The following is a 57671-nucleotide window of genomic DNA, read 5'->3' on the forward strand; positions in this document are numbered from 1 at the left end:
CGGTCTGAATATAGAACTTTTCAATGAACCCTTGATACGTTTTTTCATCAGTATAATTCCAGGGCTCCAAAGTCTTGCCAAGATGCCATAATTGATGGCCAGCACAGTCAATGTTGTGAAGATGTGAAAATACAACTTCATAACCTTTTTCTTTGATGGCATAATTCAGGCAGTCAGCTTGCCATTTGTTATAAAGATCCCAAGAAGGTTCGAAGATTTCACGGACTAATTCAGCATCTTCCCCGCCAATTAAGCTAACCGGTGGAACCTCTCCTACGTTGCTCTTAATTTCTTGATAAAGAGACTTGGGATGCCATAATTGGTCATTGGAAATATCAAGCGCATTACTGATCCATAGTCTCACTCGATTTCCTACTGGGTCAAGTTCGAGAATCTTCATTGAACGGCAGGCTGGTTTGGTAACTTCTTTTTTGGTTACGTCATCAATAATACCGGTTACCATTTTATCACGTTCCAGGACAACAATCGGAGTTTCTGCTTTCTTATTCTTGTAAATAGCCACACGATCATATTCACCGGCTGCATTTCTCAGGATAAGCGCAGGACGTCTCATCACACCGCCAGAAGTTAAAACAGTAAATTCTTTGGCACCTTCGGGAGCATTAGCCCAACCGGCAGCCTCTTTAAGGGGAGAATTCACAATATCGTAGGCAACCTTACTGCCAATAACAACTTCGGTATCTTCATCATCCATGACGTAAGTGCGGATTTCTCCACCCTGACGAGCGGTGTCACCCCACCAAAGTTCCATCATTTCGTCATCAACATCATTGTCCAGTGTGTCTTCCAAATCAGTAATGATACAGCCTACACCTGCCGGCTTGTCAACTCTTGGGGCGTAACGCACTTCTTTGATTTCAGGTGTAGCCACGATAACCTTTTCCCAGTCAAGCTGGGCAACCCCCATGTTCACAGAACCAGGCTGCGTACCATCAACTACACTAAGGTTTTCGCTGTGAGAGGTTGGCGGCCATGAACTCCCCGGCCAGTGCCATACTAATGTTTTCATTCCTGCTTCAGCACTAACATTCCAGACTTGTTCTGCAAGACAGTTGCGTGAATCCATATTATAGACAACAGCATCGAGACTTTCAGGCGATTGTCTCCAATAACATGTGATGCCATGAGTTCCTGGATAGGCGCCTGTGGCAAGGGTTGTCCAACATGGCGGAGTAATTGTAGGAATTGCCCCCAGCAGACGGATATCTTCTCTAGCAGCTCCTCGATCAATGAATTTTTGTAAGTTAGGCATTTTCCCTTCTGCCAAGAACTTTTTACTGATTCTTGGGTCCATTCCATCAACGCCCAAAACCAATAACTTATTGGTAAGTGCTGTTCTTTTCATAACCCCAACTCCTTAAAATTCTTTATTATTATCATCTTAAGAATATAGATGGAAAAAATATCTAAGCCTCAAGCTCATCCAAGGAACGACCAGCGGTCTTCTCGCCCCAGAGTCCAGTGGTAACAGCGACTAAGAGGAACATAACACCGATTATGCCGAACAACACTGTATATCCAAAGCCTTTGTAGATCATTGGTACAACGACCATAGCTACAGCAGTCAAAAGTCTGCCTGTACTGTAAATAAAGCCTGTACCGCTGGTTCTTATATGAGTTGGATAAGCTTCAGCTAAATAAGACCACATGACTACGAAAACACCATCCATGAGTACTCTGATAAAGAAGCCTATGCCAACAATAACCATGGGGATCTTAAGGGTACCAAAGACAATTGTCAGAACTCCGACTAAGAGACTGTAGATAACGATCGGAATCTTTCTTCCGCCTTTGTCCGTAAAGGCAGCAGCCAGATAGTTTCCGATTGGACTTCCAAACGATACGAGAGCAGACATCCACAAAGCGTCATCCAAGGAAAAACCATAATCATTTAGTAATGTGGGCATCCAGCCAAAGAACATAAAGTAACCGACAGTAATACAGCAGACCATGATGACCAGGACGCTGGTTTTTCGTGCATATTTCCTGCTGAAGATTTCTTTAAGTGTCTCAATGGTTCCGGCCTCTTTGGGAGTAGTATTGTCGGGATTAATACTCGCTTCATTGTTAATGTCAACTTTTTCATCCTTAATAAATCTTTGGATAACTTTTTCGGCCTCTGAATAACGACCCTTTGCGATAAGCCAACGCGGAGATTCCTTTAGCCAGCTTAGAGCTAAGATAAAAATAATAAAACCAGTTCCGCCGATAAAGAAAATATATCTCCAACCATTAGGACTGCTTGGTACGATTTTTTCAGCAATTTGTCCAATTAAAGGCACGCTCAGCAAACCCGTTGCCAGCGATATGGCCTGCCATTTTCCCCTTGAAGCAGCCGGTAATATTTCAGTGATATACACCATAGCCACAACAACCATTGATAAGATACCAAAACCGGTTAACGTTCTAAAAACTAAGAAGATTGCTGGAGTAGGTGCCACTCCGTTTAAGATAGAAAAGACCGAGAAAAAGAACACGGAAAACAAAAATGCCTTTCTGCGGCCAATTACGTCAGACAGCCAGCCGCCAAACCAACAGCCAAACAACATACCTACAAAAGTACACGAATTGACTATTCCGATCCACTCCATGGAAGCACCCCAGTGCTTAGTTAAGGCAGGTGCTACGAAAGAAAACGTAAATAAATCCATTTGGTCAAACGCATAGGCTAGAGCAAGAATTATCAAAAATTTGTAATGTTCCATACACATACGTGCATCATCGAGGTAATGTCTTTTACCACCCGTTTTAACTGTTGTATCCAAATTTGAATCTGTCACTACGGCCATATACCCACTCTCCCGTATTTTTGATTTTGATAATACTCAGTTACTATGAAACAATACCCTTATACCTTTTTTACCCCTACTTTTATATCTTATACTTTATCCCGCGTCTTATTAGCTTCCTCGTCCCTCCTCTTTTCTCTAGTGATTTTTGGTTATCTTTTGTGATAATAAGCACTTGCGCTTATTATAGGTGATTCGACATTTTCTGTGAAATACTTAGTAGTTATATCCCATATAACTAAATCGGTTGTTCCTACGGGATACTTAGTAGTTATATCCTATATAACTAAAATCATTCTCGTTTAGGCAAGATATTTCTTTCTTTTATATTGTAATTTAAATTACAAATAGTATAATTATAGCCGAGATTCGACTACGTTATTAAGGAAGGTTATGAACTATGCGACTTGAACAATTAGCCTTTTTAGTTGCAGTCCAGGAATCCAAGTCCATCTCGCTAGCAGCTGAACGAGCTCATATTTCCCAGCCCGCACTCAGTTCAGCCATTAGTAAACTGGAGGATGAACTCGGTGTCGTACTTTTGACTCGAACAAGGTCTGGTGCTCAACTAACCGAGATAGCGGAATTGATTATTGTCAAAGCAAAAGAAGTACTCGACATCATCGATGATATACGATCCATAGGTAAAGCTAATTCGATCGAGCTTAATGGAAATATCTCGGTTGCCTCAGATCCTAGTGTAAATATCACTATTATGCCCGATATTTTAACAACGTTTAAACATAATCATCCCAAAGTAAATACCTTATTAAAAGTCGGAGAATCAAATAATATTTTACAGGACGTAAAAACGGGCAAAGCAAACTTTGGTATTATTTTTAATACCGAAGCGTTTTGCCAGGCCAAAGATATCAGCTGTAAAGAGTTATTTACGGATGAATTTGTAATTATAACCGGGACAAACTCAATAATTAGTCAAAATTCAATACCTCTTAATCAAGCACTTACCTTGCCTATACTTTTGTACAACACTGAGTATATCACCAATTGTGGCGTATCTAGTTTGCTGCGCAAATATGGTGATATTAATGTCTCTTACCGCGTAGATAATTTAGAAATGATGGAGAAAATTTTATCTCAAGGTGAAAGTATTGCATTTGTTCCTAAATTTATGGCTGATGAATTCGCAAAATCTAATAAAATTAAGAAAATCTCGATTGACGATGCTCACTTAGAAGTATCTATTCTCTTAATTTGGTCGAATCGCCACCATCTTTCCTTGGTGGAAAAAGAATTTATCAGAGTTATCAAAGATACTTGTACCAAAAAACGGCAGGCAGCTCAAGCTGCCCAAGTTGTCCAAGCTGTGTAGGTTGTATCAGTTGCGTCAATGCGGTTTGGAATCTATCTAACTTAAGGAGTTATTGGACTAATGGAACAACAAGCACAATCACTTTTACAGAAAAGGGACTTAGCGTTTGCTAAAAAAGGTGTTGGAAGTGGATTATTGTCAGGTGCGGCTTGGGGGCTAGACGGGGTACTCATGGGAATGGTGCTTGGTTTAGCCCCCTTTACAAATAATATGAGTATTTTCGCTGCTCCTTTAGTCGGTGCTTGTATTCATGATGGGTTCGCCGCGCTTTGGCTCTTTTTTTATAATGTTATAAATGGAAAATGGCGCGATTATGCTCGTACCTTAAAAACACGACCGGCTAGAATAATTATGTTAGCCGCTATTTTAGGCGGACCAATCGGAATGTCCGGTAATCTGCTTGGAATTTATTTCGCAGGAGCCTCCTATACTGCTGCAATTACGGCAGGATATCCTGCAATCGGCGCTGTTCTTGGGGCTATTTTTCTTAAAGAAAAGATATCACCTCGTGTATGGGCCGGTATTCTATTAGCAATTACTGGCTCATTTATTGTAGGTTTTGTCCCGCCTGACGGTTCTAATTATCCTCATTTTTATCTTGGCATTACCTTTGCCGTTATTTCTGCCATTGGCTGGGCTATAGAAGGTGTGCTCTCAACTTATGGGATGGATTTGGTTGATTCGGATATCGCTATCGGCATAAGAGAAGCTACTTCTTTTTTCGTTTATCTTTTTGCCATACTCCCATTGGCAGGAGGTGTTTCCTACCAGATCCTTACGAAAAGTTTCTCGGCGCCCACTGGCTGGTACATTGCTGTCATCGGCCTTATCGGAGGTACTTCTTTTTTGTCTTGGTATCGGGCAATGAATATGACCGGAGTAGCCAGAACCATGGGCTTGAGTGTGACCTTTGCCATATGGTCTGTTTTCTTCGGTTGGTTGTTGAATAACCTGCAGCTCACACCAAACTTAATTATCGGAGTTGTTGTCTTATCTTTGGGGACGATCCTTACCATCGGAAATCCTAAGGATCTGCTCAATCTAAAAATTCGCTAAGGAGGTTTCTTTTATGGGGCAGCTGCCTGTCAAATTTAGACTACTACAAGTGATCTCCGAGAACGAAAACCTCTCAAATCAAGAACTATTAGAAATCCTGAGAAATGAATATCCTCTTGATAGAAGTGTTAATAAGAGAGGCATTGAAGATTATCTTCTTACGCTGACAGCTACTGGTCTTATTGACTTAAAGAATGCTGCTCTCGATGATAACGGGAATCTTCAACTAAGTTATAAAATTACGGATTATGGTAAACGCCTCATGAAATATGTAGGTTAAGGTTTTAAGCAAAGGCTAAAAATTCAGTATTTGCTAATATGATAAACAGAACTACCGAAATCTAATATTATTTTGGATTTCGGTAGTTCTGTTTCTATAACATTCAGTCCAAGACAAAGTTCAAACAGTGAAGAGACCGAAGGCCAAAACCTCTTGTTAAGAAGTTTTGGCCTCCATTTATTCACTGTTGGGAATAAATTTCAAATGATTATGCTTCCTTCTTCACTGAAGGGAGGATCAATTCTACGTCACCATGTGGGCGTGGAATAACATGTACGGAGATCAGTTCTCCAACTCGTTGAGCAGCGGCAGCACCGGCATCGGTAGCAGCTTTAACAGCGCCGACATCTCCTCTGACCATAACTGTAACCAAACCACCGCCAACAAGCTCGCGGCCAATCAAATAGACATTAGCTGCTTTGACCATGGCATCAGCCGCCTCAATTGCTCCAACCAGACCTTTAGTTTCAATTAATCCTAATGCTTCAGTTTTGTTCATTGTTAATTGCCTCCTCTAATTTCTTTCATTTTACGATCTTAATTTTTGACGTTGATTTAAGACACATAGCATTGGCTTCTTCAGTATCAAGATGACATTCCAGACTTGAGTTATCGTTGGCCCTTACCATAACATTCGTGTAAGTACCCCCTCGAAGTCCAGTCGTTTGGATAGTTACCTCTTCGCCATCTGTAACGCAAAAATGTTTGGCATCTGCCAGGGACATATGAATATGCCTTTGAGCAATGATCAGTCCTTTTGTCAGCAAGATACTTCCTTTAGGACCAACCAGAGTTATCCCCGGAGTACCTTCCAAGTCTCCAGACAATCTTACGGGTGCTGTAATCCCCAGTTTGAAACAATCTGCCAATAAGATTTCGATCTGCGATTCACGTCTCACCGGCCCCAGAATGCGGACCTTTTCAATGGCCCCTTTAGGCCCGCAGATGGTTAATGTCTCCTGACAGGCGTATTGCCCCGGCTGAGACAGATCTTTAGTTTTTGTTAAGGTGTACCCCGCTCCGAACAAAACATCTGCGTCAGATTGGGATAAATGAATATGGCGATTAGAGATTCCCACAGGTATGGAGTTGTCTTTCTCTTTTATCTCTCCCCCCTCTTTGACCACTTCGAGTAAAAGTTCTACTAAAGTGTCGTACTTTCCCACTTTAGTAGTCACCTCTTTTTTTTAGGAGCGAAAGCACTTCTTCCACGAGGTTTTGAATCTGATCTTCACTGATACTGCCGGAAACACCGGCTTTCTGTGCCTCACAGGAGAAGGAGGGGGAGTTATTGACATTTTCAGTGAAGTCTTTGATTCCATAGGCAATACGTTTGATATTGATTAAGTGCATCGGTGTTACATTATCGGAGGTTGCACTGCCGCCCCAAGTGCCGCAGCCTAAGGTAAAGGCCGGTGCAAGCCCTGTACTTGCTCCCACTCCGCCTTGGCTTGATGACGTATTAACTAAAATCCTAAAAACAGGTTTTTCGGAGAACTTCCTGGCTATTTCAGGATTTTCTGTATGGATAGAGATGCTATGACCGACTCCGCCATTATGCAATAATCTAATGCTTAAGTCACAAGCTTCTTGCCAATCTTTTACACAATAAAAAGCTAATACTGTCGTTAACTTTTCATACGACAGCGGGTATCCTTCACCCACTCCCTGTTGTTCTCCCAACAGCACTTTTGTTCCCGGAGGAATCGATATACCAGCATTATTGGCGATGACTTCCGCAGATCTCCCTACCATTTTGGCATTCATCGCATGTCCTTTAACAAATAACTTCTTGCTTACCTGCTCTGTTTCCGCAGGTGTCATGAAATAACCGCCTTGGCGTTTGAACTCCTCCACAACTTGATCACGAATACATTCTTCCACAATAACGGATTGTTCAGATGCACAGATGGTTCCGTTGTCAAAGGTTTTACTGGCTATAATATTTTTAACAGCTTTCGCTACATTAGCAGTTCTTTCGATAAAGGCTGGAACGTTTCCCGGCCCGACACCCAAAGCAGGTTTACCTGCACTATACGCTGCCTTTACCATGGCAGAACCACCAGTCGCAATGATCATTGCAACCTCGTCACACTTCATAAGTTCATTGGTTGCATCCATCGATGGTTTGGAGATACAGCCAATAATATTTACAGGAGCACCTGCTGCAACCGCCGCATCATGCATCAATTTTGCTGCTTGATTTGTACATTTTAGTGCCGAAGGATGCGGGGAAAACACAATCCCGTTACGTGCTTTAATGGCAATAATGGACTTATAGATCGTGGTTGAGGTAGGGTTCGTTGAGGGAACGATTCCCATGAGCAATCCTACCGGTTCGGCGATTTCCGTAACTTTATTGACCGTATCTTCACGAATGACTCCTATAGTCGGCATATTTTTAATGAATTCATAAAGTTCTGTTGAGGCAAAACGATTCTTAAAGGTCTTATCCTCAACTTTGCCAAAACCTGTTTCCTCTACGGCCATTTTGGCCAATGCTACGGCATTTTCCTCTGCAGCTTTAACCATATTTCGAATGATTTTATCAATCTGTTCAGTAGTGAATTTTGCAAGTTCAGCTTGTGCTAATTTAGCCTGACGGGCAAGATTCCTAGTTTCCTGTACAGACTGTAAATCATAATCAAAGCTTTCCAATTCAACAATTCCTCCTTCCGCAGATATGCACCTTTTTCAGGTTATACCTGCCCTGTTGCACAATTCGATAACCTTGCGCAGAAGCTAGTCTAATTTCTTTCTTTCATAGTAACCTTTAAACTTTTGCAAAAGTAGATCTTTATTTGCCTTTGCTATTATACGGTCTGCGATATCAAGTTCTTTGTATTCTTTGGCTAATTTACGAAGTTTGGATACTGAAAGAACCTTTAAAGCATCCAAGCTATTTTTAAGCCCAAATTTATGGACAAAAGTATCGACGTCCTCTTTGCTAGAAAAGGTCATTTGCAGCTGCGAAGAGTCACCAGGTTCTTTTGCGGTTTCATTGGGTTCAAAACGTTGTTTGGAGGTTCCCTGTTTTGGAAGCGATTCCTTTAAGGGGCTTTTTAAATCTGAACTTAGTGGGATGTTTGAAGCAACCAAATGCTCTATTTGGCCATCCGGTCTGGGAATAACATGTTGTGAAACTAGTGAAGTGTTTCTTATCTGCTTAGCCGCAACTGCACCAGCTTCCACTGAAGCTTGAACGGCTCCCACATCACCGGTTACTGCAATCGTTACAAGACCGCCGCCGACAAAGGTTCTCCCTACAAGTTCCACTTGCGCCGCTTTGAGCATGACGTCTGCGCATTCAATCGCAGCAAGAAATCCCCGTGTCTCAATTAAGCCAAGCGCTTGCATAACATTCCCTCCTATTCTGCCTTAAGGTCAGGCCAGTTTGCCGGATAGGTTACATAGAAGAGTTTGACATACCCGGTAGAACTCCAAGTTACCTTCGAACCTTTCGGTATAAAAAGAACATCACCCTGGCAGGCCTCATAGGTTTTATTATTTATAGTGAGGGACAGGCTTCCTTCGAGAATAATATCAATCTCTTCATAGCATAATTCCCAATCAAAACTGGACTTTTCAATCGTTAAAAAACCCGCACTCATTTGAGAATCATGTTGACTGACAACTTCTCGGTACGCCACGTTGGAACTTGAATTTCCTGTATCAAACGTTTCAAAGTTTACTGTTCTGCCCCGCACAATTTTTAGTCCGCTTTTCGGTTCACTCTCTGACAAAAACGGTGTTACAGGAACAGACAATGAGCTATTTTGCAAAACCTTATTCATCAAAACGGCCTTGACCACTTGATAGATGAAATCTCTGTCTATCTCTGTTCCTCGGCTTGTATCCTTCTGCATTTCACTTACATTGCAACTATGGTCTACTGCAGGAACCGAACCTTCAGTGAATTCTATCCCCAAATCTTTAGCCATATCCCTGGCTGAAGGTGTAATAATCGCATTGCCCTCAACACAGAATATTTTTTGTCCCTTTGCTGCTGCTGCTTTCACCTCATCGGCGCAAACAAGTTTTTTCAAGATCACACCTCCTTTCACTGAATCTTTAAAATGCATACATTATATAGGAAGAAAAAATTCAGCTTTACAATAAAGAGCTCCATAATCGCTCAGATGGCGAAGGAATTACTTCCGTATCAACGAGCAATCCTTTTTCCAGAGCAATGGCTTTCCCAGCTTCAATACCGGCTTCTACTGCGGCAACATCTCCGGTGAAGGTGAAGTACGCTTTGCCGCCAAGTCCCCTGCCCAGGCGAAGTTCCAGAGCCTGAATATCGGCGGCTTTTAGGGCTGCATCAGCAGCGGTAATCATGGTTGCCATGGAAAATGACTCTATAATTCCAAGCGCACCAGTACCTTCCGGTACCGTTGTTGCCGTAATAGCCGGGAAAACCCCTTGATGAACATTGGGAAGAACAAAGCTATCAGCCAAATATTCTCCTGCTACAGCAACACCTGCACTAACAGAGCTTTCAACCGCTGCTACATCTCCGTGAACGATCGTGATATATTTGCCAGGACAGACAGAAGTAGCACTGGCCACGTCAACATAAGCAGTTTTGAGCATCTGGTCAGCTGCGAAAATTCCTCTTGCAATACTAGTAACCTCAATCATTCCAATTGCTCTAAACATACTAACCCACCTTTATTACAATAGCGTTATCGGTAATTTCCGTAACAGTACCTGCCAGGCTGGCATGAACTGAAGCCCCAAGACTGTTGTCGGGGATTTTCCCGATCATCTGACCGGATTGAACTTGTTCACCTACGGCTACTACTGGGATTGCCGAGGCTCCAATGTGCTGACGCAAAGCAATCGTCAGATACTGGGGCTGAAAATTGACGTTAGTCAGCGGAGCCGGTTTGTCAAACTCTGTTAAGCCAATTCTGGCAATGAGTCGTTTGGTTGGAATTAGGCGATAGTCTCTAGCCTCTCTCGGCTGAAATTCCATGGTTGTCGGTTGATATTTAATCCCCTGTTCTGCCAGCTTACCTTTGAAATAACGATTAATAGACCTGGGGTGGAGATTTGCCGGACAGGAGAATAATTCGCAGGCATTGCATTCACAACACAATAAAGCAATTTGTTGTTCTTTAACATCTTCGAGATTGTAGTTCAAAGCCCGCATAACTTTATGAGGCTGAAGATTATGACCTAAGAGATAACGCGGGCACAAGTCGGTACACATTCTACATTGCTCACAAGCCGTTTTGCTGATAACCCGTGCTTGATCGAGATTGACTGACTTCTTGCGCATGAGAAAATGATCTTTTTTCAGCAAAACATAGCCTTTACTTTTCTTGGTGACATGACCATCCAAGGTCTTAAGAATAGACCCCATCATGGGGCCTCCATCAATAACAGCATAGTCTTCTAAATTGTCTATGCCGCATTGGCTGAAAAGCTCACGGATCGGCAAACCAACAGGTACTTTGACAGTTAAACGCTGAGGTATGTCCCCTGCCACTGTGATATAGGTTTCCGTCACCGGTTTTCCGGACATGGCATTAAATACGTTGAGTGCGGTTTCAGCATTGATTACAACACACCCTACTTTCAAAGGGATAGACGTTTCCGGAACAATTCGCTGGGTTAACTCATGAACTAAAACCTGTTCATCTCCGGCGGGATAAATATCCCGAAGTTCCATGACTTCCAGGTAACTTTCAAGACCCTGAGCGGCGATTCTTTTACGCATGTGAGCAATAACTTCTTTATGTTTGCCTTTAATCCCGATAATGGCCTTTCTGGCCTCAATATATCTTCCAGCAGCTGCTAATCCCATGATGATTTCATCGACAGACTGAACCATCAGTTGTTGATCCACCCGCAAAAGAGGTTCACATTCAGCACCATTGAGCAAGATATACTCTGCTTTCGAAGTTAGCTTGGCATGAGTTGGAAATCCAGCTCCTCCTGCCCCTATAACTCCTGCATCCCTAATCATGTCCAGAAGATCCAACGTTCTCCACCTCCGAATTATTTGTTAAAATGTACAATCTTCATCTATAATTCCTGTAATAACGGCGTCAATAGGCGTATCGTCACGGTCCAGCATTTTACGCGCAGAACTGCCTGTACAAACCAGTACACGTTCACCAATTCCGGCACCGATGGTATCGGCGGCGATCAGGAGTCGACCGGCATCAATTCCTCCCAGAACTTCAACCAGCATAAATTTCAATCCACGGAGCGAATCGGCTTTTCGAGTCGCCCATATGTTATCAATTACTTTTGCTGCTATCACTGCATTTCACCTGTTTTATTTAGTTTGTCTTGTATTTCCTGAATGGCTGCTTCCACTGATGCCGTATCCCCGAAGATGGCAATCATGATCAGATGCTGCGGACAATGCCCCTTAATATCTTCCACGACAACTCCTGCAGCTTTTTCTGCTATATCGGCAGCATACACCATATCAATGAGTCGTCCCTGAACTAAACCTACAGCATCGTAATTCTCAATCGTGACAGATGAGGCAGAGCCTTTGCGTCGAAAAAGCATCTCCAGAGTTCCTTGAGAAGGAGATTTAATAATCCGATAGTCCATAGAGAAACCGCTCCTGTCTATTGAATTTCCTGTGTGCAGTTCAGAGCAATTCCCAAGGGGGTGACAAACATAGGATTTTGCGGTTTGTAGGTTGGAAGCTTTGTTTGTTGGGCAATAATCGTTTCGATTCCTGCCAAACAGCAGGTTCCGCCAACCAGATAGATTTCTTTGACCGAATATTCCTGGACATGACGATTAATAATGGAAGAGACTTTTTCAATAACCGGCCTTAAGACTGGAATCAATTCCCGGTGATTTTGCGGATTCCGTTTATACTGTTCCGCCTCGTCAAAGCTTAGTTTATAAGCCCCGGCAATAACCAAGGAAAAATGGGTGCCGCCTGTAGGCTCATCGGCTACATAGATCACTTCACCGTCTTTTAAAATGGCAATCCCTGTCGTTCCGCCGCCAATATCAACAATTGCCCCATTTTTAATCTTTAGTACTGCATTGGCCGCAGTCGGTTCATCTAATAATTTGGTAATCTCAAAACCGGCACCTTGGACAACATGCTTAATGGCCCCTGAATCTAAAGTAAAGGTTCCCGGTGGCAGGGCCGCTGAAGCAAAAATCAGTTCAGTTCCCAGCTTTTCTTCGAGTTCTTGCTTTAATTCTTTAACGATACGAATCGCACCAATATAATCAACAATCATCCCGTCTTTAACCACATTGGCAAAGCGGTACGCCCCGGCAACAGGCTGATAATTCTCATCTAAAACTGCTAAGACGATATAGGCGGTTCCCAAATCAATCCCTGTATAATAGACGTTAGATTTCTTAATCAAAGGCTTGGCAATGACTTTCTCAAAATCACGAACAAGTTGATCGCATTCTTGAAACGCAGAATTTACGGTTTGCATTTCTGTCCTCCCAGACATTTCCACATCATGATGCAGAGTATGTTAATGATCACACCGACAGTTTCAATCAGATCTTGACGCGAACAAACTTCTTGCTCTTCAAGCCAATATGCTTCTAAAATGGCTGGTTCAAGTTCACTGAGTGAAGTGCGTAAATAATTTAACAAAGTAACCGTTTTGCCATTGGCCAACCGAGAGTGAAATTCATTAATCTCCAATAATTTCACTAAATTGTCGGCGCAATTTTTAATTTCCTCTTCCGACCAGTCCCAGAATTTTATCGGATCTGGGGGAAAGCCTTGAAGTTCAGCATTTTTTACATTGCGGAAACACTTTTCCAGTTCTATAACTTCCTCGGCCAACATGGCGTCGCCGGACATTAGCTCGGCTGCAACCAGTAGGAAAAGAGATTCGAGGGTGTCCATCATACTCCGTAATCTCTGTATACAGCAGCTTTTCAGTCCTTGATCTCCCATCCCTTTGTTACGTCTCACACTTATCCCATCATTACTTTGAGCCTCTTGATGCTGTACCAACTTGATACCTCTGTCCACCAAAAACTGACGAGCACCTGGAGTGATCTTTATAGACGATTCCAAAGAGTAGGTGGTAAAAGGCTCTTTTTGATATAAATCGCGTAATTCCATCTCAGTTATAAATTTCATGGCCTCACCCACTTTCAGAAATCTCAATTCGGCACCCGATCTATTGTAGCCGCAAATATGTTTTTAAGGCCGCTGCCCCCGTATTATCATTCAGCGAAACCAAGAAATACGGTTTGGAAACTCCAATACCTGATAGCTTCTGTATGCACAAATTAACATTTTCCAGGCCCAAATCTTTCTTGGTAATCACGCCAATAACAGGACAAGTAAAGGTCTTGGCGAATCCAGGCGGATAAACATCAACAGGTCTTGATGAATCAAGCAGAATAAGCACATGGGATGCCGTTTGAGCAGTGGCAATCAAATATTTATACATAGAAGCGTTTTCAATATAGGAACCAGGTGTATCGATGGTGTTTTTTCCATAAATAACATCCTGGGTTTTTCTTAAGGGTCTGTCAGTGTCATTTAAGAGGTTAGCCAGAGTAGATTTGCCTGCTTGAGTCGGTCCAACGACCATAATGCGTTTCTTCATGTACGTGTAATCCTCGCAGGAGTAAAGCCCAACAACTTTTCCAGCGTCTCATTAATGGCAGTCATAGCTGCTTCAACACTAGCCACATCGCCGGATATAACCAAGGAGCCGGTAAAACGATCCAAAAACCCGATCTCTACGTCAGACGTCTTGGTCGCAATATCTCCGGCAATGATTGCTGTCTCACTAGGAGTAAGAGTCGCAATTCCGATGGCTCCCCGCTCTTCAATTCCCAGACGTTCGTATAATTCCTGAACGGGCGAAGCTATAATATGAGCCAGCGTAACTTGCTTGCCAGGCACATATTCCTGAATTATACGTTTTCGCTCAAACTCGTCTGCACTCATAACATCCCTCTGTCCTGCCGGCCTAAACACTCTAAGCCCTTTTAATGCTTCACTATTTTAGCCTCTAGGTCGTAATCTTTTATCACAGCAGCTATTGACTCTAATTCTTCTTCTTTAAAACTCAAGTCTTCAGTAATAGGGTAATTCATCGCCAATTGCTTGTATTTGTTAATGCCCAATTTATGATAGGGCAGCAAATCAATACCTCGAAAATTTTTACGTTTATTAAAGGGCTGTAAGAATCTCATAGTTCGCTGAATTGTATCTAAACTATCGTTCATGCCGCGAATCAGCGGCATTCTGATTTTTACATTAAAACCGCGGCGCAGGAGCTCACCTAAGTTTTCCAGAATGCGTTCATTGCGTACTCCTGTCAGTTCGTAATGTTTTTCAGAGTCAATATGCTTAATATCAAAGAGAATCAAATCTGTAAACTGGGCCACTTTGAGCAGCGAATCTAGTTTAGCATAACCGCAGGTTTCAATCGCCGTATGAATTCCCAGGTTCTTGCATTCCATGAGGAGATTGGCGGCAAATTCAGGCTGCATTGTAACCTCGCCGCCCCCAAGAGTGACGCCTCCCCCAGAACTTAGGTAAAAGAGAGAATCTTGCTGAATAACTTCTAAAATCTCGGAGATTGATTTATCCGCGCCGGCGATTGACAACGCTTTTTGCGGACATATGGTCTCACACTTGCGGCAGCCTCTGCAAGTAAGGCTTCTGTTGACGTCATGCCTCGGCCTCTCGTTGCGGGATTGCGGCTCATCCTCTGCCTTAATAAAATAATGGATATTCTCCGGACAAACCGAGACACAACTTCCGCAATGCACGCACAAATCTTCCATGTACATGACCTGAAATTTTCGTTCGAGTCCCTCCGGATTTGAACACCATTGGCATCTTAGGGGACAGCCTTGGAAAAAGATTAAGGTTCGAATGCCTGGCCCGTCATAGATGGAATACTTCTGAACATTGAAGATCCTCGCTTTGCGCTCTAAGATGCTGGTTGATTCTGTACTCATAATTTTATAGTTCCTTTAAACTGTTCTTAAAAATGATCTAACACAGTCCTGCTGATAATCTCGTCCTGTACTTCTTTGCACAGTTCAACAAAGTAGGCGCTGTACCCGGCAACACGAATGATTAAGTCTCGATACTTTTCAGGTTCTACCTGAGCTTTCTTCAACACTTCATTATCAACATAGCTGAATTGCATCTCTCCGTTGCCGAGAATCGATGCTGTCCTGAGCAGCGTAATCAGGCCGTTTTCTCCTTCCGGAGTTTCCAGAATGCCGCGTAAAAGTTTAAAGTTATGGACCATACCAATGTTCATTGCATCATTATTCAGCTTGCTGACGGATTTAATAATGGCCGTGGGGCCTAATTTATCCGCCCCTTGGGTCGGGCTGATTCCATCGGACAATGGGGTCCAAGCTAAACGGCCGTTAGGAGTTGCACCTGTAATTTCTCCGATGGGAGTATTGTTAGAAATTGAAAGAGTACCATGACTTAAGAAGGAATATAACATTTTAAAGGAATTGTGAACCCGTTCTGTCCAAGAAATAATATCCGAGGCAATATTGTCAGCGTAGTCGTCGTCATTCCCGTATTTCGGCGCATTCAGGCAATCCGTACGCAAGGCTTCATACCCATTAAAATTGGAATTTAGGGCATCACGAATCTGTTTCAGGGTATATTTCTTCTCGTCATAGACGAGTTTTTTAATGGCTGCCATTGAATCTGCGTAGGTTCCTAACCCAGAGAAAATCAAACCAGGTCCATAGTTAACCAACGCTCCACCATTGGTCACATCGGTGCCTTTTTCCATGCAGCCTTCTACAAGCAAGGACATCAGCGGTTTAGGAACAAGTTCTCTATGAACACGTTGACTGATAACTGTACCGATAGCTGATAAGCGGATAATATGCTCAATTTGCTTTTTACAGGCAGCATCAAATTCTTCGTAGGTGCTAAAACTATCGAGGTCTCCTGTGTCAAGCCCTTCCATTGTTCCATGCCATTTCATCATGCCGCGGTTCAAGACAAATTCGATCGCGATCGGCCATTGAGTATACCCGGTAGATGTCCATTGATAGATTCGGCCCGACTTTTGTGGTTCAACACACCCCATCAAACAGTAGTCACGAGCATCTTCAATATTGAAACCCTTAGCAAGCATCATCTTGATATGGGTATCATCAAAGTGACAGGCAGGAAAGCCAAGGCCTGCTTTAACAACGTCCACAATTTTCTTTAAATACTCATGGGGTGATTTATTGTGAATCCGACAGGCAAGAGCCGGTTGATACATCCTGGTAATCCGAACAGCATCCATGATCAGATAGGTTAAATCATTCGTCGCATCACCGCCGGTTCTTTTCTGACCGCCCACGGTACAGTTAATAAAGGGTTGATAGCCTGCGAAGTATTTCGCCCCCATTTCACTGGACAGCCACATAACTTCAGCACACTTAATAATGAAACAGCTTACTAATTCAAAGGCTTGTAATTTGTTCAGGCGTCCTTCTTCCATATCGGCTTTGTACATAGGGTAAATATATTGATCCAAACGTCCAAGAGAAATTCCTGTCTGGTTTTCTTCCACCATAAAGAGGGATTCCAGCGTCCAGACCGACTGAAGTGCTTCCTGGAAGGTTCGCGGCGGATTAGCAGGCACATAGGTCAAAACCTCAGAGATCTTATAAAGTTCTTTTTTACGTTCTAAATCTTCTTCCCTGTCAGCCAGTTCCCGGGCATGGTCTGAGAGACGTTTGGCGTAGGCTAATATTCCGTCACAAGTTTCAATTTCCGCTTTGTAGAAGTAGATTTTATCAATGTCATCAGGATTTTCCATGGACAATTTATTTAATTGATCAACGGCCTCTTGCCTTGCACCATTAATTCCCTTTTTAATAAGGATAATATCGTAACCGGGACAGGTATCTCCCCCACCGTTAAGTTGATGATAGGAAAGGTCGCTAACATAGGCTTCGCCGGAAAACGACCAGACACCGGCCTCTTCATACTGCGTCTGGCAAATTTCATCAACACTTTTACCTTCCCAGAAAGGAAAAATTTCCTCCCGTAAAACACGCTTATCCTCTTCACTGATTTGAAAGGGATCCTGCGGTCTCGTCGCCATTGTATCCAGCTCGTCCCGAACCCATCTCCAAGCAACATCCGGAGAAATGGCACCTGTACGTGGTTTTCCGCAAGGATGCCCAACAATCAGCTCATCCTTTTGAATTAATAAAGGAGCTGTTTCACAAGCTCTTCGAAAGCATTTAGCCCGCAGTAAAATTTTAGGCATGCCCGGATTTTCTTTGGCTACTTGAGTAAAGGCTCTGGCACGATAAATGCTGACACTGGGTTTTGCCTTTAAATAAACATCGCGCAGCCGTTTCAAACGCGGCGTCAAGCTGGTAATTTCTCCTGCAAATACAGGCGATTTTGGCTCACTTGCCAAAGAAGGCTTAGGTTTGTTGACATTTAATTCCTTAGAAATCCCCTCAAAGAGTTTCATGATGGCCGCCTTTTCATCCGAAGACAAGTTTTTGGTGGCATCGGCAAATTTGGTTGAAAAGTCTTTTGGATTCAAACTATGATCCTCCCTTATACTTACTTAATCCTTCAACGAGCAGCAAGCTGCTCCAGCAATTTTTCCAGCAAAACCTTCAAATCCTGTGAAGATTCCCTAGAACTCTCCACAGGGAAACAATGTCCACTGATCGTCTCTGAATTTTCCCTCTCTATTGCACCCCTGGCGATATCTTCCAAAGCCCTAACGCCGTAACCGACCTTGCGGATATTAATCAAGTTCATTGGCGAAACATTATCAGAAGTGAAACCGCCGCCGGCTGTACCGCAGCCCAATGTCATGGCCGGAAAAAGATTGGTTGTCGCTCCAATACCCCCCAATGTGGCAGGCGTATTGACCAAGAGTCTGGAAACCGGTTTTTTTAGAGCAAACTCTCGAATCACAGTCTCATTGCGAGAATGGATAACAAGAGTATGGCCCTTTCCTTCATTTAGCAACAATTCAATACATTTTTCACAAGCATTAAGCCAATCCTTTTCAACGTAAAAAGCCAGCACCGGGCAGAGTTTTTCTTTCGAGTAGGGATTGGTATCAGACACATATTTCTGTTCGGAAATTAAAACTTTTGTTTCTTCAGGAACACGCATCCCGATTTTCTCTGCTATCTCGACAGCCGATTTGCCGACAATTTCCGGATTAATATGGCCATCCGGGCACAGGAAAAGCTTGCTGAGCTCTTCTGACTCTTCTTCGGAGAGAAAACAAGCCCCATTATTTCTCAGCTCTTGTCTAACTTCCTCTGCAATACATTCCTCGACGACAATTGATTGTTCTGAGGCAGAGATGATGCCATTGTCAAAGGTTCTGCTGGCAATAATATCTGCTACCGCTTGCTTAATATCGGCAGTACGCTCTATAAACGCCGGCCCATTGCCCGGTCCTCCGTAAATAACGGGTTTTCCCGAAGAATAGGCAGCAGCAACCATTTTAGGTACACCTGTAACCAGAATCAAAGCGGTATCTTTATGATTCATCATTTCAACGGTGCCCGATACAGTAACCGTCCTTAAATATCCGATTGCTCCCGAGGGCAAACCGTTAGCTTCAGCCGTCCGTATCAGTATTTCAAGAGTTTTGGAAATGGTCTTTTGGGCCCTGGGATGCGGCGAAAAGACAATCGAATTACCCGATTTGACGGCAATCAAGGCTTTATAGACCGTTGTTGATACCGGATTTGTCGAAGGAGGCAAGGCAGCAATAACACCCATGGGAACGCCAATATCCATGGTCTTGTTGACTTTGTCTTCTGCAATGATACCAACGACGTTCATATCTCTGATTTTCTTAAAAAGATAGTCGCTGGCGAAGACATTTTTAAGATACTTATCCTGCCATTTCCCAAACCCCGTTTCCTCGGAGGACATCACTGCAAGTTCCCGGGCACAGTTTAAAACTTCTGCAGCCATAGCTCCCACAATTTTATCCAGTTTTTCCTGTGGGAATGCTGCCAAAGATTTCTGTGCCTCTCGCGCACTTTCCACCAGTATTCGGGCTTCCTGGATGGAAAGTAAATCCTGGTCGATCCGCTCCATATCCTCGCCTCCTTTCTCTATCCAAGTAAAAAGCAACGGTCATCCGTTCACCAATCTATAACGTGCTTAGCGACAATTTTTTCAACATCCGGATGAGGGTTGGCAATAACATTAGTACTATAAATCTTACCTACTTTTTCGGCTGCTTTAACGCCGGCCTCAACCGCGGTTCTCACAGCCCCAACATCACCACGTACTACCACAGAAATTAATCCGGAAGCTACATTCTCATATCCAACCAGTTCTACGTCTGCTGCCTTGCACATCGCATCTGCAGCCTCAAGTATCGATACAAGTCCATAGGTCTCTATAAATCCCAAGGCATCATTTCTCTCCATGCAATTCCCCTTTTTCAAGTAATTCATGTCAGTTATCAATATCATGCCGGGAAACAATTTTCCCTACTCGGCTTACGGGGCGCGGGATAACGTGTGCAGCAACCATTTCACCAATGGCAGCTGCCGCTGCTGCCCCTTGTTCCACAGCAGACCTTACTGCGGCAACATCACCTTTCACCATGACTGTGACAAGACCTGAACCCATATTTTCATAAGAAACAAGAACAACATCGGCAGTTTTACACATGACATCCACGGCTTGAATGGCTGGGACCATCCCTCTTGTTTCGACAAGACCCAAGGCTTCTTCTCCGAAATATTCCATGGAACTACTCCTCATTCAAATATGCAGAAAACTTACAAAGGTTTTATCTGCTTTCGTTAATACATTAGTTCAAATTGTAAATTGCAATTTGCTTTTAAATTAAATAATGGGTTTAGAGTATTAAGCGGTTTTGATAGGCCTAGAATGTACTATTTCTAAGACTTTAAAGACTTTAAAGACTTTGGATTCGACAATATTCTTTGCAGATAATTATATTACCTCCGGATAAAACTGTAATATACCAAACAGCTATAGGGGATATAAGGAAGACGTAATACGCTATACCCTTTTCAGCCGCCCCACGATATGCTCACTAACATGTTTATCCAATTTTTAAGACCCCCACTTCTATAAGTGGGGGTGTCTTCGTTAACTTCAGGTGGGGTAGAGTCCTCCTTCGCCGCTAAGTAATCCTATTGGGAAAGGCGGCTCGGCAATAATGTCCAGTGGACATTATTGTATCTGAAGCCCCGATGGTCAGCTTTAGCGAAAGCGAGTTCACTAGCTCTTATCTGTAGTTCAAATTATTAAATATAAGGTATAGGTAACTTCGAATTAACCCAGAATTAACTCAAAATCAAGAAATTTATATTGAATTTTGCTGGAAATTAAGGTATTGTGTTTGATAAACGCAAAACTACATATTTCTTAGTATAATAATATAGAAAGAGGGCTCATAGATGAAATTAAAAAGTATCCAATCTAGGTTTCTAGTGATCTCTTTATCAATTATTATTGTCGCCCTGGCAACAGTTGGCTCTATTGCCAGTTACGAAGTGACAACCCAAGCAAAAAGTGATTATTTTAACAATTCCAATGAACAAATGAAAATCGCCGCCAATTCAATTCAAATTTTTTATGACCGGATTGATAAAGATATCAATATGATGGCCTCTAATCCCTTAGTCATGGAAGCAAATGAAGGAAATATAACTTCATATGCCAATAACAATCAGTCGGTTAACATGACACCTTCCAAAAACGGAGGTTTGGAGCAACAAATTTATGAAGTTTTTGATCAGTATGCTAAAAGTCATCCCGGAACAATGTATGTATATTTCGGCACGAAAAATGGTTCTTATCTCCAATGGCCTGAAACAAGCATCTCGGCCAAATTTAATCCTCCTGAAAAAGACTGGTATAAAACAGGTTTAAGCGGCAATGGGGCTATCGTTAGAACGGCTCCCTATGTGGATGGCATTTCTCATCAAATGATTACCAGTAACGTTAGGTCCTTTACCGATGCTAAGGGAAACCTCATCGGAACAATCGGAATTGATGTTCAGCAATCTGTGATCAGCAGCATGTTAAGTTCTATGAAACCTGGCAAGACAGGCTATTACATGATAGTTCATAACACCGGTGTTATCTTAGCTGATGGCAATAATGCCAAAAATAATTTCAAAAAATTATCTGATGTTAAGATACCGGGCTTGGAAAATCTCCTTGCCAAAGACTTAAAGCCCTTTGATGTCGATATCAATGGCACAATGTACATAGTTAATCCCTACAAAGTTACCGGCACAGACTGGATTTTAGCGTCATTTATGGCTGAAAGCGAGTTAAATCAAGGCGCTAAAAAAATATCGTTTATGGTTTTAAGTATTTCTGTTATTATGCTGCTGATTACAATATTGTTAATCACTATAACTACTAAACGAATAACTACCCCTATCATAAAGTCCGCGGAGTATTTAGAAATTGTTGCCAGCGGAGACTTTACTCGGGATATTGATCCTAAATATCTGGCTCGATCCGATGAAATTGGCTCAATCACAAACGCTATAAATGATATGAAAAATTCCATCAAACATTTGATCAATAGTATTCGAGATGAATCAGCCGTGATTGAACAAGAAGTTCAGGATGTAATGAATAACGTTATTGTCTTAGCTGAAAACTTTGAAGAAATATCGTCTACAACAGAAGAGTTAGCAGCAAGTATGGAAGAAACATCAGCATCTTCAGAGGAGATGGCTGCAACGTCACAAGAAATACAAAAATCCGTACAGTTAATTGCTCAGAAATCTCACGAAGGTGCCCTTTCAGCGGGGAAAATTGCAGAAAGAGCAGAAGATACTAAGAGAAATGTTGATACCGCCCAACAGAAAGCCTATAATGTATTTTTAGGAACTAAGGAAACGTTAGAACAGGCAATCGTCGAATCAAAAGTTGTTGATCAAATTAACCTCTTAACCCAATCGATTATGCAAATAACTGAGCAAACAAACTTGCTTGCCTTAAATGCTGCGATCGAAGCTGCCAGGGCCGGTGAAGCGGGCAGAGGTTTCTCTGTGGTATCTGACGAAATAAGAAAACTTGCTGAGCAGTCAAAAGGCGCTGTCATGGAAATACAAGAGGTTACCACAAAAGTCACAAACTCTGTTAATAATCTCTCGAGTAATTCCGATAATTTACTTTCCTTTGTTTCTGACGACGTAACTAATGATTATAAGGTTATGCTCAATGTAGCTGGAAAATATAGAGAAGATGCCAACTTTGTCGATGAACTTGTTGCTGAATTCAGTGCAACATCTAAGGAGCTTATGAATTCGATCCAAAATATCTTGGCTGCAATAGATGGAATTGCTAATGCTGCTAATGAAGGGGCTATCGGAATCACCAACATTGCAAATCGAGCCGCTGAAGTAAAAAGCAAGTCTGATGAAGTCAAACAACAAGTAGTTAGGACTAAAGAAAGTACAAATAAATTAAAAGAAGAAATTAAGAAATTCCAATTCTAGGAATTAAATTTTCTCCTGTTACCCCATATCAATTCCTCCTATTCGAGTTTTCCCTTTTCGAATCCTAAAGATAAATGATCTCCCCCCTCTTCTCCCTAGTTATACCATTTCCCGAAAACGACAAAAAACCGCCAGATATCTTACGATTTCTGGCGGTTTACTGTTTACATAATTCCTATTTTTTAATAACTGAGAATCTAATAACTGATATATTGAAGATTAATGACTGGAATTCTGACCACAGATTGAATGCCATCGATTGGGTTGCCAACATTGGAAAACAGTTGAGCATTCGTTAAGAATAATACTCCATCAATAACTCCGCCATAATTTCCAACCCATTCACTTGATCCAAGTCCAACTACGACTCTTGCTCCGATAGGAAGAGTGTCAAATAATATACATACATTCGGATATGGCGGAGTTCCGACTGGCGGATAAGGAACATGAGGCCAGCGAACTGTTGGCGGCAGCGGAGTATGCGGAACATAAGGCGGATAAGGCGGCAGTTTTAACATTTAGATCCCCTCCTCTAAAGATAGGCCTAAATGGCCTGCATAAGAGGATTAGGAGGGGGGCCGGGAATTTGATCAGATTTTCTCGGCCCTAAAAACCATGATTATTAGTAACTAACGTATTGGAGATTGATAACTGGGATTCTAACTACAGATTGAATGCCATCGATTGGATTTCCAACATTGGAAAACAATCGAGCATTTGTTAGAAACAGCACACCATCAATAATTCCGCCATAATTTCCAACCCATTCGCTCGAATCGGTTCCGACAATGACTCTTGCACCTATGGGAAGTGTATCAAACAAAACTGCCAAATTAGGTCTAAAACCACCCATAACTCATAATCTCCTTTCCATTTCGACTGGTAAATCCAGTCTTTATAAGACAATTCTCAGGCGGAGATCAAGAAATTTCGAGATTAAGAGTTTTGGGACTAAGGACTTTTTCTATTGTTTCTTTTCAGGATATAGTATGAATCTTGTCCCCAAAAGGTGACCTCATTATTCTATTTGAAGCTCAAAAATAATAAGCCGCTCAAATTAATGCGGCTTATATCTTTGTGACCCTGTAATTAAGTCTATTTTTAACTTAAGGGCTTGTTCATGCTGTTGTTCTGAGTTACATAGGCTAAACGCCCTCTAAGTTGTGTAACATGACGCTGCATATCACTCGACATCTCCTTAAACATTTGTTTAGCCGACTCATCCAAAGTTGAGGTGGAGAAGGTTTCGTAGGTTCCTAGTGCCGATTGTGCCGCAGCTACAGCCTTTTCTAAATCTGCTTGAACAGTCATAGGTTAATCCCTCCTAGTCATTTAAAGCTATTATGTGCAGTTGTTCCTTTATTTACTCAAACAATCATGGGCAAAATTCTTTATTAAAACCTTTACTTGGTTTAGATTTAAACGATATCAAAATGCAAAATTGCGCATTTTGTTTTAAATTCATTAAATATTTTAGAGGTTTATAATTCAACAGCAAAACAATTAACATCTTATTTGTGAAATTTATTTCTTATTAATTTTAAACACTTTTAAAACCACCACTTCACTAATATAGTTTAGTCAAATCTAACTAATATCCAACTGTATAATTTTGTTTTTTTTACAATAATTAATGCATTGATTGAGTTTTTATTTCATGTTAGTATAATTAAGTTAACTTTTAAAGTTTTAAATAAGGAGGCCTTCATAAAATGAACTCATACTTTGATACTGTTAAAAACGAAATGCGCGATTGGAAAAAGGCTGTTTTTGTTATTATCTTCACAGTTGCTCGAATTATTTATGGTTTTGCTTGGGTTCAAGCTGGTTGGGAAAAAGCCACTTCAGGCTGGCTTAACTTTGCCGGAGGCCATGCAAAGGGGCTTATAGCGGGAATGGCTGCCAACATGCTGCCGCCTAAAGCTCATGGTTTTGATCCTCTTTATATTAATAAATTATGGGCATGGGTTGCAGTTCACATCTTTAATGGCATGCCTGGTGTAACTGATTTCTTAGTCCCTCTCTGTGAAATAGCCGTTGGTATTGGGATGATCATCGGCTTCAGGCTCTTATGGGTTGCACTTCTTGGACTCTTTCTCAATGTACAGTTTATTACCGCTGGTTCCGGTAACAACTTCGGCTATATTTGGACAAATATTATTGTCATGAATTTTGCCAAATATTTTGAGTTAATTGGTTTAAGCGGATATCTCAAGTCTAAAAAAGGGCAAAGATTCTAAAATAAGCAATGGCAAAAGGGATCATCAAAAACTTTAAATAGTTTCTGATGATCCCTACTTTTTCAGTCTTCATAATACAATGTTCCTGGCAATTTTCCTTTTCATTAAAGGGAAGATATCAAGGAATTTTAAACCAACTGATCTAGCCACTGAAAATATTCATTCTCTAATTGACCAAGCGTATACTCATTTCTCGCATCTCTGAGTTGTTTATTAAGGCTGCATTTATCCGCATCGCGAAGCAAAACGATTCTCATAGGTGCATCCACAAGTACTCCCCCTTATTGCATATTTAGGATTAACATATCAGCCGTAATCCAAAGGAAAACACGAGTAGTATCCATACCGCTGCAAAATCTCCTTAATCTACAGGCTGCTGTAAATATTAAGTAATGAATCAAGACTCCAACACAAATGCTATTATATTCCAAATGCGGAACAGAATCAATTTAATCCCTTAAAAATTTTAGTTGTTCTCATTTTTTTTCATCACTTGTTTTCTAAAACTACTTTCTAGATCTCTGTTTCAACATGAGGGTCGAGTCCAAGTGAACTCGTTCAGCTAAATCGACAAGATAAAATCCATAAACTTACAGTTCAAATGAGCAGAATGCTCATTGACAAGAGGGCTTATCCCGGTTACGATACTTAAGGATCAATTTTAATTCCATAGAACCATAATTTCAGGGTAGAGGCGCGGTCCTCAAGAGTAAAGTCATTTTTAATTTGGGCAATATTATGGCTTGAAAGGGAGTATCGCCGAAGTGTGTGAGATAATTCCCAAAAACTCACATGCTGGTTATGTATTTGAAAGGAACATAACTGTCACAAGCGTCTTGTGGAGAGCTACCTCCTTCGGAGATATACCTTCTAAACAGGGTAAGCCCTTACGCAGCACATAGATCGCTTCGAGGGCTTACTTTTATTTTGCCTTAAGAAAAAGTATGGAGGATTAATATGAGTGACAAAAAGCTAGGGTTTTGGTTATTAACCGCACTTGTTACCGGAAACATGGTTGGATCGGCAATATTTATGCTTCCACAATCTCTTTCCAACGTCGGTTCCCCTGCAGGTGTGTTGCTTGCCTGGCTATTCACCGGCCTCGGTGTTTTAATGCTGGCCCATGTATATGGCCAGCTGTCAGATTTTAAGTCTGAATTAATCGGCGGTCCGCCCAGTTATACACGAGAATTATTTGGCAGCAAAAGCAAGCTGGGACAAATCATGGGATTCGAAATCTCATGGGGATATTGGACCTCAAACTCACCTGGAAATGCTGCAATTCTTATTACACTTGTTGGTTATCTAACGTATTTCCTGCCTGTTTTACAATCTAAAACAATTCTCTTTTCCCTGGGCAGCTTTAATATTCAGACAGGTAATTTTCTCTCTTTTGTTATTGCTTCGGCGGTACTTTGGTTTGTTCATTATCTTATGTTTAAAGGAACCTATGCTGCCAGCAAAATTAACTTTTTTGCTACTGTGACTAAAATCCTAGGATTTATCTTTTTTATAATAATTGCTCTTTCCATCTTCGATGTTACGTATCTCCATCCGTTTATTGCAGAAAAGACGCTTAAATCAGGTGAAACAATCGGACTTTTTCAGCAAATGAATCAAGGAGCTATTCTTACACTCTGGGCCTTCGTCGGTGTTGAATCCGCAGTATGGCTATCCGGACGTGCCAAAAAGCAACAAGACGTTAAATGGGCAACACTTACAGGTTTGGTAATTGCCCTAGCTATTTACCTTCTCATTACATTTTTAGCAATGGGGGCATTGCCCGCTAAAGAATTGATGGTTGCCGACAAACCTTTAGTTGACGTTCTTACGAGAATTATTGGGCCAAAGGGTTCTTTGATTATGGCGGCTCTCGGAGTTCTTTCCATGCTCGGTGCAACAGTTGGTTGGATCTTACTAAGTGTTGAGGTCCCATACCAATCCGCTCGCCTTAATCTCTTCCCTCACTGGTTCGTTAAAGAAAACAAAAATGGGGCACCCTACCGTGCTGCCTGGATAACAAACGGTCTTACTCAATTATTCCTGCTGTCAATGATTTCGGATACTATTGCCAATGCATTTAATGAAATGATTGTTATTGCCACCCTTGCAAATTTAGTTCCTTACCTTTTCTCCGGCATTTATTCTCTGGTAGTCGTTTTAAAAGGAGAGAACTACGAAAAGATTAATCTCTGGAAACGTTTACTGGATGGAACAATGGCTTTGGGAGCCTCTCTTTATTCTTTCTGGGTTTTGAAATCAGGCTTAAGTGATTTAAAAACTTTAGCCCTTGGCATGTTGCTCATCGTATCTGGATTAATTCTTGTCCCCTTGCTGCCGAAGCAGTTGAGCGCCTAAGAAGCGATAACCCTGCTTCTTAATCGGCTGTTGCTTGCTTTAAATATGGCCTGCTGGAAAGATATAGCCAAACTGCCCCGCATATCAATCCCAAAATAATATTCAAAACTCCAATAACAGCAATTTGATTATTCGAGCTCAGAGAAACGATGCCCATGCCAACACTTCCCATAACCGTGGCAAAGGAACCCATAAGTGATGAGACGGAGCCTGTGTCTCCCTGTTGCTGTTCTAACATCAAAAATGCGCTCGGCGGACGCATTGCACTTCCGGAAACAGTAGAGAGCACCAAAGTAACTGCAAACAGCAGTGGTGAATAGCTGCCAACGAGACTGATAAGTAACCCACTTATGATTGTTAGAGCAAAACAAGTGTTGATAATTGTAGTACGCTTATAATAGTTTGATAAACGGATATAAATGAGTGGGCCAAACAGCATCCCCAAGGCATTAAAAGCAAAGTAGTAACTATAAACCTGACTGCTTAAATGAAAATTTTCCTGATAGATATAGGAAGATGCTGTAATGAAAGCTAAGGCAGGTATGCTCATGGTTGAAAAGATGAGAAGAAGTGACGTGAATCTCATGTTCTTAAGAACTACACCGAGTCGGCCAATGGTCCTCATCACACTAGCAGAACTTTTCTCAACAATTGTTTCCTGTAAAGCTAAAGAACCGGCTAGAGCGGAAATACCAATCAGGGCTTGAGCCACAAAAACTCCCCGCCAAGAAGTTACATTCAACAAGAATGATCCAACAACAGGAGCCACAGCAGGAGAAATTACTACCATCGACTGAACCACTGCTAACACAGATTCTCGTTTTCTGCCGCTATAAACATCCTTGACAAGCGCTGTTGCCACACTAGAAGCGGCTCCTCCTCCAAATGCCTGTAAAGCCCTAAAAGCGATCAATAAATATACACTAGATGATAGGGAACATAAAAAACTGGCAACAGTGTAAATTGAGAGACCAATTAATACTATCGGTTTTCGGCCATGCTTATCGCTTAACGGTCCCCAGAACAGGGTGCCAAAACCAAAGAAAATAAAGAACATTATTAATGTGAGATTAATGATTGACTGAGATGACCGAAAATATTCTGTCATAGTAGGCAAGGCTGGAAGATAAACGTCCATAGAAAGGGGGATGAAAGCACTAAGTACCGCAATTAGCACAATCATTCCTTTATCACCAAGATATTTTTGCTTTTTTAGTTCATTAATTTCCATCGTTCGTACTATGCTCCTTTTTAAATTGAGCTGGAGGTTTTGCCCCCAAAGATTCAAGGTTGCTAATCATACGACAATAAAATTGTTTCATTTGTTCGCGTTCAGTTTCTGTGAACCCCATGAGCATCGCTCTATCCACTTTGTTAAAAGCGCTCTCGCATTCTTCTATGTAGGCCAATCCCTTTTCAGAAAGCTTTATGAGTTTGCGTCTGGAATCTTTTTCATCCGGGTACTGATAGATAAGCCCGGATTTTTTCATCCGCTTGATAGATATTGCAATAGTTGGTGGGCTAATTCCGATTATTTCTGCCAATTCCTTCTGCGATGCTGACATATTATTCATTTCATTTTTAAGCATAAACAAAATTTGTGGGTTACTTACTTCGCCTATCCCCCTCTTTACAATTTCCTCCTTTAAACAATTATGGTGCATGCGGTCAAATACAGGGAATAACCATTCCAGTGAATTAAATTCAAATCCCAAAAAAGTTCGCTCCTAGCACATATAGTTTTACGGCTAATAGTTAGTCGACTAATTATAATAGTAGTTATCTTTCTTTCTTCTGTCAATATACTTTTGGTCTGCCATAGCCCCTACCCCGTTGGCATATTTGCCGCTTCTCTCCAAACTTTCATTTCTCAGAATTCCCGCTAAAAGGCCTGCTGCGAACCCATCCCCTGCCACCGTATCGATAACGTTTCCAACGCTGTATCCGGGAACAAACAGTTCTTCAGATTGATGACGTAAATAGCAGCCTTTCGGGCCTAATTTTATGGCAACAATTGTACTTCCTTGAGAAGAAAAATAATCCGCAACCTTATCAATATCCTTTATTCCCAGGAGAAGCTCTGCTTCATCAATACCTTCCACCCCGAGGGTACTGGCTGCTGAGTTTTTGCGATATATTCGCATGTTTATTATTATGAAACCACTGAAACTGATAAAATCGATAAAGCCCAAGAAGCACTCCGCATTCGGAAGATTCTTGGGCAGCAAATTTTATTTAACGTCTAGATTCTTGATTCTTCTTAACCTGTCTTCGTTTCAGACATGTAACCTAGCGTCCTTTTTCTTATCATATAATCATCCGTGTCAATTTCTCCGCGGGCATAGCGCTCATTCAGCAATTCAAGAGCTTTATCACTCTGTTTATTAACTGAAAGGAGAAATTTGCCTAAGTGTTTAACAGTATAGAATATTAGCAGGAGAACAGCGATTACGATAATAAAATGCAGCCCCATGTTAATTAAGGCGTAAACGTTTAAACCGTTATTTATTACATTGCTGCCGCCACTATTGGGAACAGAGAAATTAGAACCAGGAGCATTGGGAATAGGCGAAATATGCCCCTGACCACTTCCAAAGCTAAAGCCGCCGCTGTAGGGATTCATGGTTCAACTCACCTCCTTTTTGTTCTAACGTTACTCTAAACCAGACATTTGGTATTTTCGTGACTAAAGTGTGATTGTTATATCAAGGTTTCGTATCAATTGTTGATAACGCTTAATCTTAAAGAAAAAACAACAGCAAAAATCCCCATCGTCATGGGAAAGCAAGGAATATAAACGATGGAGTTATAACACCAATTTGAATGATACGATGCTATAGTTTAATAAATTTTGATAAAGTCATTAAGATACTGTCAACATCAACATTCCAGAAATTAAAGGTAGTATTATAACTATATGAAAGAGTTCTGTACAAAAAATTATGGGATGGACGATAAAGGCAAACTTGGCGAAAGCCAAGGACGCAAAGCTATGGGTCTTCCAGTTAAGCTGATGACTGCCAAGCTTCCAAAACGCTCAAATCGCCATACCGCAAAGGTGTGGCGATTTGTATTTCCACCTAAAACCCTAATAAAAGGAGGGCTCAAAACCTCAGCAACAGATGCTGTGCTTAAAGCGAATGATGAAAGAAAGCGTATGAAGTAAACAACTGTAAAAGTGCTAGACAAGATAAGTCAACTAATTTTGCCAAATACCAATAATTTGGAGGTGCTATGTATGAGTTGGTTTAGGAATTGGGAAATTCGAAAAAAGATTTTAGCCTTGGTCATAATAATGGTATTTTTCATCTGCGCAGTGGGTATTGTTGGTTATCACTTTAGTACCCTAGACAGTTCTCAAATGGATGATATCTACGCAAATTACCTTCTGTCTGTCAAGTACATAAATGATGCACGAGCTATGTCCAGAGCTGATGAATCAGATACCTTTCATTACTTTTTGGTCAAAGACAAAACCACTCAACAAAAGCTGGCAAACGAGATCAATTCCCTCTCCGCTGACTTTGATAAAAGTTATGCTTCTTACTTGAAATTAGCTAACAGTTCTTATGAAAAAGAAAGAACCGCTAAAATCAATCAGGAGATTACCGCCTATAGAACTGCACAGCAAAAAGCAATCGCGCTGGCCAATCAGGGAAACCCTAATGCTTATGAATACTTCACCAATAACGCTCAATCACATCTTGACACCTTAAATACAACGATGCAAGATCTTGCTGATTTCTGTGCCCAAAAAGCTGATACTATCTATTCCCAAAATCGCTCTGCCAATATCGATGCCCAAAGGGTAATCATTGCTTTAACTCTCATTGCGGCTCTTTTGGGTCTACTGATCAGTTATCTTATTGCTAACTTAATTACCATTAATCTTAAGAAAGTCTTAGCAGGAGTAGAACAAGTTTCCAATGGTGATTTAACGGTCGAAGATGTTATTGTCGAGGGAAACGATGAGTCAGGTAAGCTGGCCCAAAGTTTTAACCTTATGAAAAAAAATCTCCTTGAACTGGTTAACCAGGTTAGTCATACCTCAGAGCAAGTAACCGCATCATCAGAAGAACTTAGTGCCATTATTGAAGAGAGCACACAAGCCAGCAATCAAATCGCTTCTTCCATGGGACTTGTGGCAAGTGAAACCGAAAAAGAGGCAATAGCTATTGAGGACGTAACTTCTTCTATTGAACAAATTTCTGCCAGTACACAGGAAGTTGCAGCCAGCAGCAATGAGATTGCCGATTCAATGGCTACAACATTATCGACAACTCAAGCCGGGCAAAAAGCTTTGGACGAAGTAACTCTACAGATGAATAACATCAGTGAAGGGACAAATACAATTCAAGAACGCATTGAAGACCTTTCAATCAGCTCTGAAAAAATCAGCGCCATAATTCAGTTTATAACTCAAATCTCAGAACAAACCAATTTACTGGCTTTAAACGCCGCAATCGAAGCAGCAAGGGCAGGAGAAAATGGCCGGGGATTTGCTGTAGTCGCTGAAGAAGTACGCAAACTAGCAGAGCAATCACGAGTATCCACAACAGAAATCACCTCTCTTATCGAGCAGAATAATAAAAACATTCATTTAGCGGTTACCGCAATGGGCCGTGAAGTCGAAAATGTCAAAGGGGGACTTGAAGTCGTAAATCTTGCTGAACAATCATTTAAAGAAATCAGCAAGCTTGTAGAATCGGTGACAACTCAGATTGAAGAAATAACAGCAACGATTCAACAAGTAGCGCTTGGTACTCAGCAGCTGGCAACTTCGGCAGAGAAAATCGACAATTATAGCAAGGAGACCTCATCCCAAGCCCAAACAGTATCTGCGGGTATCGAAGAACAAACGGCATCAATGGAACAAATAGCCTCCTCCGCCAGCAGCCTGGCTTCCTTAGCCACTGAACTTCAAAATGTTATTGGTAAGTTTACTCTTTAGAACTTTGCATCACTAAGGACTGTACCAAAACTTGTTGGTGCCCTCATTGAATAAAGGCGTTCTCACTCCACTACATTAGTAAGCGAGAACGCCTTTGGCTTTTGCGCTGGTCTCAGCGCCAACCGAATTTGCAAAATAACTTTCGACACCGGTACTCTTCAAAGAGCTTATTTTGTAAAAATATTCGGTACTGGGATTAAGTCCTGTGTCCACATACTCTGGGGTCTTAACGTTGGCAATCTTACGATACCCTCGTTCCCGATCTGCCGAGCGGTAAACGTTATAAGTTGTAGCATACGAAGCAGGATCCCAACGCAATTTAATACTAGTACTGCTAACAGGAATAGTCACTAGCCCTTCAGGTATTCCCGGATAAAGTGTTTTCGTTTTTTTTGTCGTATCTGTCGTTGGTTTTACCTCACGGCTTGAAGAGGTGATCGATTCTGATTTAGGAACCGAAGCGGACTCCTTTGTATCTCCCTTGGTGTTATTTTGCAGGGTGTATTCATGCCAAAAATTATTCAAGGAACTCTGGATCGACTGTTGTTCCAAGTTTGGCAGCGGCGCCAGATTGCGAACAGATGAGTAGGCTTGGGGAACCGACTTCTGTTTCCAGATAAATAAAATCAAAGAAACAGTAATGATTGCTGATAGCAAGAGAATTATAATAATCGCTTTACCCTTTATTTTCATTGTCTGCCTACCCTATCCCTTCTTCGAATCAGCCATAAACTGCCAAGTGTGAGCAGCAGCACTGCTCCTACAACTACGGCGTATCCGAGGACAGGTCTTTGTTGAATAACGTTGGGCTGATTTCTTTGATTTTCCACTGTCGGGGATAAGGAGGTAATGGTTCCATCAGCCGAAATAATACTTAATTGTCCGGTTACTTGATCCACCAATTTACTGTTGGAAAGAATCTCACTTACTCTACTGAGAGAATCAGCTTTCGTCCCAAGGACTACAAAAAGAGGCTGCTGTTTATTCCAAGGCACTGTGGCCGCCTCAAGTAGAGCCGCTGTATTATTTTGAGTTGGGATGAAACTGACAAAAGGTGCTACTTCATAACTGCCATTTTGCTCTGGCCAGGCAGGAATATATTTTTTTAACGCTTCTAAACGTTCTTTTTCCTGAGTATATCCTACCATTATTACAGGGCCGTTATCTTCCATTTGCTTCGTCCTTGTCCCCAACACAACATTCCAATTAACCTGTTGCCCTTTTTGAGCTGCCCTGGCAGCAATTATCGCGGCCAAGGTCAATTCTTCCTGATCCGGTTGTTGAGATAACCACATCGTGGCTTGTATAGAAGGCTGACCGGGACGGGAAATCGTGGGGAATTCCTTCAGTCCCCATGAATTATCAATTGGGCCTGGAGCCAGATAAATTTCTGTATCCGCAGAAAGAACCGACCAAGCGACTTCATCATAACGCATCGCGCTGCCATTAACATTGAGATAGTTCATAAAAGCAAAGTTGACGGTCCATGAAGGTTTATTTAATTCTGATGCCGGAATCTGAACACGAAGTTCACCCTGATCGGAATTATTGGCATCTAGAGGAGTGCTTTTTACCGGAATTCCGTTTATGTAAACTGTGAGAGCGGACTTGGCAGGATCCAATTGTACAGCATGCCTAAAATGCACATTGATATAACTGGAACTTCCGGGCTGCCAATTTAAGGGGCGGTTGAGGACGATACTGGTTTGCTGGTGAAATGCCCCACCCAAGACGATATCCGAGTAGCCTAAATCAGATAAGGTATAGGAACCAGCTAAACCGATGGTTTGTTTTTGCGGCCGGTTGGCAGCGGGATCATTTTGAACAATCAGTGTATTGCCCTTGATCTGTTTAACCGTATCAGGACTGCTCAGAGACGCCGCTGCCTTGGCTAAGCCTGAAGAGTCAGTTCCTGAGACAAGCAGAGTATCTCCGTTCCCGTTTGAGCTTTGGTTGAAGGAAAGCACGCCTACCTGAGCCGGTAAATCAGAGTTCCCGGTACCGGGCAATTCCTTGAGCTGCCCGAAAAGGATCTTGTCACCGTCTCCAGAATTATCTTTTCCAACGTTAACCTTAAATTTGAGCGCCTGATAGGGTTCTTTAGAACCCCAATCAGCAGCTGTCGCCAACATGGATTTTATATCATCGACATTAGTATTGTTTGGTAAATACCACGTACTTTGCACCGGCTGCTGAGCAAGAGGATTTAAAAAAGGATACGGATATGTGGACAAACCGATTGAATTTGCCGTCAATTCGAGGTGTAAGTTCGAATGGGGCGAAAGAACAACCCAATTACCCGGATTGTCAATGTCCTGATCGTTTGATCCGGACGTACTCTGTTTGGTTGCAATCTGAATTTGATTGATTCCTTGAGCGAAGCTCCGAGCCGGCAAATCCACCCGCCATGATCCATTTTTTGTGTCTTCCTGCGAAAACCCTCGACTGGCAATAGGTACCCCATTGACGAGAACGCTAATGTTGGAAGCTTCATAATCAAGAATATCGGAATGAGTATAAAATAAGTCCAAAAAGCAATGTCCGCTGACTTGAAAATAGGGCTGTAAGGTAAAGTAATACGTTGCCTGATTAAAAGGCGCTTTAAATACTTGCTCAGTGGAAAATAAGGTGAGATTAGATAGTTCTTGCCTAGGCACTTCAGCGGCCCTAACACCAGACGGAAATAGAAGTAAGATTAGCACCAATGCTAGTGTGATAAGTTTCTTAGACACCGTTTCCTAACCTCCTGACCGTTCGGTCTTATACCAACGTGCATTGGTCCCCGAAATCCGATCGCTAATTGCTGAAATTGTTGCCTTTACAACGACAAAAAGCCACAACTGACAATAGGTAAAATACATAAGGCAAATAAGAAGAAGATTGAGGAATGTTCCCTCACCCGATTCGAAGTTTACAGAAATGAACGATTCGAAGATAAACATAGCATAGGCCATAAACCAGATAATCGTAAATGGTCCTGTGAGGGTTAAATTGCTTCTTCCCAATAAACCAAGAAGAAAAATCGCATCTGAAACTAGAATCGAAAAGAAGAAAATACCATAGGTAAAAAAGAAATAAATGATGTCTCCGGCGATACGTTTGTTTCTTAACTTAAAGATGTTACGAATATAGTAATTAATAACGCCTAAGTTTCCGCGAGCCCAGCGAGTTCGCTGCTTGATCCAGATCCTCCATTTCTCCGGTTCTTGCTCCCAGGTTACAGAATCAGGCACCCAAGTAATGTAGTAGCCCTCGTCATATAACCGAACGGTCAACTCAGTATCCTCGGTTAATGCTTTGATATTCCAACCTTCAATTTTTTCTAAGATGCTGCGCCTAATCAAAAAGTTTGTTCCCGTAATTGTTGTCAGGCCAAATAGACTGCAGCGACCCGCTTGAACAGTCCATTGGAAATTTAGAGTTTCAATGTTAACAAAGCGGGTAAGGATATTAGCGTTCTTGTTGCGCGTGCGAAACTTCCCAACGACAGCGCCGAGTTCAGGATCGTTTACAATCCTCTCCACTAATCTGCGAACCGCTCGCCTTTCAGGAGTATTATCCGCATCATAGATAACAATATACTCACCGCTTGAAGCAAGAAAACCTTGGTTAAGGGCGTTAGACTTACCTTTGGCTCCTAAAGGAGGGTTAATCGTAACAATTTTTAAAAACGGATACACTTTCTGTTTTTCGGCCAGTACATTACCAGTTCCATCTGTGGAACTATCATTGACAACAATGATTTCAATACGGTCTTTAGGATATTCCAATCTTGCTAAAGCTTCTACAGTACGGCCAATTACTTGTTCTTCATTATGAGCAGGAACAAGAACCGATACTGTCGGGTAAGACTCTAAACTAATGCCCGGAGAATCTTCTTCTTCTGAAAATGATGCCACAAACTGGCGATATCCGGCAAACGTTAGAATCACGTGGTAAAAGAGGAGCACCCAAATGGCCAAAACCGTTGAAATAAATAACCAATCCGTCAAAGTAAGGCTTCCCACTTTAACTCCTCCTTTTTTCGTACAAAATGCTTTTGCTCCGACGGATTCGAGACAGGATCAAGAGAAATAGTGACAGAATAATTAAAAGTAACGAAGCCAGTACATAAAACCAATTACGTACTGATAATCTCAAACCACTTAGGGATTGGTCAATGGATATGGCTGGAATATCCGATTTTATGCGGCGGTGCCCATTCTCACTTGTAATCGATACATGAGGAGTAGTTACCCGGTAAGTTGTAGTTCGCAGATCCACAAACCGGTATTTCAGTTGGCTCAAACCCTTTATTATAGGCAACAGCTTTTCAGGCGGCAAGTAGCTATGAAAAAAAAGGCCGGCAGTGCAATCAGGAACCACCGATAATTGACGAGCTTGTTCCAGAATCGTTCCGGCAGGGTCTAACAGTTTCGGATCATAATAGCCAAGATTGTTGGGATACACCAACATCCCTGCCCGTTGTGATTGATATGTAAAAGGAACGTTAACAGATACAGAGGATGAGGTATCAGAAAGCTGAACCTGACCGGACAACGTCGTAAAATTCCGGGCTAAAGTCTTATAGCCGCGGGAAGACATGGCTGAACCCGGCACTTCAAAGGCCAGCGGATACAAATCTAACCCTGCTAAGAGTTCAATGCCTTGTCTTATCTTGCTTAGAGCAAGAGTTTCTTTGTCCTCTGCAAGAGGTTTATCGTCAGCAGTATTCCAATACTCCAATTCATTGTCATTCGTGGCCTCATATCCTTTGAGAATTAGGCATCCCCCATTTGCTTCTGCGGTTTTAAGGACTTTAACTAATTGCGGATAGTCTGCCAAAGTAACCGTTTTTCCCCCTACGTTTACGGCAGGAGTCACAGTCAGGGCGAAAGGAACTCGCGCGGCCGCTAAAGTGGTTATTAACTTAGCCACGGCAGCGGAGGGAGTGAGGGGCTGAACGTCCTCAATTCTCAATAATACTTGCCGACTCTCAACGAGATTCCCACTTAAGGTATCTTCTAAAATTCCGCCCAAAATTAAGTTCAAAGGCGTCTGAAAATCCAGTCTGCTTACATATACAACATTGTCCATTTTCCAAACAAAAGGAATAGTATGTTGTAAATTATCGGCAGTGACTAGGTTTTTCGCACCAGCTGGATAGGCAACATTGAATTTTGCAGCGGGATCAATGGGAAGATCCACTCCTCGATAATGAAGCGATACAAAATCACGTTGTTGACCTAGACTTTGAAAGCCGACCCATTTCTTATAGTTTGAGTACTGTTGAATATTCTGCTCGAACCAAAACAATTTACGTGCTCTGCTCATTTCTGAAAGCATACTTTTCGGCAGATTCGCCTTATTGTCACCTAAATAAAAGATATAGTCAAATCCCTTTAAACTGCCGGGAGTCCATTTTGAACGTTCTAATTCTTCAACTTGAACATTAAAGTGTCCTAAATATTCTTCTAAGGCACTAACAAGAGGAAAACTTTCACCAAACCTTGTCCTGCTTTCATAAAGAATCACAGCTTTCGGCTGAAGCTGTGACATCAGATCGTTTTCGGCGGTATCCCCTTGGGCTGTGGGAACAAAAACAGTTATAAGAAATAGCAAAAGACTAGCCAAGATCATACTTAGTTTCTTCCACGGCACGGTCATAAAGAGCAAAAATATCGTCCTCACCTTTCCTAACTTCTGCTTTTCCCAATCGAACCCTTAGTTTTATAATTTTGTGTTTCCCATTTATGTTGACGCTAATTCTGTCTAAGGAATTATTAAGCTTTTCAATTACAACTGCTGCTCCTTCACCAGGAGTGCCCGGAAGAATTATGGCAGTAGTTTTTTCATCGATACAACCCTTAACATCTATGATGCGAGTATGTTCCTCGATGACTCTCGCCATTTCAAGAGTGATTTGGCTCATTCCATCTCGGCCGTAAACTGTGCGCATCTCTGTCTCATTGACGAGAACGATTATAATAAGGGTTAAAGGTTGCTCAAATCGCCGGGAGCGGGACATTTCCTCTTCCAGCTTAGCAAAAAAAGCCTTGTGATTAAGAAATTTAGTTTGTGCATCTATGGTGATAAACTCTTCAAGATCTGACTTTCTTTCCAACTGCCAGAAAAGGCCAGTTACATAAGCACTCATCTGTCCCGCTAAATAGGAACCCAAAGGAACGACGAACAGCCAAACAACATATTGCACCTTAAGCTCAGTTATACTGCCGCTCACCAGAACATTGTAAATTAAATATGAACCGTAGACAAAGACAAACACTAAGGACGTAATAAGCCCAGTCATGGAGCCAAAACTATAACCAATTAATAGGGCGGCTACGGTACAGCCCATTAGCACGAATGTGGAAAGATTGGCCCCTGGAATTGTGGACATATTAATGGCTAATAAAACTAACCAAAGAAGAAAAATCTCTGCAAAAAAAAAGTAATCTTTGCGAATTGCTTTATTTTTATGTTCTAACATTTTATTGCTTTATAGTCTTCCCTTCTTGATGCAGTGTTAACAAAGCTTCCATTTGATCAAAAGCAAACGCTGATTTAGCCGTCTCATAACCAAAGGCCCCCTGCAATTCAGGTTGATCTGAAATGCGGTAGGCGAGCATTCGTTCATAACACCATTGCTCATCCTTATTATCCCCAGCCTGATGAAAAATCCGTGCCGCTAACGCATAAACCGCTGCTGAATCATCAAGGCCGTCTGGACTGCCATCTGCATGATAGGTACTGAAAATCTTACCGTTCGCCTGAATACTTTTATGCAGAAAATCTATGAACGTATTAACATTCACCCCGGCCTTCTGAGCGTAATCAATCGTATATAATTGTTCGACAGTGGTGAACTTTTCCGGCCAGACATAACTTCCAGTCTGCAAATTATAATTGGACGGGAAAAAGCCCTGATTATTACGAGGGGCATTTTTAAGAATATCTAAAGTACTGCGAACCGATTGCTTGGCTGGAGGAAAATCTTTAGATAAGGTTTGCAATCCCACCGGATCGATATAGAATAAAGAAATCTTTTGTTCTGCTTTTCCTATTCTGCCATCGTAGCTGTCGCAAAATACATTTTTGTCCCGATTATATCTATAGAGATTAAAGGCCATGAAAAAAGCTTTGATTTTATAAGTTGGCTCGCCAAAGTCAGTACTTGCTTCGTCTAGACTCCTCAATACTCTAAGTTGATCAACCAAGGCTGTTGCATTGTCCGGTTGTTTCTTCTGCAAATTTAGCCGCCAGTAATAATATCCTTTGGGGGCTGTAAAATACGTTTGCAGGTTATTAAGAACAGATTCAAACAGATTTTTATCCTTAACAAGCAGAGCATACTCTATAAGTTGACCCTGGGATTCTAAAAGAATATACCTGTCACTTTCTGTTCCCACACCCTGACAGCTTGTCAGCAGCCCCTCACTCGACATGAAGCGCTGAGATAATAATTGATCAATTTTCTTTTCAGTGCTGTTTGAGGCGTCAACATTAAGTAGATATTTACCAGCATAGTTACCCGGTTCCAAATGGTTTATTTTATAGTTGTAGTATATAAACGATCCAAAAAACAATCCAGCAAAAGGAATTAGGAAGATAGCAAATAATTTTATTTTCTTTTTAATTTTAAGATCCACTCCTCTTTCGCAAAGTAAACCAAACAGCCGATTGATGCCGTTAACTCATATGCCCAATTCAATGTCAACTTGTATCTTAATTTCTACATATTTCGTCAATTTCCTCCGAAATCCAATGCCAATTTCGCAAAAAAATCTAACATTGAACAAACCTAGTTTACCTTTAGGCACGCAGTTATCTCCTGTCAACTACTTATTTATGATCCTTTAACAACTAGCTCAATTTTAACTCCAATTTCTTTCCTAACACAGTGCCATACAAAACAACTTTTTTCTCGGCAGTCAATGAAACTAGATCCCTTTCGGATTTTTTCAAGGCCTCCTCAAACCATTCTTGTTGAGTCATTCCAGTTAAATCACAGATACGTCTGATACGTTGTTTTTCATAATTTGTAACGGGAAACCAAATTATATCATCCATGAAAAGCACCTCTCTTTTAGGAAATGTTAATTTTTGCCAAAATAAAAAATATCTCCTCTAACATGAAGAGATATTTATAACTCTCATCTGTTAGGAATACTCCTACAGGATTTAGCACCATACTTACGCTGGTTGCTGGGCTTCATCGGGCCAGTCCCTCCACCACTCTCGATAAGAGATTTATTCAATTAATTGTTTGTCAATGATTAATATACTAGTTGCAAATTTCGCTTTTGTCAATTCTAATTAAAAGATCTTAATGCTTCGCATTAATTTTACAAGCAGCGGCTTGATCAGCCATATCCTTTGATAAGATATCCGCATACCCTTCTTCGTGTCTTTTCAACCAGCTATTAGCATAGCTACACGTAGCCGAAGCCTTAAGACCTTTTTCTCTTAAATAATCAGCTACAACCTGCATCATCTTACCGGCCATACCTTGCCCTCTCAAGCTTGGATTTACATAAGTATGGTCTATATCCAGCTCACCGTTTTCCTTGGAAACAAATGTTGCTTCACACATTAGTTCACCTTTTTCATCGGTTGCATATATACGTCGCTCCTCATACTTCCAGTTCATCACTAATTCCTCCTCACCTGAATTTGCGAAAGTTTCGCTTGGCCTCGTGTATCCAGATTTCCCTTTCTAACTTTCCAGATTTCAGCTCACAATTCTGTCCCCCTTTCCGTTTATAAATTGCTAAAGAGAAACCTAGCAAATCTATTGGGCCAGGGTCTTACTTTTATATACTATTGAACTCTCCTGATTAATATAGTAGTATTCTTTACTGAAGTTTAGTTAATTACAAGTTTACCAGGAAACTGCGGATTTTTCATTATTAATTGTTAGATGATCCCAATCAACCGCAATTATTACCAATAGCTATTCCAGTTTATCATGATATAATACATTCAAGGGGGAAGTCCCTTAGTCTTTTTCATGGTACTTATATTTGCCCTCCGGGGACAGCAATTCGGAGGGACTTTTTTCTAAGAGCTCGTCTAACATCAAGTTAGGCATGTCTCTTTTCGTAAAATTGGGGGGTGATGTCAATCAGGTTGGTTTGGCATCACCCTTTTTAGGATGTTGCATCTTATAATTTAGTTAATCACATATTCGGCAGTCTTCGAGGCTGCTTTTTTGTATGCAGATAAAACCTGCATTCATCTTCCACTCGCAGCCCCTTAACTTGCTGGTACTAGGGACGACAATGATTTCTAAACTGCACTCTATAGCTTAGTCACCGCCGGCACCATTACTTAAGGTCAGGAAACAGCTATTGAAACCGCTCTTAAAGATGCCGCTCCTACTGACGGTCCAGACGGCGGGCACATGAAAATGGTAATACAATTTTTCTTGTCCGAAAAACAGCTAAATGATATACTAATTCTCCCAACTTAGAATTAGGAGGATGAGAGAAAATGGAGTTTTTAAATCAGCTTCAATTAGAAACTGAACGACTAATACTAATGGTTCTGGATGAATCCTTTGCCGATTTAATTTTAGATTATTATAAGCGTAATGATGAGTTTCTCCAGGAATGGGAACCTAAAAAGGAACCTGAATTTTATACGATTCGTTATCACCGAGAAGCATTACACAAAGAATTGTCCAAAATTAATGATGGGGATACATTTAGGGTCTGGCTTTTTAAAAAAGATGAGGCGTTGTCTAAAACCATTGGATCAATTGGCTTAAGCAATATCGTTCATGGGGCCTTCCTCTCATGCCATTTAGGCTACAAATTGGATCATACTGAAATCAACCAAGGCTATATGACTGAGGCCTTAAAAAAAGTTATTGAATTCGCCTTTACAAAATTAAGTCTTCATCGTATTGAGGCCAATATTTTGCCGCGCAATGCACGATCGATGCGAGTAGTAGAAAAACTCGGTTTTTATAACGAAGGCCTGGCCAAGAACTATTTGCGAATTAACGGCAAGTGGCAAGATCATATTCATATGGTTCTGCTAAATGAAGCTATGGAGTGAACTCTAATTTATCTCTTCAACAAGCCATTCTTTTTCGCCGTATTTAATAAAGTACTGTCCATCACGCTCGATCAAGTTTTTACACAACTCGCAATAGGAAGAACGGGACAGTTTCGTATCACACGGCCAAAACAACGAAATATAGGGGATCTGGTTCCTGATTAAAATATTGCCTGAAGGCAGAGGGAATTTTCGCCCATCATAAAGTTGTAATATTATCTGATCAGCCTGTACAGTTAGCGATTGAACAAAAAAGGGGACGTCTTCTACCTTTACAGGGTACAATTGATTCTGCCATTCTATATTAAAGTTATTAAGATCATCTTTTCTTAGATTAGAAGCAAATAAGTTGACAATTTCTTTCCTGATCATTTCCAAGCCATCAGCGTACCATAGACCATTCTTATCAATAAAGAGTTCTGGGGCGCGTAAATTACTCAAGATATTGCCTCCTTGCCATAAAAATAGTAATTAACTATCAATAAGATATCTTCTTTATCATTCCACGATTATCCTTTATTTCCTCCTTGTCAACGTGTTTTGATTGCACACCATTTGATGCAGCCTTTCGTTTTTTTTCATCGCGGAGTACAATTATAAAAGATCGCAGAAAAGATTCAAGTTAAGGAGGAAAACGCCATGATCCAGGGTAAAGGATTGTCCCACTTGGAGCTTAGCGAAGTTGCCCGGCGAATGCGCCGCCATATTCTGAAAATGACCCACAAAGCCAAGGGAGGACACCCAGGAGGCTGCTTGTCAGCAACAGACCTCCTTGACGTTTTATATATGAACGTTCTCCGCGTCGATCCACAAAACCCTCATTGGGATAAACGGGATTTTTTCTTTTTATCTAAGGGACATGCGGCGCCGGCACTATATGCAGCCTTATGCGAACGGGGTTTTTTCCCGGAAGAAGAGCTTCTCACTTTTCGTGAAGCCGAGAGTAGGCTTCCTGCTTATCCAAGCTGTGAATCAACCCCAGGTGTTGATATGGCATCAGGTTCGCTGGGACAAGGTCTATCTATTGCCAATGGAGCAGCACTAGCGGCGAAACTTAAAGGTTCTGATCAACGTGCCTATGTGATGCTGGGTGATGGAGAATTGCATGAGGGTCAAGTCTGGGAGGCTATGTTAACGGCTGCTCATTACCATTTAGATAATGTTTGCGCCATAGTCGACTACAACAAATTGCAGCTTGACGGTCGTCTCGACGAGGTAAAATCGTTAGGAGATCTGCCGGGAAAGTGGAAAGCTTTTGGCTGGAATGTCCTCGAAATCGATGGGCACGATTTCGCAATGATTGAGAAGGCTTTTGCACAAGCTCAAGAAGCCAAGACACGGCCAAGTGTGATTATCGCCCATACGATTAAGGGAAAAGGTGTATCTTTCATGGAAGATCAAGTCGACTGGCATGCGGCTGCTCCCAGTGATGCAGAATTAAAAATTGCACTAGAGGAGTTGAAGTAAATGACAAAGATTGCACCACGTCAAGCTTACGGGGAAGAACTTGTTCGCTTGGGGCAAGAGAATCCTGATATCGTTGTCCTCGATGCAGACGTCGCCAAAGCCTCAATGACATATTTGTTTAAAGAAAAATTCCCTGAGCGATTTTTCGACTTAGGAATTTCAGAGTCCGATATCGTAGGAACAGGTGCCGGCTTCGCCGTTGCCGGGAAAATTCCATTTATAAATGCCTATGCAAATTTTCTACTCGGAAACGGCTGGGAGGAAATCCACATTTCGATTGCCTATGCAAACCAAAATGTAAAAATTGTTGGGCACAATATTGGCGCCTCTTCCGGCAAAGATGGCCCAACCCATTTGCCCTTTGAAGATATTGCTCTAATGCGTGTTTTGCCGGGCATCATGATTGTGGAGCCGGCTGATGCCATAGAAATGCGCAAAGCGGTGCGAGCGGCAGCCCAGCACCAAGGGCCGGTTTATCTGCGAGTCGGGCGCTTGCCGATTCCCCTTGTCACCTGTGAAGAGGATCCCTTTGAGCTGGGGAAAGCCCGTATCTTAAGGGAAGGACAAGATGTAACCGTCATAGCCACTGGGGCAATGGTTGCCAAAGGGCTGGAGGCAGCCGAGGAGCTTGCCTCACTTGGAATTTCAGCTGAAGTCATTAATCTTCATACCATAAAGCCTTTAGACGAGGAGACACTACTGCGCTCAGTTCGAAAAACCGGTGCCGTGGTCACTGCTGAAGAACATACGATCCTCGGCGGAATGGGAAGCGCTGTAGCTGAACTTTTGGTTGAGGAATTTCCCGTTCCCTTACAAAGAGTTGGCGTTAAAGATCGTTTTGCCGTTTGTGCTCCCTATGATGAATTGCATGATATCCTGGGCTTAACGGCAAAGACAATAATAAAATCCGTCCAAGATGTGATTCGCAAAAAGCGTCAATAGTCATTCGTATTCAACGTTATGATTTTTCCAGTAGTAAGAAGCAACACCCTATTTACTCAAACTAAAAAAATACCCCCACCGTCATGATGGGGGCTAATCGAGATAAGACTAGAAATTTATGAGGATGAATCGGTCTGTTAAGGCATTTGGAGACCTTTAATATTACGCTATGGTTGCCCAAAGCGAAAACTTTAGTAAAAAGCAGATTGAGAACTATGTCCAGGAGCTGCTTCACCATAAAATATATGATTATCAGTTATTAACCCGGCAGCCTCATAGGAGCACCTTTCAAGAACACTAGAATAAGAATTGGCCTTTTCCACGAAGAATTCAGCCATTTTGGCAGCATCTTCTAACGTGTCAAAAATTAAAAGTGTATAGCTATAAAGCACCTTGTTTTTAACACGGAATATTGTATGTGGTATATTACTCTTTTGAGCCAGTGAAATTAGCACTGGCTTTCTGCCTATTCTCATTAAAATGCTCAATGCCTCTAATGACACACAATTATTTGTCATTGATATTGATATAGCTTTCTGCATATTACATTTATTGTTAACTTTAAGATCAATATTGTATTCTTTAGCCCACTCCTTGGTCATTTTGTTGTATAAATCGCGAACGCCCAAAACTGCGAGAGTATACTTGCCAATTAATGAATCTGGCATATTATCGAATTCTACTGGGGTAACTCCAATAACGATATTTCTTTTTCCCATCTAACATCACTCCTATCATAATTTTTCTTTATAGATAAATCTTTAAGCATATTGAATATAATTATTAAAATTTAAATTTTTGCGTTTTTTAGATATATATTTGACTAAAATCGAATTTTTAATTGATTTATTTTTCGCAATAATTTAATTTATTTAAGTATAGCACTTTATTTTACAGGAATAAAATTGCTATTTCGAATTCTGTGATAATATAATTTAATTCTGAAATTTTCTCCTAATCACATATCAAGATAAAACGAATACCTAATATCGCCAGTGCAGGCAATTTGGTATGGAAAAGAGCGTTAAAAAAGAGGCCACTCTTAAGGTTAGAGTGGCCTCTTTAGATCAATCCATTTCTATTTAATTTTATTGTTACGTATCATTGCCTATAGTAAATGCCTGGGCAATTTGTTTACCAACAACATGATAACTTCTGCTTTCAGGCGCAAATATTAATGGTTTTATTCCAATTTCAAGAATGTTTATGATTTTACATTCTAAATTAATCGGAAATTCCTTGATATAAGGTGCATCAACCAGATCACTTTTTACCGCTGTTAGACCGGTATGAGCAAATTTGTTTTCCTTTTTTCCAGATGCTAAGCCAAAATAATCAGCTTCTTTAATAAAGTTTTCTGACGGAATATTTAGAGAGAAGGCCTTTTTAGCTAGAAGGCTGCCGTAAGTATAAGTAGCTTTGCGTAGTGAAACCGCGACACAGGGCGGAGATGAACAACAAATACCGGTGTAGGATAAACTAAGGTTTTTGCTCCCATACTTTTTTTCATCTATTTCACCTCTTATGTTATTAACCAAACTATTTGGCAAGGATCCTATTCTTAAAGATAAAAAGCTCAACCGTTTAAAAGCGTATAGCAAATTTTGTAAGATAAGATAAGAAATTAATTTCAAAGTGAACTCGTTCAGCTAAAGCTGAACATCGGAACTTTGGTGACGAAAGCGCCTAGCCTATAACAAATGCTATCGAGCTGAAGGATGGAGTCTCCCCCACCGAAGCAAAAGATGTATTCAAGCTATGCTCTAATATGTATAACTTTAGCCCAATCAGGGACTGTTCCGTCTCCGAACAATATTACAATGACTTTCATCCTTTGCGGGGGATGATCGGGCCATGGGGTTTGTCCATCAGTAATGACAATTCCTAGTTGAGGTAAAGGCTTTAATCTTGCCGCGGCTTCTAAGCCAACTCTCATATCTGTTCCGCCGCCACCCGTAAGCTGAATCTGTTCTGGACGAAACACTCGGCGACAAAACTCAACTGTCTGATCAACAGCCAAAACGTAAATTTTCTCCTTTTGTGCCAAGAACCTTAAAATACCGGATATTTCGGCCAATGCCTGAGAAAGCATTTTCTCAGACATACTTCCGCTGGTATCCGCCACCACCGCCACTGAAGGCAGAGGACAGCGCAGGGACGGAAATATAACATTTCCCTTTCCCATCAGTCCATGCCGGCGCGAGGGACGGCAGTATGAATAATCAGTGGCCCCGGTTGTATCTGCAGCAGCAAATCGGATAGCCGCAGCAAGCTGTTTCCGCCAGTCAACTTTAGGTTGAAGCTTGTCTTCTGCCCAGCGATGCCAATGCCCCGGAACACTGCCCTGACTTCTGGCATGTTCTCTGATTTGTTGAGCAACACTGCGGCGAATTAAGTCTCCTTCAGTAAGACTGACTCCAGATGAAGACCCTTTGCTGGGTGGTTGATCCTCCCAAGACGCCATTTGACCGGTTGCACAAGAACCGGACAGACCGGAACCCGGCCTGGGAGAAGAATTCAGAACCGGTGAACCTGAAGTTTGATTCTTCTTTTGATAAACTAACGGCAACTGTTCCTGTTTCTCCAAAACAGCATAGTATTCCTCTGCCAAAAGGCTTTCCGGTTGTCCGATATGATCGGGAGTTACAGGTTGAGCCGGAAATTTTACACCTTCACGAATAAGGTCATCATTGATTTCCGCATCTGTTGCTATATTACTTAAACGTGGATTAAAACCCTTCATCCTTTCAGAGTGGTTACGGAGAAGATGACAAATTTCATGGTACAAAGCACCCTCGATAACTTCGACCGGCCACTGGGATAATCCCGAAGGGTCATAGTAGAGCCTCCAATACATATCAACCGCCATTGTTTTTAAACCACGTTTGGGAATCGGGCGAAGAGCCCAGGCGGCTGAGGCTAAATAAGGGCGTTCTTTCACCAAGCGGATGCGGGCTGCCTGCAGCTCCAAGGGAAAAATCAAGCCTGCAACACCTCCAAACATTTAATAGCATCAATCGTTTCCATAATGCCGGACTTTTCACCGGCTTCAAAAGTTCCGAAGTCAAAAATATCATGAGCGACATCAATTCTTCTCGTTCGCTCTCTCTGATTCAGTATTGCCTCAGGATACTTGTGAAACTTCATTGTCTGATCATGTACATAATAAAAAGCCGGAGTATTTGGAGAACTCCTCCGATAACGCGGCAGAAAAACAGGAGGATAATCCTCAAATATTATTTTTAATAGTGGGGCAGTATCTTTTAAGCAGATGGAAAATGTATGGATTTGCTTGTCTGAAACGCAAATTGCCGATGAACAAACCGGCTCATTCTTTCCCATTGTATAAAGCCGGTACTCTCTTTCACCTGAAGGACTCACAAGGATTTCCGTCTTCCATCTGGTTTTCCGGTTTTGATGCAGTCTCTCCAGATCTTCGATCCAGCCTTGAGGAAGTGCGATATTAAAAACAGCAAAGAGATGACGGGCCCAGAGCTTGGAGCCTTCATAGTTGTAGATGTCCAGCCGGGATTCCTTTATCATTTCTAGTCTCACTAAAACTCGGCCTGATAGCCCCATAAAACTTTCTTTCCAGGGAATATTGCAATACTCATGAATAGGATTCACATTAAGCCACCTTTTTGCAGCAATGGTGCAAATTCCTTTAATTCGTTCTGTGGTAACGATAATTCCGGTTTCTTCGCTGCAGCTAATTTTTTAGCTGCAACTGCTGCGATATCCTTTTTCCCAGAGTCTAAGGCTCGGGCAAGAACACACCATGCGGCGGACCAACGTTCTTCAGTCAGGCTGCCTACCGCTGCGTTAACAACTGATGTCAGTATGGCAAAAGCTAGGTCTCCGCGATCCGGCAGCACCAAATACACTGGATTTGCTAAGATCTCCTCAGGATCAGGCAAATCAAGTTCCCTGCGCCAGGATAGAAATTCCAGACAGGCTCCTTCACCAATACATCCGCCTATGAGAGAAGCAACTACATCCTCTTCGGCTCGCACGGTTTCCGCCGCTGCCAATAACCTAGCCGCCATGGACCAAGACCTGGGAGACGGCCAGGCTTTACCGACTTGAGCTTCATCCTTCGGTAACTGTAACAATAAGTGGGGGCGATGACGGATAAAGGAGGCTACAAACACTTCTTTTTCCGCTATCGATTCCTCCCAGGTCGAAGTGAGATGCGGCAAATCAGCAATAGACCAGCCGTTAAGCACACCATCAACCCAACTGAAAGTGTCCAGAGACCAAAAAAGATGGCAGAACCTATTGGCCAAAGGCGCAGAAAGATCCCACCCACCTACGGCCTGTTCCGGCGGGTTTGCCGATGCAACGACGGATACCCCGATAGGTAAAGCTAAATCTCCAACTACCCTTTCTAAGACAACCCTTAATAAAGCAGACTGAACCGCAGGCGGAGCTGTAGATATTTCATCCAAAAAAAGCAGACCTTTTCCAGCCCGTGCCAAGCGATGAGCCCAGGCCGGCGGCTCCATGCGAACGCCTTCTTCCCCAATTACCGGTAGACCCGAAAAATCTGAAGGTTCACGAATGGAGGCCAAGACAACTTCGAGCGGAATTCCTAGAGCATCCGCAAGCTTAGTAACTGATGCTGTTTTTCCCACACCCGGAGGACCCCAAGTTAGAACTGGGATTCCTGCCTGAATGGCGATGGCAAGAGCACAAACTGTACCAGACATAACGTTTCGCACCTCTATATAGGCCCAAGCTGTGCCGCTATCGTACAGCAGTACCCTAAGACCCTTATTATTTAATTAAATCCTTTCCATTTCACCTTGATAATATAACTAAATTTTCTATTTCATCTTTTGCCCTCCGAGAAAGGGGATAAATCGAAGAAACTGCCCTATAGGCAGCCTGTCGTTATGAATGGAACCCCAAGGTTCAATTATGGAGAATAAAACTTAAAAGAAGATGAGTAATATCTGAAAAATTTAGGGTTAAAAGCCTGCTGTCTAAGCAGCAGGGCTAGTTGCATATGCTTACCTATTAGGCAGATACTCAGATCCGTTGGAATGTCTTATTATCTAAAGTTCCTTCAGTATAACCGATGTGCCAAACTTTCTTCTTTGAGCAAGCTGAATACCAGATACGTAATTTCGTTGTATTCCCGTGCTCTATAACAAAACTGCTCCGATAAATGTATCCATTATCCCACCTGGGCCCTGAGCTGGGTTCAATTAAGGCCCTCTCAAAGGGGATACTAAGTTCTTTGGGTTGTGCCATTGGTGCAGTTGCATAAAATAATTGACAACTATTAATAGTTTCTCTTTTAGGCCAACCCGCAATTAAGAACTCAATCCTTTGTTCGGGATAATTGGGTTTAGCTGCTATATGCCAAGGAATATATCCCCCATTCCATGTATCCCAGGGAGAACTGCAAGGTTGACCTTCACTCCATGTCAAGCCGTTTTTCGAAGTATACAGATACATTGTAAATCGCGAATCAGTAGTCCACATATACCATTCTTGAGCACTTTTACGCCAAATGGTAGGAGATAAAACTAAACCTGTTTTTGTAAAGTCCCACGCTTTTTGAAAACAAAGGACTTTATTACTTAACTCATGGGTTGGACTTATTTTTCTTGCCCATATTTTCTCAAAAGCGTTGTTACTATATTCACGCCAATATAAAATCAGTGTATTATCACCTGAATCATAGACTAATTCAGGGTCAGAATTATAATTTTTGTCCAAAATCCCGAAGGGCTTTGGAGCTAAAGGGTTCTTTATACCTGGTGGATTAACCCAGTTGATCCCATCCATACTCACCAGGAGACTTGGATTTTCGCACGCACTATTAAAATTCGGATACGGTGTAAGAGCCATCCAATAACGAAAGTTCCCCCAAGCCTCCATTCCATATTCTGTTTTAAAATCAATGACACTTGGATGAACAACTTGGCCAGAATGATCATATGTCGGGGTTACAATATAGTTAAATGCATTAATTAGAGACTTGTTCAGTACTTTTTGGGTTAAATCATGTGGCCTCGGTTCTGAAGCAATTACTGAAACAGATTTCTGAGTAATAGATTTCTGAGTGAGAACTTCAAGTGGGCCATTCTTGAATGAAAATAACCCAAAAGAGTAAAAACCTGCGGCTGTCCCTGCGATCATTTTAATGAAAGTTCTTCGTGACGTCATAAGTTAACCCCATTATCTATTATTATAAACTTGTTTGAGACCAGGAACATTTACAGATATCATCATATCAACAGTATATAGTTAAATAGAAACCCGATCCATACTCCAATTTCTGGCTTAATGTCAAGGAAATGTTTTAGCGAATAATCTGAACATTTTACCTCAACAAAAAATGCGTTGGCGAGAAGCACTTACCAACGCATAAACTATTTGCCATAGTCATTTGGCCTTATTCGAAAATAGAGCTAAAGCTGAACCATCGAGACTTCGGTGGGAGTCGAAACTCATTACTCCTGTCCCAACCCTTTGAGCTGCACTAATACTTGCAATTCCGGCACGATCTACTCTAAACACTGGACTCTTTCCCAAAGTAAAACCAGCATAGAAATCGTTAGAATCAAGCCAGAACTAATCAAAATCTGGCACTTTCTTTCAATAATAGCTAACAGGCAAAGAAAGCGAAACTGGTTTTTCGCCTAGTGAATATAGTTGTTCAAGGAAACTTAAACGTCAGATGTTCCAAAAATCTGGAACTTATTGACCATTTGATTTAGCTCTTCAGCTAAATCACTTTGTTCCTGAGCGATCGTAGAAATATTACCAAGGGCTTTTGCTGTATCATTCATGCTTATTGAGATTTGTCCTGAATTCGAAGCGCTTTGCTCTGTCGATGCAGCAACCGACTCAATAGTCCTTAAAACTTGCTCAGTTGAAGTAGAAATTTCATCAGCGTTTGATTCGAATTTCTGGATTAACTCATATACAAAGTCCATATCCTCATCATATTGCCTGCTCGTTTCAACCATCTGTACGTAGTCATTAGTTACAGGCCCATTGATATAATCCAACAGATCCCGTGCATAGTCCGAGAGATTTCCGAATACTGTTTGGACTTCTTTAGTAACTGTTTGAATGCTTGAAACCGTTTTCGCCGATTGTTCCGCAAGTTTACGAACTTCTTCTGCTACTACAGCAAAACCTTTTCCGCTCTCTCCTGCCCTAGCAGCCTCAATTGCAGCATTCAGAGCCAATAAATTAGTTTGGCTCGCAATATTAGAAATAATATCTGTCATATTTGTAATTTCGTTAACCATTTGTCCGCTCTCAATGGCCCTTAAGATATGCTCTTGTTTCTGTGTATAAATTTCTTTGCTAAGATTAGCCGCATTTACAGTATCGGTTTTTAGATTTTGAACTCGTTCCTTAATTTCCCGCGTGCGTTCTGTACCTTTATCGGCCATATCAAGGAGTTGCTTGGTAGAATCTAAGATTATCTGGCTCGATGCACTCACTTCTTCTGTCGCTGCAGTATTTTCTTCCATGCCTGCAGCAATTTCTTGAGTCGATGCATTGACCATCTGGGTTTGGGCAGAAATCTCTCTAATAGACGATGAAATGGTTTTACTTTCTGTATTCAATTGATTCGAGTCCTGCAGTATTTTTTTAAGCAAGCCTCTGATACTTTCAATAAATTGATTAAAACTTTCGGTCAGTTGACCTAATTCATCGTTTCTGTAGATCTCGCCCCTTATAGTGAGGTCACCGCCCCCAGCTTTATCCATAAGTGTATTGAGTTGTCCAATAGATTTTACTATTCCCCGGTAAGTAGAAAATAGTAGAACTGATAGGACAATAGTTAAGAATATGCCAAGTCCAGCTATTACCATTAAATTCTTTCTGAAATTGTTAGCATTAATATCCGTCTGCTCAACCATGGTTTCATTTTCCGAATTCGTTTTATCGACAATTTGATTCACCAATGAATCCATATCGTCCGTTGGTTTTCGATCAATACCTTTCACAAGCCCATCAACAATATGTAAACTTTCCCTGTTATTCATATCATAGTTTTTAATAGCTGAAGTGTATTTTTCAAAAAGCTCTTTATGATTGGTTATTAAAGAATCAACTGAAACGGTACTCATCCCTTGTTTAGCCATATCTTCTTTAAGCTTTTTCAAAAGAGTTTGAACAGTTTTATTCTCTTGTTGAAACTGAGTGTAGTAATTCTGGAAAGATTTCGGGTCATTACCTCTTATCAACGTATCCTTCCAATTTTGCACTTGCTTTTTGAACTCAACTTGAGCTTGTCTTGATTCGTTAACCATATTAGTAAATGCCATTATTTTTCGTACATTCTCTCGATTTAGCTTATTCAGGCTTTCAAAGTTAGCAAAAGATAAACTACTAGAGCCTAGGATATAAATCAAAACAAATCCTAGCAATAAAGATAATCTGACACCAATCCCTTTACTATTCTTGCTGCGGCTATTTTTCAATTTTTTCCTCCTATTATCTAACATTACGTTATTTTTAAGCATATTGTAGCATATAAATATGTTGAACTTAAGACATAGCTGCGTTTGAAGAAAACACCTTTTTTAGGTCTGCCATAAAACAGGTCCCATGGTTTGCAGGTTGATAACAATATTCGACATATTTCGTTATATTCCTCTGCAATATTTAATTAACTAACATTCGCCTCACATACTTTTTAGCCGACACCAAAAGGCGCCGCTGCATAACGAATATTTATACGTTTTAAAAACAAAACTCTGCATATAAGTGGATGATTTAAACCACTATTTATGCAGAGTTTTGTTTAATGAGGAGCGCTTATGCATTGCAACGGTCTTTTTTATCAGTATTAAAGCATCAGACAAGTTGCCGCCGCCATTCTTTTACTAACTTCATCTGTAATCAATGTTTTAGAAATGTTCATCGCCTCAATAATCTTCTGAAAGCGCTTGTATAGAGGATTTTCAACAATGCGAAAATGTAATTTTAGGCAAGGAGCAAGTGACGTAAGGATTTAGTCATAGATCAATTAGACAATTAACCAAGTTTTATTAAAGAAGGAAGAATAAGATTCTGCTTAAGGGAAAACTTAATTTATGAGGTGAGCTTATGAAAACCCTGATTCTTGGTGGCGGAGTTGGTGGAATAGTTGCTGCTAATGCTTTAAAAAATACTATGGGTCCTTCAATGAAGGTAACTTTGGTTGACCGGGAACCAAACCACTATTTTACTCCTTCTTTTCCTCGCTTAATGATCGGAGAAACGAAGCCCTTAAAAATAACCAGGCAGCTAAACATTTTGGAAAAAAAGAAAATCGAAGTTTTACATAGAGAAATTGAAAATATCGATCTTATTGAACATTTGGTAACTACTAACCGGGAACAACTAGAATATGACTATCTCATAATATCCCTAGGGGTTGAATACCATCCGGAAACTGTACCAGGCTTTAGCGAATTCGCTTTTAATGCTTACGATTTTTATGACGTGGTGAAAATAAACCAAAGATTAATGAATTTCACTTCCGGCCAGATCGTATTTTTTATTTCCAGCGTACCTTATAAATGCCCCCCAGCGCCTTATGAAATGATGTTTCTTCTTGATCAGTTCTTCCGTCAACGTGGGCTTCGCCATAAGATCAAACTCACTATAGTTACCCCAGACTATTCACCCGAACCTATAGCTCCACCAAAAGTTGGTCAAAGCGTTAGAAAAATGTTGGACGATAAGGATATTGAATTGATTACTGAGGCCAAAGTTATAAAGGTTGAAAGGAACTTATTAATGTTAGATCACAATACAAAGGTTCCCTCAGATCTTTTGCTTGGTATAGCTTCTCATTGGACCCCCAAAGTAATACGTAATACAGACTTGGTAGACAAAAGCGGATACATTGAAGTAGATCAATTAACTCTGGAAACAAGGTATCCCGGTGTTTATGCAATTGGAGATGCAACAGCGATCAGATTACCTGTCTTAGGTGCCTATGCTCCGAAAGCAGGATCTTTTGCACATGCCCAAGCAGTCGTCGTAGCAAAAAACATTCGTCTATTATCTCGAGGGTTGAAACCCAAATTTCGTTATGAAGGGAAAGGCTTGTGCATCATGAATACCGGGTTCGGTCGAGCCCGTTATTCAACAGTTCATTATTATAAGAAGCCTCAACCTTATGTTACTTTATTACGCCCTTCAAAATTATCTTATTATGCAAAATTAGCTTTTGAAAAGTATTGGTTTAAACGATGGTTTTAGTTTGGCCATGCAAGTAGCAGCACAAGACCAGCAGCTAGGCTTTATCACGGCGACTTTTGTTCTTAAGCTTAGCTGTGCTTAAGCGGTGGAAGTGAGAAGTAGTAGAAGCCATAAACCTGGCCTGTATGAAGCCAATGCATATGGTTGCCGGCCATACCGAAATGAATTTAAATCCAGAATGTATTTAATGGCCTCTTCATTATTCCACTCAGAAATCAGATTGTGCACCGGGTGTATTACATCCATTTTTCTGAGATTTATGGTATGATAATACAGTAAAAAAGTCCTTATAACCTTTTCTAATAGCCATATTCCAATCATTTGTTCGAAGTTACCGAACAAATGATTGGAATATGGCTCAATATTAGGGTGAGGTGACAATTGTGAAAAAAATCATGGTTATTGAGGATCACCAAAAAATCAGAGATGAGCTTTGCAAATTTCTAATTCAAAACGGCTATGATTGTCTTGCACCGGAAAGCTTTGAAACAATAATCGAACAGATTCTTTCATCTGCTGCCCAGCTTATACTATTGGATATCAACCTTCCTGTTTATGATGGATATCATATCTGCCGTGAAGTCCGAAAGCTCAGCGAAGTTCCCATTATTGTCGTAACCAGCAGGGACACTGAAATAGATGAGCTATTGGCAATGAACCTAGGAGTCGATGATTTTGTAACAAAACCCTACAACACACAAATTCTTTTAGCAAGAATTGCAACTGTTTTAAAACGAGCATATCACGAGGCACCGTCTGAGAAGCTGCTTTGCGGGAATTTCACAGTCAATCTGGCTAAGAGCTCCCTTGAATACAGGAACATTACTTCAGAGCTTACGAAAAATGAATTAAAAATTCTCACCTGCTTATGTGAAAAAAAGGGCGTTATAGTTAGCCGTGACGAGTTGATGCGCTATCTTTGGGACAGCGAGCTGTTCATTGACGACAATACTTTGACTGTTAATATGACTCGATTGCGCCGAAAGCTGGAAGAAATAGGCTTAACGAATGTCATTGAAACCCGCCGGGGCCAAGGGTATATCATGTTATGAAAATTCAAGATTTTTTAAAGGAGAAAATGACATATATTTTATGTCATATTTTTGTATGCGTCTTGTCCGTGTCCATGCTGGTCGCTTTGAATCCTGCAGGGGGAAAGGCCTTTTCAACTCTGATCTGCTGTATCTATCTCCTTGGAGCCTTGATTCCCCTGGCGGCGGAATTTATTAAGAAAAGGAATTTTTACAACAATCTTTTGCAGAGTTTTGAATGTCTTGATCGAAAAAACCTCATTGCCGAGGTGATCTCCAAACCGGACTTTTATGAGGGCGCTTTATTTTATGACATCCTGAAGCGTTCCAACAAGGCCTGTCTCGAAGAAATTAACAGCTATAAAAATATACAAGAGGAATACCGAGAATATATTGAGCTTTGGGTACACGAAATAAAAACACCCATTTCATCATCTAAGCTGATCGCCCAAAACAACCGGAGCGAAGCAGTGAACAGCATTCTGGATGAGCTTGACGCGATCGAAGGCTACATAGAACAAGTGCTTTATTACGCTAAAAGCAAAACGGTTGAAAAGGATTATATTATTAAGGAAATCAGCCTTGAAAAGCCTGTCTTCTCTGCTCTAAAGCGGAATTCCTCTATGCTGATTAGCTCAAAAATTTCGGTTTCAGCGGAAAATTTAAACAACAAGGTTTACTCTGATCTAAAATGGCTTGAATTTATTCTGCACCAGCTCATTATTAACTCTATAAAATATGCCAAGGATTCAGAGACATGGATCCGGATATCGTCCCAAGAAGAGGAAAACTCCTGCATCCTCCAAGTTTCAGACAATGGAATTGGCATTGAACAAAGTGAATTGCCAAAAGTATTTGAAAAAGGCTTTACCGGCACAAACGGAAGACTCAGGGGCAAGTCGACGGGCATGGGGCTCTACATTTGCCAAAAGTTGAGTGACAAGCTGGGGATATCCATCACCGCCGAATCGACAGTTGGCAAAGGCACAACCATAACACTGGTTTTCCCCAAAAACTCAATGACGGATATTGTCCATCTTACAAAAACGTAAGCTTATTGTAAGCTAAAGCTATGGGAACAGACTGTCGGGCCATTTAAAATTGAACCAGAAATACAAAAAATATGGAGGAAATTATGGTTGAAATTTTAAAGGTCGCAAATGTCGAAAAATACTATGGCAACAAAGGAAATCTAACCAAAGCGCTGAATCAGGTAAGCTTCACTGTAAATGAAGGCGAATTTACCGGAATCATGGGATCAAGCGGCAGCGGAAAGACAACCCTGCTCAACTGTATCTCCACCGTCGATTCCGTAACCACAGGCAGCATTCAGATCCGGGGCAAGGATATCACGGCCATGAAAAGCCGGCAGCTGGCAAGGTTCAGACTTGAGGAACTTGGCTTTATGTTTCAGGACTATAACTTGCTTGATACCCTGACTGGGCTGGAAAATATTATCCTTCCCCTTTCAATCG

General features: G+C 41.3%; 60 protein-coding genes and 3 riboswitches (2 of these 63 running past the window's edge). Of the genes, 15 read left to right on the top strand and 45 right to left on the bottom strand.

Features of this window, described 5'->3' with window-relative positions; genetic code table 11:
- Both B5771_RS23115 and B5771_RS23120 read right to left on the bottom strand, forming a co-directional pair.
- Window positions 1-1366: the 5' portion of an alkaline phosphatase family protein gene (locus B5771_RS23115; RefSeq protein WP_088189615.1), read on the bottom strand. It extends 683 nt beyond the left edge of the window; 1366 of the gene's 2049 nt are visible here — the first part of the coding sequence; its start codon is at window positions 1364-1366; the stop codon falls past the left edge of the window.
- 61 nt (window positions 1367-1427) lie between these two features.
- The gene (locus tag B5771_RS23120; RefSeq protein ID WP_088189616.1) at window positions 1428-2810 is read right to left on the bottom strand and encodes an MFS transporter; all 1383 of its coding nucleotides are present in this window, start codon (window positions 2808-2810) and stop codon (window positions 1428-1430) included.
- 400 nt (window positions 2811-3210) lie between these two features.
- Between B5771_RS23120 and B5771_RS23125 the strand changes: the two genes are divergently transcribed.
- Genes B5771_RS23125 through B5771_RS23135 form a run of 3 tightly spaced genes read left to right on the top strand, consistent with a single transcriptional unit; the run spans window position 3211 to window position 5479 of the window.
- The gene (locus tag B5771_RS23125) at window positions 3211-4143 is read left to right on the top strand and encodes a LysR family transcriptional regulator (RefSeq protein ID WP_047809133.1); all 933 of its coding nucleotides are present in this window, start codon (window positions 3211-3213) and stop codon (window positions 4141-4143) included.
- Between the two features lie 60 nt (window positions 4144-4203).
- Window positions 4204-5199, top strand: a complete 996-nt coding sequence (locus B5771_RS23130) for a DMT family transporter (protein WP_047809132.1) — start codon at window positions 4204-4206, stop codon at window positions 5197-5199.
- 13 nt (window positions 5200-5212) lie between these two features.
- Window positions 5213-5479, top strand: coding sequence for a hypothetical protein (locus B5771_RS23135; RefSeq protein WP_047809131.1), 267 nt, complete (start codon window positions 5213-5215; stop codon window positions 5477-5479).
- Window positions 5480-5687: 208 nt separating this feature from the next.
- Here the strand turns inward: B5771_RS23135 and eutM are convergent, their stop codons facing one another.
- From eutM to B5771_RS23225, 18 genes are all read right to left on the bottom strand, one after another.
- On the bottom strand, window positions 5688-5978 hold the full coding sequence (eutM, locus tag B5771_RS23140) for an ethanolamine utilization microcompartment protein EutM (protein WP_047809130.1): 291 nt from the start codon (window positions 5976-5978) through the stop codon (window positions 5688-5690).
- 25 nt (window positions 5979-6003) lie between these two features.
- Window positions 6004-6645: a phosphate propanoyltransferase gene (locus B5771_RS23145; protein ID WP_047809129.1), complete on the bottom strand. Its 642-nt coding sequence runs from the start codon at window positions 6643-6645 to the stop codon at window positions 6004-6006.
- Between the two features lies 1 nt (window position 6646).
- Window positions 6647-8137 (bottom strand): acetaldehyde dehydrogenase (acetylating), encoded by a 1491-nt coding sequence (locus B5771_RS23150; protein WP_088189617.1) that lies wholly within the window; start codon window positions 8135-8137, stop codon window positions 6647-6649.
- An 84-nt stretch (window positions 8138-8221) separates the two neighbouring features.
- Complete coding sequence (locus B5771_RS23155; RefSeq protein WP_088189618.1) at window positions 8222-8836, bottom strand: BMC domain-containing protein; 615 nt, start codon at window positions 8834-8836, stop codon at window positions 8222-8224.
- A gap of 11 nt (window positions 8837-8847) precedes the next feature.
- Window positions 8848-9525 carry a cupin domain-containing protein gene (locus B5771_RS23160; RefSeq protein WP_088189619.1) on the bottom strand — a complete coding sequence of 226 codons (678 nt, stop codon included), beginning with the start codon at window positions 9523-9525 and terminating at the stop codon, window positions 8848-8850.
- A 64-nt stretch (window positions 9526-9589) separates the two neighbouring features.
- Entirely contained in the window at window positions 9590-10138 is a 549-nt protein-coding gene (locus B5771_RS23165) for a BMC domain-containing protein (RefSeq protein WP_047809125.1), read from the bottom strand.
- A 1-nt stretch (window position 10139) separates the two neighbouring features.
- The gene (locus B5771_RS23170) at window positions 10140-11468 is read right to left on the bottom strand and encodes a 4Fe-4S dicluster domain-containing protein (RefSeq protein ID WP_088189620.1); all 1329 of its coding nucleotides are present in this window, start codon (window positions 11466-11468) and stop codon (window positions 10140-10142) included.
- Between the two features lie 24 nt (window positions 11469-11492).
- On the bottom strand, window positions 11493-11753 hold the full coding sequence (locus tag B5771_RS23175) for a EutN/CcmL family microcompartment protein (protein WP_047809123.1): 261 nt from the start codon (window positions 11751-11753) through the stop codon (window positions 11493-11495).
- Window positions 11750-12055, bottom strand: coding sequence for a BMC domain-containing protein (locus B5771_RS23180; protein ID WP_088189621.1), 306 nt, complete (start codon window positions 12053-12055; stop codon window positions 11750-11752). The genes B5771_RS23175 and B5771_RS23180 overlap by 4 nt, the downstream gene beginning before the upstream one ends.
- Before the next feature lie 17 nt (window positions 12056-12072).
- The gene (eutJ, locus tag B5771_RS23185; RefSeq protein ID WP_088189622.1) at window positions 12073-12915 is read right to left on the bottom strand and encodes an ethanolamine utilization protein EutJ; all 843 of its coding nucleotides are present in this window, start codon (window positions 12913-12915) and stop codon (window positions 12073-12075) included.
- Window positions 12903-13580, bottom strand: a complete 678-nt coding sequence (locus tag B5771_RS23190) for a cobalamin adenosyltransferase (RefSeq protein WP_088189623.1) — start codon at window positions 13578-13580, stop codon at window positions 12903-12905. Before B5771_RS23190 ends, eutJ begins: the two co-directional genes overlap by 13 nt.
- Window positions 13581-13620: 40 nt before the next feature.
- Complete coding sequence (locus B5771_RS23195; RefSeq protein WP_088189624.1) at window positions 13621-14055, bottom strand: EutP/PduV family microcompartment system protein; 435 nt, start codon at window positions 14053-14055, stop codon at window positions 13621-13623.
- On the bottom strand, window positions 14052-14402 hold the full coding sequence (locus B5771_RS23200; protein WP_047809118.1) for a BMC domain-containing protein: 351 nt from the start codon (window positions 14400-14402) through the stop codon (window positions 14052-14054). Before B5771_RS23200 ends, B5771_RS23195 begins: the two co-directional genes overlap by 4 nt.
- Before the next feature lie 41 nt (window positions 14403-14443).
- Window positions 14444-15424 carry a choline TMA-lyase-activating enzyme gene (gene cutD / locus B5771_RS23205; RefSeq protein ID WP_088189625.1) on the bottom strand — a complete coding sequence of 327 codons (981 nt, stop codon included), beginning with the start codon at window positions 15422-15424 and terminating at the stop codon, window positions 14444-14446.
- A 26-nt stretch (window positions 15425-15450) separates the two neighbouring features.
- Complete coding sequence (cutC, locus tag B5771_RS23210; RefSeq protein WP_088189626.1) at window positions 15451-18000, bottom strand: choline trimethylamine-lyase; 2550 nt, start codon at window positions 17998-18000, stop codon at window positions 15451-15453.
- A gap of 32 nt (window positions 18001-18032) precedes the next feature.
- Window positions 18033-19532: an acetaldehyde dehydrogenase (acetylating) gene (locus B5771_RS23215; protein WP_088189627.1), complete on the bottom strand. Its 1500-nt coding sequence runs from the start codon at window positions 19530-19532 to the stop codon at window positions 18033-18035.
- Between the two features lie 47 nt (window positions 19533-19579).
- Window positions 19580-19870: a BMC domain-containing protein gene (locus B5771_RS23220; RefSeq protein ID WP_047809115.1), complete on the bottom strand. Its 291-nt coding sequence runs from the start codon at window positions 19868-19870 to the stop codon at window positions 19580-19582.
- 28 nt (window positions 19871-19898) lie between these two features.
- A complete protein-coding gene (locus tag B5771_RS23225) occupies window positions 19899-20195 on the bottom strand; it encodes a BMC domain-containing protein (protein ID WP_088189628.1) in 297 nt (98 codons plus the stop codon).
- A 680-nt stretch (window positions 20196-20875) separates the two neighbouring features.
- On the opposite strand from B5771_RS23225, the gene B5771_RS23230 reads away from it, so the two are divergent.
- Entirely contained in the window at window positions 20876-22939 is a 2064-nt protein-coding gene (locus B5771_RS23230; protein WP_088189629.1) for a methyl-accepting chemotaxis protein, read from the top strand.
- 197 nt (window positions 22940-23136) lie between these two features.
- Here the strand turns inward: B5771_RS23230 and B5771_RS24945 are convergent, their stop codons facing one another.
- From B5771_RS24945 to B5771_RS23245, 3 genes are all read right to left on the bottom strand, one after another.
- Window positions 23137-23457: a hypothetical protein gene (locus B5771_RS24945; protein ID WP_242966945.1), complete on the bottom strand. Its 321-nt coding sequence runs from the start codon at window positions 23455-23457 to the stop codon at window positions 23137-23139.
- Window positions 23458-23561: 104 nt separating this feature from the next.
- Complete coding sequence (locus B5771_RS23240; RefSeq protein ID WP_088189630.1) at window positions 23562-23792, bottom strand: hypothetical protein; 231 nt, start codon at window positions 23790-23792, stop codon at window positions 23562-23564.
- Window positions 23793-24040: 248 nt separating this feature from the next.
- Window positions 24041-24250 carry a DUF1657 domain-containing protein gene (locus B5771_RS23245; protein ID WP_047809112.1) on the bottom strand — a complete coding sequence of 70 codons (210 nt, stop codon included), beginning with the start codon at window positions 24248-24250 and terminating at the stop codon, window positions 24041-24043.
- 401 nt (window positions 24251-24651) lie between these two features.
- Here B5771_RS23245 and B5771_RS23250 point away from each other — a divergent pair, with 401 nt between their 5' ends.
- Window positions 24652-25179 carry a DoxX family protein gene (locus tag B5771_RS23250; protein WP_088189631.1) on the top strand — a complete coding sequence of 176 codons (528 nt, stop codon included), beginning with the start codon at window positions 24652-24654 and terminating at the stop codon, window positions 25177-25179.
- A 128-nt stretch (window positions 25180-25307) separates the two neighbouring features.
- Here the strand turns inward: B5771_RS23250 and B5771_RS24455 are convergent, their stop codons facing one another.
- Window positions 25308-25448 (bottom strand): hypothetical protein, encoded by a 141-nt coding sequence (locus tag B5771_RS24455; RefSeq protein WP_172408352.1) that lies wholly within the window; start codon window positions 25446-25448, stop codon window positions 25308-25310.
- A gap of 412 nt (window positions 25449-25860) precedes the next feature.
- Window positions 25861-26036, top strand: a riboswitch (Lysine riboswitch).
- 100 nt (window positions 26037-26136) lie between these two features.
- On the opposite strand from B5771_RS24455, the gene B5771_RS23255 reads away from it, so the two are divergent.
- Complete coding sequence (locus tag B5771_RS23255; protein WP_088189632.1) at window positions 26137-27537, top strand: amino acid permease; 1401 nt, start codon at window positions 26137-26139, stop codon at window positions 27535-27537.
- Between the two features lie 19 nt (window positions 27538-27556).
- Here B5771_RS23255 and B5771_RS23260 read toward each other — a convergent pair whose 3' ends face one another.
- The 4 genes from B5771_RS23260 to B5771_RS23275 all read right to left on the bottom strand — a co-directional run bounded on the left by B5771_RS23260 (window position 27557) and on the right by B5771_RS23275 (window position 30160).
- Window positions 27557-28768: a multidrug effflux MFS transporter gene (locus B5771_RS23260; RefSeq protein WP_088189633.1), complete on the bottom strand. Its 1212-nt coding sequence runs from the start codon at window positions 28766-28768 to the stop codon at window positions 27557-27559.
- Complete coding sequence (locus B5771_RS23265; RefSeq protein WP_088189634.1) at window positions 28758-29252, bottom strand: MarR family transcriptional regulator; 495 nt, start codon at window positions 29250-29252, stop codon at window positions 28758-28760. Before B5771_RS23265 ends, B5771_RS23260 begins: the two co-directional genes overlap by 11 nt.
- Window positions 29253-29300: 48 nt before the next feature.
- Window positions 29301-29729, bottom strand: a complete 429-nt coding sequence (locus tag B5771_RS23270; RefSeq protein ID WP_242966946.1) for a PfkB family carbohydrate kinase — start codon at window positions 29727-29729, stop codon at window positions 29301-29303.
- 68 nt (window positions 29730-29797) lie between these two features.
- Window positions 29798-30160, bottom strand: coding sequence for a hypothetical protein (locus B5771_RS23275; protein WP_088189635.1), 363 nt, complete (start codon window positions 30158-30160; stop codon window positions 29798-29800).
- Window positions 30161-30486: 326 nt separating this feature from the next.
- Window positions 30487-30570, top strand: a riboswitch (cyclic di-GMP riboswitch).
- Between B5771_RS23275 and B5771_RS24460 the strand changes: the two genes are divergently transcribed.
- The gene (locus B5771_RS24460; RefSeq protein WP_172408353.1) at window positions 30530-30703 is read left to right on the top strand and encodes a hypothetical protein; all 174 of its coding nucleotides are present in this window, start codon (window positions 30530-30532) and stop codon (window positions 30701-30703) included. Its footprint overlaps the riboswitch before it by 41 nt.
- A gap of 72 nt (window positions 30704-30775) precedes the next feature.
- Complete coding sequence (locus tag B5771_RS23280; protein WP_088189636.1) at window positions 30776-32488, top strand: methyl-accepting chemotaxis protein; 1713 nt, start codon at window positions 30776-30778, stop codon at window positions 32486-32488.
- A 75-nt stretch (window positions 32489-32563) separates the two neighbouring features.
- On the opposite strand, the gene B5771_RS23285 is transcribed toward B5771_RS23280, so the two are convergent.
- The 8 genes from B5771_RS23285 to B5771_RS23320 form a co-directional block, all read right to left on the bottom strand.
- Window positions 32564-33181, bottom strand: coding sequence for a fibronectin type III domain-containing protein (locus B5771_RS23285; RefSeq protein ID WP_088189637.1), 618 nt, complete (start codon window positions 33179-33181; stop codon window positions 32564-32566).
- Window positions 33178-35220, bottom strand: a complete 2043-nt coding sequence (locus B5771_RS23290) for a cellulose biosynthesis cyclic di-GMP-binding regulatory protein BcsB (RefSeq protein ID WP_088189638.1) — start codon at window positions 35218-35220, stop codon at window positions 33178-33180. The genes B5771_RS23285 and B5771_RS23290 overlap by 4 nt, the downstream gene beginning before the upstream one ends.
- Window positions 35221-35226: 6 nt before the next feature.
- Window positions 35227-36495: a glycosyltransferase gene (locus B5771_RS23295; protein ID WP_088189639.1), complete on the bottom strand. Its 1269-nt coding sequence runs from the start codon at window positions 36493-36495 to the stop codon at window positions 35227-35229.
- Between the two features lies 1 nt (window position 36496).
- The gene (locus B5771_RS23300) at window positions 36497-38107 is read right to left on the bottom strand and encodes a DUF2334 domain-containing protein (RefSeq protein ID WP_172408354.1); all 1611 of its coding nucleotides are present in this window, start codon (window positions 38105-38107) and stop codon (window positions 36497-36499) included.
- A complete protein-coding gene (locus B5771_RS23305; protein WP_088189641.1) occupies window positions 38094-38957 on the bottom strand; it encodes a diguanylate cyclase in 864 nt (287 codons plus the stop codon). The genes B5771_RS23300 and B5771_RS23305 overlap by 14 nt, the downstream gene beginning before the upstream one ends.
- A gap of 1 nt (window position 38958) precedes the next feature.
- Window positions 38959-40116: a hypothetical protein gene (locus B5771_RS23310; protein WP_088189642.1), complete on the bottom strand. Its 1158-nt coding sequence runs from the start codon at window positions 40114-40116 to the stop codon at window positions 38959-38961.
- Between the two features lie 214 nt (window positions 40117-40330).
- The gene (locus B5771_RS23315; protein ID WP_088189643.1) at window positions 40331-40537 is read right to left on the bottom strand and encodes a hypothetical protein; all 207 of its coding nucleotides are present in this window, start codon (window positions 40535-40537) and stop codon (window positions 40331-40333) included.
- Window positions 40538-40617: 80 nt separating this feature from the next.
- Window positions 40618-40715: riboswitch (SAM riboswitch) on the bottom strand.
- A 78-nt stretch (window positions 40716-40793) separates the two neighbouring features.
- On the bottom strand, window positions 40794-41117 hold the full coding sequence (locus B5771_RS23320; RefSeq protein ID WP_088189644.1) for a GNAT family N-acetyltransferase: 324 nt from the start codon (window positions 41115-41117) through the stop codon (window positions 40794-40796).
- 842 nt (window positions 41118-41959) lie between these two features.
- Here B5771_RS23320 and B5771_RS23325 point away from each other — a divergent pair.
- On the top strand, window positions 41960-42529 hold the full coding sequence (locus tag B5771_RS23325; RefSeq protein WP_088189645.1) for a GNAT family N-acetyltransferase: 570 nt from the start codon (window positions 41960-41962) through the stop codon (window positions 42527-42529).
- A 3-nt stretch (window positions 42530-42532) separates the two neighbouring features.
- Here B5771_RS23325 and B5771_RS23330 read toward each other — a convergent pair whose 3' ends face one another.
- On the bottom strand, window positions 42533-42970 hold the full coding sequence (locus B5771_RS23330; RefSeq protein WP_088189646.1) for a DUF1285 domain-containing protein: 438 nt from the start codon (window positions 42968-42970) through the stop codon (window positions 42533-42535).
- A 198-nt stretch (window positions 42971-43168) separates the two neighbouring features.
- Between B5771_RS23330 and B5771_RS23335 the strand changes: the two genes are divergently transcribed.
- Together B5771_RS23335 and B5771_RS23340 are read left to right on the top strand one after the other, a co-directional pair.
- Window positions 43169-43996, top strand: a complete 828-nt coding sequence (locus B5771_RS23335) for a transketolase (protein WP_088189647.1) — start codon at window positions 43169-43171, stop codon at window positions 43994-43996.
- A complete protein-coding gene (locus B5771_RS23340; RefSeq protein WP_088189648.1) occupies window positions 43997-44938 on the top strand; it encodes a transketolase family protein in 942 nt (313 codons plus the stop codon).
- Between the two features lie 191 nt (window positions 44939-45129).
- Here the strand turns inward: B5771_RS23340 and B5771_RS23345 are convergent, their stop codons facing one another.
- From B5771_RS23345 to B5771_RS23375, 8 genes are all read right to left on the bottom strand, one after another.
- Window positions 45130-45657 (bottom strand): hypothetical protein, encoded by a 528-nt coding sequence (locus B5771_RS23345; RefSeq protein ID WP_242966947.1) that lies wholly within the window; start codon window positions 45655-45657, stop codon window positions 45130-45132.
- 375 nt (window positions 45658-46032) lie between these two features.
- Window positions 46033-46572 carry a flavin reductase family protein gene (locus tag B5771_RS23350; RefSeq protein ID WP_242966948.1) on the bottom strand — a complete coding sequence of 180 codons (540 nt, stop codon included), beginning with the start codon at window positions 46570-46572 and terminating at the stop codon, window positions 46033-46035.
- 122 nt (window positions 46573-46694) lie between these two features.
- Complete coding sequence (locus B5771_RS23355; RefSeq protein WP_242966949.1) at window positions 46695-47921, bottom strand: VWA-like domain-containing protein; 1227 nt, start codon at window positions 47919-47921, stop codon at window positions 46695-46697.
- Window positions 47918-48565: a hypothetical protein gene (locus B5771_RS23360; RefSeq protein ID WP_088189650.1), complete on the bottom strand. Its 648-nt coding sequence runs from the start codon at window positions 48563-48565 to the stop codon at window positions 47918-47920. The genes B5771_RS23355 and B5771_RS23360 overlap by 4 nt, the downstream gene beginning before the upstream one ends.
- Entirely contained in the window at window positions 48562-49647 is a 1086-nt protein-coding gene (locus tag B5771_RS23365) for a MoxR family ATPase (protein ID WP_088189651.1), read from the bottom strand. Before B5771_RS23365 ends, B5771_RS23360 begins: the two co-directional genes overlap by 4 nt.
- Before the next feature lie 322 nt (window positions 49648-49969).
- Window positions 49970-51115, bottom strand: a complete 1146-nt coding sequence (locus B5771_RS23370; RefSeq protein WP_088189652.1) for a hypothetical protein — start codon at window positions 51113-51115, stop codon at window positions 49970-49972.
- A gap of 219 nt (window positions 51116-51334) precedes the next feature.
- Window positions 51335-51469: a hypothetical protein gene (locus B5771_RS25155; protein ID WP_282433376.1), complete on the bottom strand. Its 135-nt coding sequence runs from the start codon at window positions 51467-51469 to the stop codon at window positions 51335-51337.
- Window positions 51470-51618: 149 nt separating this feature from the next.
- Window positions 51619-53394, bottom strand: a complete 1776-nt coding sequence (locus B5771_RS23375; RefSeq protein WP_242966950.1) for a methyl-accepting chemotaxis protein — start codon at window positions 53392-53394, stop codon at window positions 51619-51621.
- A 628-nt stretch (window positions 53395-54022) separates the two neighbouring features.
- Here B5771_RS23375 and B5771_RS23380 point away from each other — a divergent pair.
- The 4 genes from B5771_RS23380 to B5771_RS23395 form a co-directional block, all read left to right on the top strand.
- On the top strand, window positions 54023-55165 hold the full coding sequence (locus tag B5771_RS23380) for an FAD/NAD(P)-binding oxidoreductase (protein ID WP_088189654.1): 1143 nt from the start codon (window positions 54023-54025) through the stop codon (window positions 55163-55165).
- Window positions 55166-55548: 383 nt separating this feature from the next.
- Window positions 55549-56217, top strand: a complete 669-nt coding sequence (locus B5771_RS23385) for a response regulator transcription factor (RefSeq protein WP_088189655.1) — start codon at window positions 55549-55551, stop codon at window positions 56215-56217.
- A complete protein-coding gene (locus B5771_RS23390; RefSeq protein WP_088189656.1) occupies window positions 56214-57248 on the top strand; it encodes a sensor histidine kinase in 1035 nt (344 codons plus the stop codon). The genes B5771_RS23385 and B5771_RS23390 overlap by 4 nt, the downstream gene beginning before the upstream one ends.
- Before the next feature lie 83 nt (window positions 57249-57331).
- Window positions 57332-57671 carry the 5' end (the start) of an ABC transporter ATP-binding protein gene (locus B5771_RS23395; RefSeq protein ID WP_088189657.1) on the top strand. The gene runs 428 nt beyond the window's last position, so 340 of the gene's 768 nt are visible here — the first part of the coding sequence; its start codon is at window positions 57332-57334; its stop codon lies beyond the right edge, outside the window.

Source organism: Desulfosporosinus sp. FKA, assembly GCF_002196785.1.
Classification (GTDB): Bacteria; Bacillota; Desulfitobacteriia; order Desulfitobacteriales; family Desulfitobacteriaceae; genus Desulfosporosinus; species Desulfosporosinus acididurans.

Excerpts from the sequence above, each read along its gene's own strand:
- B5771_RS23220 (WP_047809115.1), bottom strand. The coding sequence starts at position 19,870 with ATGGAGAGAAATGATGCCTTGGGATTTATAGAGACCTATGGACTTGTA.
- B5771_RS23130 (WP_047809132.1), top strand. The coding sequence starts at position 4,204 with ATGGAACAACAAGCACAATCACTTTTACAGAAAAGGGACTTAGCGTTT.
- B5771_RS23345 (WP_242966947.1), bottom strand. The coding sequence starts at position 45,657 with ATGGGAAAAAGAAATATCGTTATTGGAGTTACCCCAGTAGAATTCGAT.
- B5771_RS23305 (WP_088189641.1), bottom strand. The coding sequence starts at position 38,957 with ATGTTAGAACATAAAAATAAAGCAATTCGCAAAGATTACTTTTTTTTT.
- B5771_RS24945 (WP_242966945.1), bottom strand. The coding sequence starts at position 23,457 with ATGTTAAAACTGCCGCCTTATCCGCCTTATGTTCCGCATACTCCGCTG.
- B5771_RS23275 (WP_088189635.1), bottom strand. The coding sequence starts at position 30,160 with ATGAATCCCTACAGCGGCGGCTTTAGCTTTGGAAGTGGTCAGGGGCAT.
- B5771_RS23260 (WP_088189633.1), bottom strand. The coding sequence starts at position 28,768 with ATGGAAATTAATGAACTAAAAAAGCAAAAATATCTTGGTGATAAAGGA.
- eutJ (WP_088189622.1), bottom strand. The coding sequence starts at position 12,915 with ATGCAAACCGTAAATTCTGCGTTTCAAGAATGCGATCAACTTGTTCGT.
- B5771_RS23380 (WP_088189654.1), top strand. The coding sequence starts at position 54,023 with ATGAAAACCCTGATTCTTGGTGGCGGAGTTGGTGGAATAGTTGCTGCT.
- B5771_RS23300 (WP_172408354.1), bottom strand. The coding sequence starts at position 38,107 with ATGATCTTGGCTAGTCTTTTGCTATTTCTTATAACTGTTTTTGTTCCC.
- B5771_RS23370 (WP_088189652.1), bottom strand. The coding sequence starts at position 51,115 with ATGACGTCACGAAGAACTTTCATTAAAATGATCGCAGGGACAGCCGCA.
- B5771_RS23315 (WP_088189643.1), bottom strand. The coding sequence starts at position 40,537 with ATGGATGATATAATTTGGTTTCCCGTTACAAATTATGAAAAACAACGT.
- B5771_RS23280 (WP_088189636.1), top strand. The coding sequence starts at position 30,776 with ATGAGTTGGTTTAGGAATTGGGAAATTCGAAAAAAGATTTTAGCCTTG.
- B5771_RS23285 (WP_088189637.1), bottom strand. The coding sequence starts at position 33,181 with ATGAAAATAAAGGGTAAAGCGATTATTATAATTCTCTTGCTATCAGCA.
- B5771_RS23390 (WP_088189656.1), top strand. The coding sequence starts at position 56,214 with ATGAAAATTCAAGATTTTTTAAAGGAGAAAATGACATATATTTTATGT.
- B5771_RS23155 (WP_088189618.1), bottom strand. The coding sequence starts at position 8,836 with ATGCAAGCGCTTGGCTTAATTGAGACACGGGGATTTCTTGCTGCGATT.
- B5771_RS23195 (WP_088189624.1), bottom strand. The coding sequence starts at position 14,055 with ATGAAGAAACGCATTATGGTCGTTGGACCGACTCAAGCAGGCAAATCT.
- B5771_RS23325 (WP_088189645.1), top strand. The coding sequence starts at position 41,960 with ATGGAGTTTTTAAATCAGCTTCAATTAGAAACTGAACGACTAATACTA.
- B5771_RS24460 (WP_172408353.1), top strand. The coding sequence starts at position 30,530 with ATGGGTCTTCCAGTTAAGCTGATGACTGCCAAGCTTCCAAAACGCTCA.
- B5771_RS23365 (WP_088189651.1), bottom strand. The coding sequence starts at position 49,647 with ATGTCTGGTACAGTTTGTGCTCTTGCCATCGCCATTCAGGCAGGAATC.
- B5771_RS23335 (WP_088189647.1), top strand. The coding sequence starts at position 43,169 with ATGATCCAGGGTAAAGGATTGTCCCACTTGGAGCTTAGCGAAGTTGCC.
- cutD (WP_088189625.1), bottom strand. The coding sequence starts at position 15,424 with ATGAGTACAGAATCAACCAGCATCTTAGAGCGCAAAGCGAGGATCTTC.
- B5771_RS23125 (WP_047809133.1), top strand. The coding sequence starts at position 3,211 with ATGCGACTTGAACAATTAGCCTTTTTAGTTGCAGTCCAGGAATCCAAG.
- eutM (WP_047809130.1), bottom strand. The coding sequence starts at position 5,978 with ATGAACAAAACTGAAGCATTAGGATTAATTGAAACTAAAGGTCTGGTT.
- B5771_RS23320 (WP_088189644.1), bottom strand. The coding sequence starts at position 41,117 with ATGAACTGGAAGTATGAGGAGCGACGTATATATGCAACCGATGAAAAA.
- B5771_RS23240 (WP_088189630.1), bottom strand. The coding sequence starts at position 23,792 with ATGGGTGGTTTTAGACCTAATTTGGCAGTTTTGTTTGATACACTTCCC.
- B5771_RS23245 (WP_047809112.1), bottom strand. The coding sequence starts at position 24,250 with ATGACTGTTCAAGCAGATTTAGAAAAGGCTGTAGCTGCGGCACAATCG.
- B5771_RS23255 (WP_088189632.1), top strand. The coding sequence starts at position 26,137 with ATGAGTGACAAAAAGCTAGGGTTTTGGTTATTAACCGCACTTGTTACC.
- B5771_RS23200 (WP_047809118.1), bottom strand. The coding sequence starts at position 14,402 with ATGAGTGCAGACGAGTTTGAGCGAAAACGTATAATTCAGGAATATGTG.
- B5771_RS23250 (WP_088189631.1), top strand. The coding sequence starts at position 24,652 with ATGAACTCATACTTTGATACTGTTAAAAACGAAATGCGCGATTGGAAA.
- B5771_RS23120 (WP_088189616.1), bottom strand. The coding sequence starts at position 2,810 with ATGGCCGTAGTGACAGATTCAAATTTGGATACAACAGTTAAAACGGGT.
- B5771_RS23180 (WP_088189621.1), bottom strand. The coding sequence starts at position 12,055 with ATGGACTATCGGATTATTAAATCTCCTTCTCAAGGAACTCTGGAGATG.
- B5771_RS23230 (WP_088189629.1), top strand. The coding sequence starts at position 20,876 with ATGAAATTAAAAAGTATCCAATCTAGGTTTCTAGTGATCTCTTTATCA.
- B5771_RS23190 (WP_088189623.1), bottom strand. The coding sequence starts at position 13,580 with ATGAAATTTATAACTGAGATGGAATTACGCGATTTATATCAAAAAGAG.
- B5771_RS23165 (WP_047809125.1), bottom strand. The coding sequence starts at position 10,138 with ATGTTTAGAGCAATTGGAATGATTGAGGTTACTAGTATTGCAAGAGGA.
- B5771_RS23225 (WP_088189628.1), bottom strand. The coding sequence starts at position 20,195 with ATGGAATATTTCGGAGAAGAAGCCTTGGGTCTTGTCGAAACAAGAGGG.
- B5771_RS23135 (WP_047809131.1), top strand. The coding sequence starts at position 5,213 with ATGGGGCAGCTGCCTGTCAAATTTAGACTACTACAAGTGATCTCCGAG.
- B5771_RS23340 (WP_088189648.1), top strand. The coding sequence starts at position 43,997 with ATGACAAAGATTGCACCACGTCAAGCTTACGGGGAAGAACTTGTTCGC.
- B5771_RS23215 (WP_088189627.1), bottom strand. The coding sequence starts at position 19,532 with ATGGAGCGGATCGACCAGGATTTACTTTCCATCCAGGAAGCCCGAATA.